The sequence below is a fragment of the Flavobacterium sp. W21_SRS_FM6 genome (assembly GCF_052119645.1).
Classification (GTDB): Bacteria; Pseudomonadota; Gammaproteobacteria; order Enterobacterales; family Alteromonadaceae; genus Paraglaciecola.
In genome coordinates this window covers 57672-115342 of sequence record NZ_JBGQOM010000007.1, presented here as the reverse complement: position 1 = coordinate 115342, position 57671 = coordinate 57672, and the positions used below count along the sequence as shown (strand labels likewise).

General features: G+C 41.9%; 57 protein-coding genes (2 of these 57 cut by a window edge). 35 read left to right on the top strand and 22 right to left on the bottom strand.

The features are described 5' to 3' along the window. From ACEN2L_RS13095 to ACEN2L_RS13040, 12 genes are all read left to right on the top strand, one after another. Nucleotides 1–252: the end of a KpsF/GutQ family sugar-phosphate isomerase gene (locus tag ACEN2L_RS13095; protein ID WP_441744297.1), read on the top strand. It extends 726 nt beyond the left edge of the window; only the last 252 of its 978 coding nucleotides appear in the window; its start codon lies beyond the left edge, outside the window; the stop codon is at nt 250–252. Continuing rightward, the gene (gene kdsC, locus ACEN2L_RS13090; protein ID WP_441744295.1) at nt 252–806 is read left to right on the top strand and encodes a 3-deoxy-manno-octulosonate-8-phosphatase KdsC; all 555 of its coding nucleotides are present in this window, start codon (nt 252–254) and stop codon (nt 804–806) included. The genes ACEN2L_RS13095 and kdsC overlap by 1 nt, the downstream gene beginning before the upstream one ends. Further along, nucleotides 803–1369, top strand: coding sequence for an LPS export ABC transporter periplasmic protein LptC (gene lptC / locus ACEN2L_RS13085; RefSeq protein ID WP_306021845.1), 567 nt, complete (start codon nt 803–805; stop codon nt 1367–1369). The genes kdsC and lptC overlap by 4 nt, the downstream gene beginning before the upstream one ends. Continuing rightward, nucleotides 1332–1883: a lipopolysaccharide transport periplasmic protein LptA gene (lptA, locus tag ACEN2L_RS13080; RefSeq protein WP_306021846.1), complete on the top strand. Its 552-nt coding sequence runs from the start codon at nt 1332–1334 to the stop codon at nt 1881–1883. The genes lptC and lptA overlap by 38 nt, the downstream gene beginning before the upstream one ends. Next, nucleotides 1883–2608: an LPS export ABC transporter ATP-binding protein gene (gene lptB / locus ACEN2L_RS13075; protein WP_306021847.1), complete on the top strand. Its 726-nt coding sequence runs from the start codon at nt 1883–1885 to the stop codon at nt 2606–2608. Before lptA ends, lptB begins: the two co-directional genes overlap by 1 nt. A 69-nt stretch (nt 2609–2677) precedes the next feature. Then, nucleotides 2678–4159 (top strand): RNA polymerase factor sigma-54, encoded by a 1482-nt coding sequence (locus ACEN2L_RS13070; protein WP_441744292.1) that lies wholly within the window; start codon nt 2678–2680, stop codon nt 4157–4159. Nucleotides 4160–4184: 25 nt separating this feature from the next. Further along, nucleotides 4185–4472, top strand: coding sequence for a ribosome hibernation promoting factor (hpf, locus tag ACEN2L_RS13065; RefSeq protein WP_306021849.1), 288 nt, complete (start codon nt 4185–4187; stop codon nt 4470–4472). Between the two features lie 15 nt (nt 4473–4487). Continuing rightward, nucleotides 4488–4931 (top strand): PTS IIA-like nitrogen regulatory protein PtsN, encoded by a 444-nt coding sequence (ptsN, locus tag ACEN2L_RS13060; protein ID WP_306021850.1) that lies wholly within the window; start codon nt 4488–4490, stop codon nt 4929–4931. A 1-nt stretch (nt 4932) separates the two neighbouring features. Beyond that, the gene (gene rapZ / locus ACEN2L_RS13055; protein ID WP_306021851.1) at nt 4933–5778 is read left to right on the top strand and encodes an RNase adapter RapZ; all 846 of its coding nucleotides are present in this window, start codon (nt 4933–4935) and stop codon (nt 5776–5778) included. A gap of 42 nt (nt 5779–5820) precedes the next feature. Beyond that, a complete protein-coding gene (locus tag ACEN2L_RS13050) occupies nt 5821–6096 on the top strand; it encodes an HPr family phosphocarrier protein (RefSeq protein WP_306021852.1) in 276 nt (91 codons plus the stop codon). Nucleotides 6097–6259: 163 nt separating this feature from the next. Beyond that, complete coding sequence (gene mgtE / locus ACEN2L_RS13045; protein ID WP_306021853.1) at nt 6260–7615, top strand: magnesium transporter; 1356 nt, start codon at nt 6260–6262, stop codon at nt 7613–7615. Further along, the gene (locus ACEN2L_RS13040) at nt 7615–8484 is read left to right on the top strand and encodes a DMT family transporter (protein WP_441744289.1); all 870 of its coding nucleotides are present in this window, start codon (nt 7615–7617) and stop codon (nt 8482–8484) included. Before mgtE ends, ACEN2L_RS13040 begins: the two co-directional genes overlap by 1 nt. A 34-nt stretch (nt 8485–8518) precedes the next feature. Here ACEN2L_RS13040 and galK read toward each other — a convergent pair whose 3' ends face one another. From galK to arcB, 3 genes are all read right to left on the bottom strand, one after another. Further along, complete coding sequence (gene galK / locus ACEN2L_RS13035; RefSeq protein WP_306021855.1) at nt 8519–9682, bottom strand: galactokinase; 1164 nt, start codon at nt 9680–9682, stop codon at nt 8519–8521. Nucleotides 9683–9687: 5 nt separating this feature from the next. After that, nucleotides 9688–10737: a UDP-glucose--hexose-1-phosphate uridylyltransferase gene (locus ACEN2L_RS13030; RefSeq protein ID WP_441744287.1), complete on the bottom strand. Its 1050-nt coding sequence runs from the start codon at nt 10735–10737 to the stop codon at nt 9688–9690. A gap of 121 nt (nt 10738–10858) precedes the next feature. After that, nucleotides 10859–13204 (bottom strand): aerobic respiration two-component sensor histidine kinase ArcB, encoded by a 2346-nt coding sequence (gene arcB, locus ACEN2L_RS13025; RefSeq protein WP_306021857.1) that lies wholly within the window; start codon nt 13202–13204, stop codon nt 10859–10861. A 584-nt stretch (nt 13205–13788) separates the two neighbouring features. On the opposite strand from arcB, the gene gltB reads away from it, so the two are divergent. Beyond that, a complete protein-coding gene (gene gltB, locus ACEN2L_RS13020; protein WP_306021858.1) occupies nt 13789–18255 on the top strand; it encodes a glutamate synthase large subunit in 4467 nt (1488 codons plus the stop codon). An 18-nt stretch (nt 18256–18273) separates the two neighbouring features. Next, the gene (locus ACEN2L_RS13015) at nt 18274–19689 is read left to right on the top strand and encodes an FAD-dependent oxidoreductase (RefSeq protein ID WP_441744285.1); all 1416 of its coding nucleotides are present in this window, start codon (nt 18274–18276) and stop codon (nt 19687–19689) included. Between the two features lie 56 nt (nt 19690–19745). Here the strand turns inward: ACEN2L_RS13015 and ACEN2L_RS13010 are convergent, their stop codons facing one another. Further along, complete coding sequence (locus ACEN2L_RS13010; RefSeq protein WP_441744284.1) at nt 19746–20393, bottom strand: DsbA family oxidoreductase; 648 nt, start codon at nt 20391–20393, stop codon at nt 19746–19748. A 74-nt stretch (nt 20394–20467) separates the two neighbouring features. Beyond that, nucleotides 20468–20986, bottom strand: a complete 519-nt coding sequence (locus tag ACEN2L_RS13005; protein ID WP_441744282.1) for a DUF2937 family protein — start codon at nt 20984–20986, stop codon at nt 20468–20470. Nucleotides 20987–21091: 105 nt separating this feature from the next. On the opposite strand from ACEN2L_RS13005, the gene ACEN2L_RS13000 reads away from it, so the two are divergent. Together ACEN2L_RS13000 and ACEN2L_RS12995 are read left to right on the top strand one after the other, a co-directional pair. Continuing rightward, nucleotides 21092–21466, top strand: coding sequence for a hypothetical protein (locus ACEN2L_RS13000; RefSeq protein WP_441744280.1), 375 nt, complete (start codon nt 21092–21094; stop codon nt 21464–21466). A gap of 99 nt (nt 21467–21565) precedes the next feature. Continuing rightward, on the top strand, nt 21566–22165 hold the full coding sequence (locus ACEN2L_RS12995; protein ID WP_306021863.1) for a DUF2726 domain-containing protein: 600 nt from the start codon (nt 21566–21568) through the stop codon (nt 22163–22165). Between the two features lie 74 nt (nt 22166–22239). On the opposite strand, the gene mdh is transcribed toward ACEN2L_RS12995, so the two are convergent. Next, nucleotides 22240–23178, bottom strand: a complete 939-nt coding sequence (gene mdh / locus ACEN2L_RS12990) for a malate dehydrogenase (protein ID WP_441744278.1) — start codon at nt 23176–23178, stop codon at nt 22240–22242. A 193-nt stretch (nt 23179–23371) separates the two neighbouring features. Between mdh and argR the strand changes: the two genes are divergently transcribed. Next, on the top strand, nt 23372–23836 hold the full coding sequence (argR, locus tag ACEN2L_RS12985) for a transcriptional regulator ArgR (RefSeq protein WP_306021865.1): 465 nt from the start codon (nt 23372–23374) through the stop codon (nt 23834–23836). Nucleotides 23837–23896: 60 nt separating this feature from the next. Here the strand turns inward: argR and ACEN2L_RS12980 are convergent, their stop codons facing one another. Both ACEN2L_RS12980 and ACEN2L_RS12975 read right to left on the bottom strand, forming a co-directional pair. Beyond that, nucleotides 23897–25012 (bottom strand): endonuclease/exonuclease/phosphatase family protein, encoded by a 1116-nt coding sequence (locus ACEN2L_RS12980; RefSeq protein ID WP_441744276.1) that lies wholly within the window; start codon nt 25010–25012, stop codon nt 23897–23899. A 120-nt stretch (nt 25013–25132) separates the two neighbouring features. Continuing rightward, a complete protein-coding gene (locus tag ACEN2L_RS12975; RefSeq protein WP_441744274.1) occupies nt 25133–28330 on the bottom strand; it encodes a TonB-dependent receptor in 3198 nt (1065 codons plus the stop codon). Nucleotides 28331–28714: 384 nt separating this feature from the next. Between ACEN2L_RS12975 and ACEN2L_RS12970 the strand changes: the two genes are divergently transcribed. The 5 genes from ACEN2L_RS12970 (at nt 28715) to ACEN2L_RS12950 (ending at nt 33535) form a co-directional block, all read left to right on the top strand. Further along, nucleotides 28715–29620: a PhnD/SsuA/transferrin family substrate-binding protein gene (locus ACEN2L_RS12970; RefSeq protein ID WP_306024269.1), complete on the top strand. Its 906-nt coding sequence runs from the start codon at nt 28715–28717 to the stop codon at nt 29618–29620. Beyond that, entirely contained in the window at nt 29610–30551 is a 942-nt protein-coding gene (locus tag ACEN2L_RS12965; protein WP_441744272.1) for a hypothetical protein, read from the top strand. The genes ACEN2L_RS12970 and ACEN2L_RS12965 overlap by 11 nt, the downstream gene beginning before the upstream one ends. Nucleotides 30552–30779: 228 nt before the next feature. Continuing rightward, nucleotides 30780–31403 carry a uridine kinase gene (gene udk, locus ACEN2L_RS12960; protein WP_306024271.1) on the top strand — a complete coding sequence of 208 codons (624 nt, stop codon included), beginning with the start codon at nt 30780–30782 and terminating at the stop codon, nt 31401–31403. A gap of 47 nt (nt 31404–31450) precedes the next feature. Continuing rightward, complete coding sequence (locus ACEN2L_RS12955; RefSeq protein WP_306024272.1) at nt 31451–32659, top strand: NupC/NupG family nucleoside CNT transporter; 1209 nt, start codon at nt 31451–31453, stop codon at nt 32657–32659. Between the two features lie 33 nt (nt 32660–32692). Beyond that, nucleotides 32693–33535 (top strand): 2OG-Fe(II) oxygenase family protein, encoded by an 843-nt coding sequence (locus ACEN2L_RS12950; RefSeq protein WP_441744270.1) that lies wholly within the window; start codon nt 32693–32695, stop codon nt 33533–33535. Nucleotides 33536–33649: 114 nt separating this feature from the next. Here ACEN2L_RS12950 and ACEN2L_RS12945 read toward each other — a convergent pair whose 3' ends face one another. Both ACEN2L_RS12945 and ACEN2L_RS12940 read right to left on the bottom strand, forming a co-directional pair. Beyond that, nucleotides 33650–34840, bottom strand: a complete 1191-nt coding sequence (locus tag ACEN2L_RS12945) for a tetratricopeptide repeat protein (protein WP_441744268.1) — start codon at nt 34838–34840, stop codon at nt 33650–33652. A gap of 83 nt (nt 34841–34923) precedes the next feature. Beyond that, nucleotides 34924–36093: a tetratricopeptide repeat protein gene (locus ACEN2L_RS12940; protein WP_441744266.1), complete on the bottom strand. Its 1170-nt coding sequence runs from the start codon at nt 36091–36093 to the stop codon at nt 34924–34926. Between the two features lie 142 nt (nt 36094–36235). Here ACEN2L_RS12940 and mtnN point away from each other — a divergent pair, with 142 nt between their 5' ends. The 5 genes from mtnN (at nt 36236) to ACEN2L_RS12915 (ending at nt 39657) form a co-directional block, all read left to right on the top strand. Beyond that, nucleotides 36236–36940, top strand: a complete 705-nt coding sequence (mtnN, locus tag ACEN2L_RS12935) for a 5'-methylthioadenosine/S-adenosylhomocysteine nucleosidase (RefSeq protein ID WP_441744264.1) — start codon at nt 36236–36238, stop codon at nt 36938–36940. 16 nt (nt 36941–36956) lie between these two features. Beyond that, the gene (locus tag ACEN2L_RS12930; protein ID WP_441744262.1) at nt 36957–37916 is read left to right on the top strand and encodes a cobalamin biosynthesis protein CobD/CbiB; all 960 of its coding nucleotides are present in this window, start codon (nt 36957–36959) and stop codon (nt 37914–37916) included. After that, entirely contained in the window at nt 37859–38740 is an 882-nt protein-coding gene (locus ACEN2L_RS12925; RefSeq protein WP_441744260.1) for a cobalamin-binding protein, read from the top strand. The genes ACEN2L_RS12930 and ACEN2L_RS12925 overlap by 58 nt, the downstream gene beginning before the upstream one ends. 81 nt (nt 38741–38821) lie before the next feature. Continuing rightward, nucleotides 38822–39250, top strand: a complete 429-nt coding sequence (locus ACEN2L_RS12920) for a hypothetical protein (RefSeq protein ID WP_441744259.1) — start codon at nt 38822–38824, stop codon at nt 39248–39250. A gap of 5 nt (nt 39251–39255) precedes the next feature. Next, nucleotides 39256–39657 (top strand): DUF2721 domain-containing protein, encoded by a 402-nt coding sequence (locus tag ACEN2L_RS12915; protein WP_441744257.1) that lies wholly within the window; start codon nt 39256–39258, stop codon nt 39655–39657. Between the two features lie 86 nt (nt 39658–39743). On the opposite strand, the gene tyrS is transcribed toward ACEN2L_RS12915, so the two are convergent. Continuing rightward, a complete protein-coding gene (gene tyrS, locus ACEN2L_RS12910) occupies nt 39744–40943 on the bottom strand; it encodes a tyrosine--tRNA ligase (protein WP_441744256.1) in 1200 nt (399 codons plus the stop codon). A gap of 211 nt (nt 40944–41154) precedes the next feature. On the opposite strand from tyrS, the gene ACEN2L_RS12905 reads away from it, so the two are divergent. From ACEN2L_RS12905 to ACEN2L_RS12895, 3 genes are read left to right on the top strand one after another with little or no spacing between them, the layout of a single operon-like run. Continuing rightward, on the top strand, nt 41155–42453 hold the full coding sequence (locus tag ACEN2L_RS12905; protein ID WP_306024281.1) for a peptidoglycan DD-metalloendopeptidase family protein: 1299 nt from the start codon (nt 41155–41157) through the stop codon (nt 42451–42453). A 13-nt stretch (nt 42454–42466) separates the two neighbouring features. After that, nucleotides 42467–43585, top strand: a complete 1119-nt coding sequence (locus ACEN2L_RS12900) for an anhydro-N-acetylmuramic acid kinase (protein WP_441744254.1) — start codon at nt 42467–42469, stop codon at nt 43583–43585. After that, on the top strand, nt 43582–44052 hold the full coding sequence (locus ACEN2L_RS12895; protein WP_306024283.1) for an Lrp/AsnC family transcriptional regulator: 471 nt from the start codon (nt 43582–43584) through the stop codon (nt 44050–44052). Before ACEN2L_RS12900 ends, ACEN2L_RS12895 begins: the two co-directional genes overlap by 4 nt. Here the strand turns inward: ACEN2L_RS12895 and ACEN2L_RS12890 are convergent. The 3 genes from ACEN2L_RS12890 to ACEN2L_RS12880 form a co-directional block, all read right to left on the bottom strand. Further along, on the bottom strand, nt 44049–45176 hold the full coding sequence (locus tag ACEN2L_RS12890; protein ID WP_441744252.1) for a hypothetical protein: 1128 nt from the start codon (nt 45174–45176) through the stop codon (nt 44049–44051). The two genes, ACEN2L_RS12895 and ACEN2L_RS12890, sit on opposite strands and share 4 nt — an antisense overlap. Nucleotides 45177–45213: 37 nt before the next feature. After that, nucleotides 45214–46455 carry an EAL and HDOD domain-containing protein gene (locus tag ACEN2L_RS12885; protein WP_306024285.1) on the bottom strand — a complete coding sequence of 414 codons (1242 nt, stop codon included), beginning with the start codon at nt 46453–46455 and terminating at the stop codon, nt 45214–45216. Between the two features lie 170 nt (nt 46456–46625). Next, nucleotides 46626–47846, bottom strand: coding sequence for an EAL and HDOD domain-containing protein (locus tag ACEN2L_RS12880; RefSeq protein ID WP_441744250.1), 1221 nt, complete (start codon nt 47844–47846; stop codon nt 46626–46628). Nucleotides 47847–48078: 232 nt separating this feature from the next. Here ACEN2L_RS12880 and rpoH point away from each other — a divergent pair, with 232 nt between their 5' ends. Then, entirely contained in the window at nt 48079–48939 is an 861-nt protein-coding gene (gene rpoH, locus ACEN2L_RS12875; RefSeq protein ID WP_306024287.1) for an RNA polymerase sigma factor RpoH, read from the top strand. A 99-nt stretch (nt 48940–49038) separates the two neighbouring features. Here rpoH and ACEN2L_RS12870 read toward each other — a convergent pair whose 3' ends face one another. From ACEN2L_RS12870 to pip, 3 genes are all read right to left on the bottom strand, one after another. Then, nucleotides 49039–49962, bottom strand: coding sequence for a bifunctional GNAT family N-acetyltransferase/hotdog fold thioesterase (locus tag ACEN2L_RS12870; protein WP_306024288.1), 924 nt, complete (start codon nt 49960–49962; stop codon nt 49039–49041). A 91-nt stretch (nt 49963–50053) separates the two neighbouring features. Then, a complete protein-coding gene (gene dtd / locus ACEN2L_RS12865; protein ID WP_441744247.1) occupies nt 50054–50491 on the bottom strand; it encodes a D-aminoacyl-tRNA deacylase in 438 nt (145 codons plus the stop codon). Beyond that, a complete protein-coding gene (gene pip, locus ACEN2L_RS12860; RefSeq protein ID WP_441744246.1) occupies nt 50488–51456 on the bottom strand; it encodes a prolyl aminopeptidase in 969 nt (322 codons plus the stop codon). Before pip ends, dtd begins: the two co-directional genes overlap by 4 nt. Nucleotides 51457–51545: 89 nt before the next feature. Here pip and ACEN2L_RS12855 point away from each other — a divergent pair, with 89 nt between their 5' ends. Next, nucleotides 51546–51770 (top strand): hypothetical protein, encoded by a 225-nt coding sequence (locus ACEN2L_RS12855; protein WP_306024291.1) that lies wholly within the window; start codon nt 51546–51548, stop codon nt 51768–51770. Next, a complete protein-coding gene (locus tag ACEN2L_RS12850) occupies nt 51767–52405 on the top strand; it encodes a DUF2959 domain-containing protein (RefSeq protein WP_306024292.1) in 639 nt (212 codons plus the stop codon). The genes ACEN2L_RS12855 and ACEN2L_RS12850 overlap by 4 nt, the downstream gene beginning before the upstream one ends. Nucleotides 52406–52433: 28 nt before the next feature. On the opposite strand, the gene ACEN2L_RS12845 is transcribed toward ACEN2L_RS12850, so the two are convergent. Beyond that, nucleotides 52434–53318, bottom strand: coding sequence for a virulence factor BrkB family protein (locus tag ACEN2L_RS12845; protein WP_441744244.1), 885 nt, complete (start codon nt 53316–53318; stop codon nt 52434–52436). 71 nt (nt 53319–53389) lie between these two features. Further along, complete coding sequence (gene metF, locus ACEN2L_RS12840) at nt 53390–54277, bottom strand: methylenetetrahydrofolate reductase (protein WP_306024293.1); 888 nt, start codon at nt 54275–54277, stop codon at nt 53390–53392. 146 nt (nt 54278–54423) lie between these two features. Here metF and metJ point away from each other — a divergent pair, with 146 nt between their 5' ends. Then, entirely contained in the window at nt 54424–54750 is a 327-nt protein-coding gene (gene metJ, locus ACEN2L_RS12835) for a met regulon transcriptional regulator MetJ (protein ID WP_306024294.1), read from the top strand. Between the two features lie 83 nt (nt 54751–54833). On the opposite strand, the gene ACEN2L_RS12830 is transcribed toward metJ, so the two are convergent. The 3 genes from ACEN2L_RS12830 to ACEN2L_RS12820 form a co-directional block, all read right to left on the bottom strand. Further along, the gene (locus ACEN2L_RS12830; protein ID WP_441744241.1) at nt 54834–55499 is read right to left on the bottom strand and encodes a glutathione S-transferase; all 666 of its coding nucleotides are present in this window, start codon (nt 55497–55499) and stop codon (nt 54834–54836) included. Between the two features lie 67 nt (nt 55500–55566). Then, complete coding sequence (locus tag ACEN2L_RS12825) at nt 55567–56157, bottom strand: HD domain-containing protein (protein WP_306024296.1); 591 nt, start codon at nt 56155–56157, stop codon at nt 55567–55569. A gap of 10 nt (nt 56158–56167) precedes the next feature. Continuing rightward, on the bottom strand, nt 56168–56494 hold the full coding sequence (locus tag ACEN2L_RS12820) for a c-type cytochrome (protein WP_441744239.1): 327 nt from the start codon (nt 56492–56494) through the stop codon (nt 56168–56170). A gap of 60 nt (nt 56495–56554) precedes the next feature. On the opposite strand from ACEN2L_RS12820, the gene ACEN2L_RS12815 reads away from it, so the two are divergent. Then, nucleotides 56555–57671: the 5' portion of a protein adenylyltransferase SelO gene (locus ACEN2L_RS12815; protein WP_441744237.1), read on the top strand. The gene runs 320 nt beyond the window's last position; only the first 1117 of its 1437 coding nucleotides appear in the window; it begins with the start codon at nt 56555–56557; its stop codon lies off the right edge, out of view.

Below are 57671 nucleotides of genomic sequence, written 5' to 3'. Positions count from 1 at the left end.
AGTAAACTAATGGGTATTTTTACTGATGGGGATTTACGTCGTGTTTTGGACGCTCGAATTGACGTGCACAGTGTTGCCATAAAAGATGTGATGACGGTAAATAGTGTTACCGCTCCAGCAGCGATGCTCGCCGCCGAAGTATTAAAAATTATGGAAAAAAGAAAAATTAATTCTTTGTTTGTAGTTAACGAACTCGGACAGCCCATTGGCGCAATTAACATGCAAATATTATTACAGGCTGGAATTATCTAATGGCAATGATTGATACTATTTATGGCCCACAGTCAGCAAATACGCTGAAATTGTTTTCTCGCGTAAAACTTTTAGCTTGTGATGTGGATGGTATTTTTTCCGATGGCCGTATTTATATGGGGCAACAGGGAGAAGAACTAAAAGCCTTTCACACCAGAGACGGGTATGGCGTAAAAGCCTTGCAAAGTATTGGAGTCCATTTAGCGGTTATCACCGGACGGCGTTCCAATATTGTAGAGCAACGCATGACCTCACTTGGCGTGCACCATATTATTCAGGGCTGCGAAGACAAACAAACGGCCTTAGCCGAATTACAAAAACAATTGGGTATTTCAATCAAAAGTACCGCCTCAATGGGTGACGATATTCCAGATTTAGGCATGTTTGAAGTAAGTGATATGTGTTTTAGTGTGACTGACGGGCACCCAAGTGTTAAACAAAAAGCCCATTACATTACGCAAAATAGAGGTGGCTTCGGCGCGGTGAGGGAAATTTGCGATTTAATCCTACTGGCAAAAGGCAAGTTAAGTGGCAACTATGGTGCTAGCATATGAACAGAGTAACGCTCTGTATCAGTTTACTTTTTCTATTGGCCTTGGGCTTAAGTTTACCCGGTTGGTTAGACGAAGACGTAGTACTCCCTAAATCAGAAACTGAAGAAGCATGGGTGCCCAACTATCAGGCAACAACCATGTTAAGCACTGTATACAACAAAGAGGGAGAAATAACCCATCAAGTGTACGCTGAAAAAATGGAGCATTTTGACTTATTGGGTTTTACTCTTTTTAAGCGTCCTCAATACACTTTATTTTCCCAGTCAGGCACCCCTTGGAAAATTAGCGCAAATGAGGGCACACTGTATGATGATCAACGTTTACAGTTTGAAACCGATGTCGAAATTTCAGGGCGAGACAAAGATAATTTGATGCAAAGAGTCAATTCGCAGTTTGTTGAGGTAAATTTGAGTGACAAAACCATGCACTCGGATCAATATGTCAACATAAGCGGCCCAAATTATGTAATTAACAGCAACGGTTTCAAGGCTAATCTTGAAACCCAACAATATGAGTTATTTGATCATGTTAAAACCGTATTCCAACCTTCTACTGGGCATTAGTCTCAGCCTCGCGGTTGCTTATTCACCGCAGAGTTATGCGGGTAAAGATGATTTTTCTAAGACGATCGAAATCGCCTCGCAACAGTCTTTTTTAGATAGAATTGCCAAGAAGTCGATTTACAAGGGTAATGTGCTTATCACCCAAGGTACTCTAGTCCTTAAAGCCGATGAAATGGAAATCGATGCAGGGGCAGGCCAAGATAAAGAAGTATTTATCGCCACCGGCTCGCCTGCAGAATACTCGCAAATGCAAGAAAATGGCAAGCTGGTCCGTGCCACTGCCAATAAAATTGAATACCATCGCCAAACTCGCACTCTCTCGTTAGAAGGCAATGCAGAGGTCGAACAAAATAGTAGCAGCGTAAAAGGCAATTCCATTGTGTTCAACATGGAACTCGAACAAATTATGGCCCAAGGTCAGGATCAAAATAGTGGTCGTGTTATTACGATTTTGCAGCCTGAATCAAAAAATACTAAAAATCAAACCAGCCCTGAACAGGATCAACAACCCTAATGGCCATTTTAAAAGCGAGCCATTTGGCAAAATCTTATAAATCTAGGCAAGTTGTGCGTGATGTCAGCTTAGAAGTCTCATCAGGGCAAATAGTGGGGTTACTTGGCCCAAATGGCGCGGGTAAAACCACCACCTTTTACATGATTGTTGGTTTAGTGCCACTGGATAAGGGCGAGATTTTTATCGATCAACAAGCTTTGACGCTTGAACCCATGCATGTCAGAGCGAGGCAAGGCATCGGTTACTTGCCTCAAGAGGCATCGATTTTTCGTAAGCTAACGGTTTATCAAAATTTAATGGCCATACTGCAAACGCGAAAAGAACTCTCTACTGAACAAAGGGAAATGCAAGCTGACGCTTTATTAGATGAATTTAATATTAATCATATTCGCAACAGCTTAGGCATGAGCTTATCTGGCGGTGAACGTCGACGTGTTGAAATAGCTAGAGCATTAGCCGCAGAACCTAAATTTATATTATTAGATGAGCCTTTTGCTGGCGTTGACCCTATCTCTGTTAACGATATCAAGAAGATTATTCAACATTTACGTGATCGCGGCATTGGGGTTTTGATAACTGACCACAATGTAAGGGAGACGCTCGATGTGTGTGAAAAAGCCTATATTGTAAGCCATGGCGAATTAATTGCGGCTGGCACATCTCAAGAAGTTTTAAGTGATCAACGTGTAAGAGATGTATACCTAGGTGAGCAATTCAGGCTATAGTAAAGCTCTGGCTCAACATGATATTTCGCACGGTTAAACTAACCACAACGGACTAAGCATAAGAAGTAAATGAAACCCTCTTTACAGTTAAAATTTAGCCAACAACTCACAATGACGCCTCAATTGCAGCAAGCGATTAGGTTATTGCAGCTTTCTACCTTGGATTTACAACAAGAGATTCAAGAAGCCTTAGATTCAAACCCATTATTAGAAATCGCCGACCCCTTTGAAAACCCAACGGGTGATAGTGCCTTAGAAACCAATTTTAGTTCTGATGGTTCAAACGATAAAATTGAAGTGGATGCGGCCACCGTTGAAACAGGCGATGCACTGCAAAATAATGATATTCCGCAGGACTTACCTTTAGACAGCACTTGGGATGAATACATAAGTGCGTCATCAGCACCTTCTATGTCCTCTAGTAGTTTTAGTGTTGAAGATGACCAAGTGTTTCAGGGTGAGACAACCGACAATATCCAAGAGCACTTATTGTGGCAAATGCGCCTGACTCACTTCAGTGATACGGATATGTCTATCGCAACGGCCATCATCGACTCTATCGATGAATCAGGTTATTTAACCATTAGTGCTGAAGAAGTGCTTGCCAGTTTGAACGATGAAGAGATCGAGATAGACGAAGTTGAATGTGTACTCAAGCGCATTCAAATGTTTGATCCAATTGGTTCTGGCTCGCGCAGCCCGCAAGAATGTTTGCTGATTCAATTAAACCAATTCGCAGCAGAAACCCCTTGGTTAGCCGAAGCCAAAATGCTGATCACCGATTATTGTGACCTTATTGGCAGCAAGGATTATCGGACTTTAATGCGCAAAACCCGCTTAAAGGAAGATGAATTACGCGAAGCGATGCGACTTTTACAAACGCTAAATCCTCGCCCAGGTAGTGCTTTAATCGTAGGGGAGCCTGAATATGTGATCCCTGATGTGTCAGTAAGCAAGAAAAACGGCCGTTGGATGGTTGAACTCAATCCCGATAGCTTACCTAAACTCAATGTCAATCAGCAGTACGCTGCCATGAGCAAAAGCATCAAAAGTAGCACCGACAGCCAGTTTATTCGTTCACATTTACAAGAAGCCAAGTGGTTTATAAAAAGCGTCGAAAGTCGCAATGAGACCTTACTTAAAGTATCCAATTGTATCGTTCAACAGCAAATTGGTTTTTTTGAGCATGGTCCTGAAATGATGAAGCCCATGGTTTTAAATGATGTTGCAGAAATGGTGGATATGCACGAATCCACGATATCTCGTGTGACAACACAAAAATACATGCATACACCTAGAGGTATATTTGAGCTGAAATACTTCTTTTCGAGTCATGTTGCGACTGATGCAGGTGGAGAATGTTCTTCTACTGCAATTAGAGCATTGATTAAAAAGTTAGTCGCGGCAGAGAAACCTAGTAAACCTTTAAGTGATAGTAAGATTGCTCAATTGTTGGCTGACCAAGGCATAGTCGTGGCCCGGCGGACAATAGCAAAATATAGGGAGTCGTTGTTGATCCCTCCGTCTAACCAACGTAAGAGCCTGTTATAGGCAATTTAGAAAAGGAAGAGGCGATATGCAAATTAACTTAACCGGTCATCATTTAGAAATTACAGATTCACTTCGCGATTATGTTGATTCAAAATTTACCAAACTTGAACGACATTACGATCATATTAACAACGTTCATGTCATTTTAAATGTAGAGAAACTCAATCAAAAAGCTGAAGCCACTTTACACCTCAGCGGAGCAGAAGTTTTTGCTAATGCTGAACATTTAGACATGTACGCCGCCATTGATGCTTTAATCGATAAACTTGATAGACAAGTGATTAAGCACAAGGAAAAAGCCAAACGCCATTAAGTGACTCTGTAAATAATGGAAATTAAAGACGTTCTTCACCCTGACTGCACATTATGTGCAGTGCAGGGTACCAGTAAAAAACGCATTCTCGAGTTAATCAGCAATGTGGCCACCAAGCACATTGTTGACATTGATCAAGCCACTATTTTAGCCAGTTTGATGAACCGTGAGAAAATGGGTAGCACCGGTATCGGTAATGGTATAGCACTGCCTCATGGTCGTTTGAAAGACCTTAAAAAGGTCGTCGCGGTTGTTATTACTAATGACAAACCCATTGAATATGATGCGATAGATAAACAACCCGTAGACATATTTTTCGCGATTTTAGTTCCTGAAGAACAAGCCTGCGAACACCTCGGCACCTTGTCTGCTATTGCCGCTAAGCTAACCGACAAAGATACCCTAAAACGCATGCGCGACGCGCAAACTGACGAAGAATTGTTCAAGGTAATGAACTGACATGAAGTTAATCATCATTAGTGGCCGCTCTGGCTCAGGCAAGTCAATTGTATTAAGAGCCCTGGAAGATCTTGGTTACTATTGTGTTGACAACATCCCAGTTAATTTATTGCCAACTCTCACCCATACGGTAGTCGATGAATATGATCAAGTCGCGGTCAGCATTGATGTGCGCAACCTGCCTAAAGATCCAAATGAATTAGTTGAAATACTCGATTATTTACCTTCAACTTGGCATATGACTATTTTGTACTTGGATGCCAGTGATGACATCTTAGTTAAGCGCTTCAGCGAGACGCGCCGCCTGCACCCTCTATCGCGGCAAAATAAGTCCTTGGCTGAAGCGATTCATGCAGAGTCAGTATTACTTGCACCTATTGCAGAACGAGCTGATTTATATCTCGATACTGACCAACTATCCGTCCACCAGCTCGCTGAATTAGTACGCGAACGGATATTGGGTAAAAAAAGCTCAAGATTAGTTTTAGTTTTTGAGTCCTTTGGTTTTAAATATGGCATTCCCAAGGATGCTGATTACGTATTTGACGCCCGTTTTTTACCTAACCCACATTGGGAGCCTGATTTAAAACATTTAACGGGATTAGACAATCCAGTGCAGATATTTCTTGGCTCTCAGCCTATTGTGACTAAGTTTATTTGGCAAATCCAAAACTTAATATCCACATGGTTGCCCCATTTAGAACGTAATAATCGCAGTTACGTTACAGTGGCTATTGGCTGTACGGGTGGCCAACACCGTTCTGTTTATGTTGCTGAAGCCTTGGCAAAAACGTTTGGCGATTCTCATCCTGACGTGCAAATTAGGCACAGAACATTAAATCAATAATACGTTTATTCTTTCTAACACGAGTTACTTTGCGAGCCGACTATGCCAAAAATTGAGAAAAACATTGTCATTGTTAACAAGCTTGGATTGCATGCAAGAGCCGCCACTCAGTTAGTGCAGTTGGCAAACAAGTTTTCCGCGTCTGTAACCCTGCAGCTTGGTGAGAAACAAGCTTGTGCGAATAGCGTATTAGGTCTGATGATGTTGGAAGGAAACCAAGGAAAAGAATTAACCGTTACCAGTGAAGGCGACGATGCCGCAGAAGCCATGGACGCCGTTGAAGCCCTGATCGCTGGTCGTTTTAACGAACAAGAATAGTTTTACCATTCAATAACAAGCACTTACTTTTGCCAACAATTGTTGCTCAGCATACTAAAATTTGTACTGACCGTATCTGGTTAATTCTTTAAACTATGTACAATATTCATCACAAACCTGTATTTAAATAGTACACCCATTAAAGGACTGACTGCCTCATTCTATGCCTGATAAATTCGAAGCAAAAACTACAAACTCGCAATTACAAGCCATAAATTCTGCCTTGGACAGTGGTGACTTTGTAAAAGTGCAAGCTATGTTGCGTAGCGTTGCACCCTGTGATGTTGCTTTGCTTTTAGAGTCCAGCCATAACCGTATACGAACTGAAATATGGCAATTAATCGAACCCGATTTATACAGTGATGTATTAGAAGAACTCTCTGAAGATGTACGTAATGGCATAATTCGTCACATGCTGCCCGATAAGCTGGCAGATGCTCTAGAAGAAATGGATACCGATGACTTAGTTGAAACCCTCAGTAGTTTACCTGAAGCGGTATCACAAGACCTATTGGCATCCATGGACGAGCAAGACCGTTTGCGTGCGCAGCAAGGTCTGTCATACGGTGAAGAAACTGCCGGTTTCATCATGAACACCGACACCATTACCATGCGTCCTGAAATCACCGTAGAGGTATTTTTACGTTACCTGCGTCTTAAAGGTCAGATCCCTGAAAACACTGACACTTTATACGTAGTGGACCGTGAAGATAAATTAATCGGTGGTGTATCATTAACAAGCCTAGTGACCGCGGCGTCTGATACCAAAGTACATACACTCATCAAAAGCTCCGAAGCGATCCCTGTCAATATGCCAGACGATGAAGTGGCAAGTTTGTTTGAGCGCTATGACTGGCTTTCTGCCCCAGTTGTGGATGAAAATAATCATCTAGTAGGCCGCATCACTATCGATGATGTGGTGGATATCATTCGTGAAGACGCTGAGCACTCAATGATGAGTATGGCAGGTTTAGACGATGAAGAGGATACCTTTGCCCCCGTTATTAAAAGCACCCAAAGACGCACTATATGGTTAGGCGTAAACTTATTTACGGCTTTAATGGCGGCCGCTGTTAGTGATCTATTTGAAGCGGCCTTAAGTCAACTGGCAGTGTTAGCTATTTTAAATACTATTGTACCCAGTATGGGCGGGGTCGCAGGTAATCAAACTCTGACATTGGTTATTCGAGGCATGGCACTGGGCCATGTGAGAGCCGCAAATGCCAGGTGGTTAATCAGCAAAGAACTCGCCATTGGTTTTTTAAACGGCATTATATGGTCGGTGTTAATCGCCTCAGTCATTGCGCTATGGAAGCAAGACTTAATGCTTGGTGCTGTTATTGCCTTCGCGATGTTAATTAATATGGTGGCGGCTGGTCTTGCCGGTGCGACACTACCGATGATCATGAAAAAATTACGCATTGACCCTGCCTTAGCAGGCAGTGTTATTCTCACCACGATCACCGATGTAGTCGGTATTTTTGCCTTTTTAGGTACAGCCAGCTGGTTATTAATATAGTGCCATTTTCAACAGGGCGGCTCTTTGGATTTACTTTCATTGCCCTACTCGCTTTTGCGGCTAACTCCATTTTATGTCGCTTAGCGCTTAGAGTAGAAGAAGTCGCTCCTTTAGATTTTTCCCTTATTCGTATTTTATCCGCTTCGTTAATTTTATGGCTGCTACTAATAAGCAAAGGTGCCCATAGGCCTAAACTAATTTTGCAACACGGAAGTCATAAAGGGGCGCTTTACTTACTGGTGTATATTCTAGGTTTTTCATATGCCTATATCGGGTTAAATACCGCAACAGGTGCCTTAATTTTATTTGCGGCCGTGCAATTTACTATGCTTGCCGCCTCTTTGATGAGTGGCAAACGACTATCGATTATTGAAAGTAGTGGCATTTTGATCTCGTTTTTTGGTTTGTGTTATTTCGTGTCCCCCGAATTAGATAAGCCCAGTGGCTTAAATCTGTTGTTCATGCTCATTGCAGGCATCGCTTGGGGTTTATACAGTTTGGTTGGGAGTCAGTCTTCATCGCCATTATTGGACACAAGTAGCAACTTTATACGTCTATTTCCATTTGCCGTTGCTGGACTTATGGCAGTTCTGGTATGGAGTAACGGTCCTCTCACTGGACTCGGGATTTTTTATAGTGTTGCATCAGGCGCACTTGCCTCCGGCCTTGGTTATGCGTTGTGGTATTTGGTTTTGCCTAAACTGGCCAAAAGTGTTGCGGCCGTGAGTCAACTTTCGGTGCCCGTATGGGCTGCTATTGGCGGAGTATTATTTGTGAATGAAGCCATTACCTGGCATTTGGCAATTTCAGCAGGCTTTATCTTAGGGGGTATCACCTTAGTACTGCTTTCGCAAATGAAACCTCAATAGTCGATGACAAAAGTTTGTCATCGACGTCTTCGAATTAAATCTCACCGGCACCATTACTGGCTTTGCAAATATAAATGTCTTCTTTAATACCCGTTTTAGCTTGATATTTTTCTGCCACGAGTTGCTTTGCACCATCAACAAGTTCGTGCGGCATAAGGGCAACGATACAGCCACCGAAACCTCCACCGGTCATTCTCACGCCGCCTTTATCTCCTAGATAGTCTGATAATATTTCAACAATATAGTCGATAGGCGCAACCGTAATTTCAAAATCGTCACGCATTGATGCATGAGACTCTGCCATAAGCCCAGACAACACCTTAAGGTCATTATTGCGTAAGGCTTCGGCAGCTAAAAGTGTTCGCTCACTATCTGAAACGACATGATGTGCCCGTTGGTACACTGCGGCGGGTAACTTCCCTTTTTGTTGTTGTAAGTCATGTAGGCTGATGTCGCGTAAGGCCTTTATTCCTAAAATCTGAGCGGCTTCTTCACACTGCTCACGACGGGTATTGTACTCGCTATCAACCAAACCACGTTTTACGTTTGAATTAATGATCATGACCGACAACGACTCTGGCATCGAAATTAATTGCGTATCAAGTGAACGGCAATCTAGCAGTAAGGCATGATGCTCAGCGCCACACGCGCTCACCATTTGATCCATGATGCCGCAGTTACACCCAACAAATTGGTTTTCCGCCTCCTGGCCATTTAACGCCACGTCAGCGTTACTCATCGCTAGTTGATAGAGCTGCCGGAAGGTTTCGCCAATCACCACTTCTAGAGAAGCAGATGAACTGAGGCCGGCTCCTTGGGGCACATTACCCGTGATGGCTAAATCAGCTCCCCCGATTACCAAGCCGCGTAGTTGCAAATGTTTAACCACGCCACGCACATAATTACTCCACATTTGTGAAGAGTGAGAGGTGATCTCACTATCAAGACTAAATTCATCTTGCTGGTTTTCATAATCCAGCGCCACAACTCGAACGGTGTTATCAGTGCGAGGTGTGACCGCAACCAAGGTCTGATAATCGATGGCACAAGGTAAAACAAAGCCATCATTGTAATCAGTATGTTCGCCAATTAGATTAACGCGGCCTGGGGCTTGAAAGTGACGACTTGGCGCATAACCAAAGCAGTCAGTAAACACCGCATCAAGCGCTCTTATTCTTGTTTGTAAATTGCTTATCATGATGCTTAGTTTCCTGCCTGTTCGTTGTAATGGGTTTTACTCACTTGTTGTAATTTTCCAGCCGCTTGCTCGGGAGTTAAATCCCGTTGTGGCTCAGCCATCATTTCATAACCCACCATAAACTTACGCACAGTCGCCGAGCGCAACAGCGGCGGATAAAAATGCGCATGTAACTGCCAATGATCTGTTTCAGTGAGGGTATTAGGTGCCCAATGCCATCCCATTGAGTAAGGAAAAGAGCATTGGAACAAATTATCATAACGACTGGTTAATTCTTTGATGGCGAGGGCCAAATCGGCGCGCTGTTCACTGGTCACATCCACTAAGCGAGCACACTTAAACTTGGGCATGAGCAAGGTTTCAAATGGCCACGCTGCCCAATAAGGCACAACCGCAATCCAATGTTCGGTTTCTACCACTGTCCGGCTGCCATCGGTAGATTCTTTCTGAGCGTAATCCAGTAATAATGAAGTGTGATGTTTATCAAAATAGGCTTTTTGATTCAATTCGGCCTTAGCTACTTCATTTGGAATAAAATCATTGGCCCAAATTTGTCCATGAGGATGGGGATTTGAACAGCCCATCGCGGCACCTTTATTTTCAAATACCTGAACCCATGCATAGTCTTTTGATAATTCAGCCACTTGCTCTTGCCAAGTGTGAATAAGTCCTTCGATCGCTCTGACTGGTAGCTCTGGTAAAGTTAAGTTGTGAGCAGGAGAGAAACAAATAACGCGACTGGTTCCCCGTGCGGCCTGCAAGGTAAACAAATCATCGTTAGTTTGTTCAGCCTTTGGCGTGTCTTGCATCAGGGCAGCAAAGTCGTTTGTAAAAACAAAGGTGCCGGTATAGTTAGGATTGACTTCACCATTGATACGCGTATTTCCTGCACATAAAAAACATTCAGGATCATGAGCCTGACTTTGCGAGACTTGCGGTTTTTCAACCTGCCCCTGCCAAGGACGCTTTGCTCGGTGAGGAGATACCAGCACCCAATCCCCAGTAAGGGGATTACGGCGGCGGTGAGAATGGTCAATTGGATCAAATTTAGACATAAGCACAACTTTAATTTTAGATGTTAGGACGCTATAAATAATATTATAGTATTTATATACAAAGTCTAAAATCAAAATAGTAACTTGTCATTATTTTATTTTTTAATGAACAGGCTAGATCTTAGTCATCTATTGCTTGCTGACTAAGCCAATTGACTAATTTTTGTAGATCTTGATTGGCAGCTTGATTCAGCTCTTCAGCCCAATCATGCACATTTTGCCACCAAGCCGGATGGTCACCTTGTTGAATTTGATTGGCAATTTTCTGTACGCGAGCCAAGCCCACTGAACCCGCTGCACCCTTTATTTTGTGCGCTTGTGAGCACACCTCATCTTTTTCATTCGCACTTAAGCTCAGTTGCAAGATTTCTAAGTATTCAGGCATGTTCTCTTGGAATACTTTAACGCTGGTTTTAACCATTTCGTGGCCGATGGTATCCACCAACATTTGCAGCAAATCCAAATCTAGGATGGCCTCTAACTTATCACCTTTGACTTCATCTACAGGCTGTGCCACTTTCACAGGCTCATCGGTGAAGAGGTTATTAAATACTTCGATAATACGACTCTTCTTGACTGGTTTGGCGATAACATCGTCCATGCCATTATCTAAATATTCTTGACGGGTTTTAATGACGTTAGCAGTTAGTGCAACGATACTGGTTTGCTCAACCAAACTTTCATCGTGTAAGACACTCGCCACTTCAAAACCATTCATATCAGGTAATTGAATGTCTAACAAAATCAAGTCATATTGTTTATTACGGGCCATATCAATGGCTTCTTTGCCCGTCATAGCGACGTCGACAAACTGATCGAGCTTTTCGAGTAATGCTTTAGCCACCATCACGTTAAGTTCAATATCTTCAACCAACAGAATTTGCAAACCGCGGACTTTAAGCTCTTCTACCTGAATCGGACGTCGGCTGATAGCCAATGGAAGTTTTACAGTAAAACAGGTACCTTCGCCCACCACACTGCTAACCGATATTTCGCCATTCATTAACGACACCATCTGCTGACAAATAGCCAAGCCAATCCCCGTACCGGTGGCACTTTGATGTTCTGGCAAGTTGACCTGATAGTACATAGCAAATATTTTAGAAAGCTCATCTTGCGGAATACCCACTCCGGTATCGCACACTTTGAAGGAAACCATGCTGGTATTGCTATCAATGGTTTGCGCCTCCACATGCAAAGACACCTTACCTTTTTGCGTAAACTTGACCGCGTTGAACAATAGATTCCAGAGAATTTGACGTAAACGTGTGCCGTCTGCCTCAACTAAAGCGGGCAAAGGTTCGGTAAGTTTGGCTTCGAACTGCAAGCCTTTGTCATCTGTTAGCAGCTCGATAATACTACCAAGCTCGCTGGTGAAGTCTTTTAACGAGATAGTTTTTAAAGACAACTCTAAACGATCGCGGTCGAGTCTGTCTAAATCAATAATATCGTTAAAAATATTACCCAAAGTAATGCCGCTGGCGTAAATAGTGCTGACCCAAGCAAATTGCTCGCTGTCTAATTTGGTGTCACGTAGCATACGACTTAAACCTACAATACCATTAAGCGGTGTACGCAACTCATGACTGATGGTGGCTATAAAGGCGGTTTTATCTTTACTGGCTTTGGCTACCGCGTTTTCTGCTTGTTTACGCTCGGTAATGTCTCGTCCAAAGGCCAACAAACCCAGACGTTTGTTGTCTGCGCCAAAAAAAGGGACCTTGCGCATTTCAAAATTACGGCGTTTGCCATCAGCAAATCGTAGCCACAACTCTTCTGTTGTACTGATATTTTTTTCTAATACTTCGTGATCACTGGCAACCACTTGGCGCGCTAATTCTTCTTCAAATACTTGGTGAGGCGTTAAACCTATCAATTCTTGTTCAGTCATGCCGGTCATCTGCTCAGCAACGCGGTTACAGCCAGCAAATTGTCCTTCCTCATTACGGTAGTAAATCAAATCTGGAGAGGCGTCGATGATTGAGCGCAATAAAGTAGACAAACGAGAGGCTTGTTGCTCTTTTTCAGATTTATCTTTAATTTCTCGTTCAAGCACAGTAAAGACACTCTCACGTTCAAGCTGGGCATTTTTACGTTGTTCTATTTCGTGATTTAGTTGCTTAATATTATTTTGCAACGTTTGATTAAGTAAGACGTCTTCGGCCCGCAAACGCTCTAACTGCGCAACCACATCTTTGAGGTGCTCTCGGGATTGTTCTAGCTGCTTAACTAGCTCACTGAAAAAGAACAACACCCATGGCGCACTTAACATCGTGAGAAAAATAGCGCTGATAAAATCGTTTATATCTACTCTGTCATTAATCGCTAGCCGCAATAAATACGAGCCCAACAAGGTAAACACAAGGGTAAAAAAAACAAATAAAATACTGGCTTTCATTGCACCGAAACGATGAATTTTTTGCGCTAATTTGATGGCCCAAGGTTCGGGGGACTGATTTACAGGCATGAATGGCTCTCTATCAAGCGGATGAGGTTAACGTTGCTGGCTGACATGCTAGCAAGTTTATCTGTTGGGTCAACTAAGCAATGCCATGAAATGCAGGATATCTCCTGAATAAAATGTGTAAATCACAAGGGTTAGCTCACATTTAAGATTTTATGCAAATTAATTGCATTATTATTCTACCTAAGCTTTGCGGTTTTTAATGAAAGCGCCGCATATTTAACGAATATTTTACAAATGACGCGCTAATTTCAAATTTATTTATACCTTATAACCAAGACACCAAAAAAACTTATTTCATTGTTTTTTATAAGGTTATTTCAGTATGTCGCTTGTACAAAAATAAATTTATGGTGAATGGTTCACTTGGCAATTGATTTATAAAACGAGACTCGGTATTTTGTAAGGCCTGCTTAATATAAATATTCGATACTCGACTGGTATCTCCAATAATAATTACGAACGAAAAACAGGCATTTGGGTTGGCTTTTTTAAGACATCCCACGTATTAACGTGCATCAAATGCCACCTGAATAGCAGTTAACAAAATAAGTAACATCCAGTCGGTAGTTGAAGGAGTTAAGGTAATGAGTTTATATCATCCCAATGATTCAAAAGATAACTGTGGATTTGGTCTTATCGCCCATACAACGGGTGAAGCAAGTCACAAAATAGTGAGTACGGCTATTCAAGCACTCGACCGCATGCAACATCGCGGTGGTATTGCTGCGGATGGAAAAACCGGCGACGGCTGTGGCTTATTAATGCAAAAGCCGAATAGTTTTTTCCAAGACATTGCCTCTGAGAATGGTTGGAAGTTAAGCAAAAAATATGCAGTCGGGATGATATTTTTATCTCAAGATGTCAAGTTAGCAGATTCTGCTCGTTTGGTATTAACCGAAGAACTTGAACGTGAAACCATGAGCATAGTAGGTTGGCGCGTCGTCCCTACTGATCATTCCGTGTTGGGCGATTTAGCGGCCACTGGTGTGCCACAAATTGAACAGATTTTCGTTAACGCACCGTCAGGCTGGCGTAAACGTGATGTAGAGCGCCGTCTTTACATGGCTCGCCGCCGGGCAGAAAAACGATTAAGCACCGATCCTGATTTTTACGTTGCTTGCTTATCAGGTTTAGTGTCGATCTATAAAGGTTTGGTTATGCCTCGTGATCTGCCTAAATTTTACTTAGATTTAGCCGACGAACGTTTGCAATCAGCCATTTGCGTATTCCACCAACGTTTCTCCACCAATACCCTACCACGCTGGCCCTTGGCTCAGCCTTTCCGCTTTTTAGCGCACAATGGTGAAATTAATACGATTCGTGGTAACCGTGATTGGTCGCGTGCGCGTTCGAACAAGTTTGTCACGCCCCTTTTGCCTGACTTACAAGATGCAGCGCCCTTCGTTAATTTAGAAGGCTCTGATTCGTCGTCATTAGACAACATGCTTGAGCTATTCTTAGCGGGCGGTATGGATATCTTCCGTGCCATGCGTTTGCTTGTGCCACCCGCATATCAAAACAACAAGACCATGGACGATGATTTACGTGCCTTCTATGAGTTTAACTCGATGCACATGGAACCTTGGGATGGCCCTGCGGGCATCGTTTTAACTAACGGTCGTCACGTAGCGTGCAACTTAGATCGCAATGGCTTGCGCCCTGCTCGTTATGTATTAACGAAAGACGGTTTGATTACCCTCGCGTCTGAAGTAGGCATTTGGGACTATGAACCACAAGACGTCATAGAGAAAGGGCGTGTCGGACCAGGCGAAATGTTAGCGGTAGACACCTACACCGGTAAAATTTGGCGCTCGAATGAAATTGACGATGAATTAAAAGAACGTCACCCTTATCGTGAGTGGATAAATAAACACATCAAGCGTTTAGCGCCCATTGAGCAGTGCGACGCCAGCAGTATCGGCAAACGTGCCTTTTCTGACGATATGATGGCCACCTACCATAAGTTGTTTAATTACTCTTATGAAGAAATGCAGCAAATCATTAAAGTTCTCGCCAAAGATGGACAAGAAGCCGTTGGCTCAATGGGTGATGATACCCCCATGGCGGTGCTATCTTCTAAGCAACGAGTGATTTATGACTATTTCCGTCAGCAATTTGCTCAGGTAACTAACCCACCTATTGACTCGCTTCGTGAAAATCACGTTATGTCATTGGCCACTTGTATAGGCCGCGAGCAAAACGTCTTTAGCGAAACCTCAGGCTATGCGCAGCGCGTCTTGTTTGATTCGCCTATTCTGGTATATACCGATTTAAAACAACTGCGTGAGTTTGATTCTGAGTATTATTACTCTGAAAAAGTGGACCTAAACTACTTGCCAGAAGAAGGGTTGAAAAAAGCCATTGAGCGGATTTGTAATGAAGTGGAATACTTAGTTAAAACTAAGCGCGCCACCTTCGTTATCCTGTCTGATCGCGAAGTAAAGGCCAACAAGATCCCTATCCCAGCGGCAATGGCAGTCGGCGCGGTGCAAAAACGTTTAATCGACAAAGCCCTACGTTGTGATGCCAACATAGTAGTAGAAACTGCCTCTGCTCGTGATCCGCACCATTTTGCGGTGCTAATCGGCCTAGGTGCGACCGCTATTTATCCCTTCTTAGCTTATGAAACTATTGAACAAATGGTTGAAAAAGGAGAGATAGAAACAGATGCAATGCAGGCAACCTTAAATTACCGCAAGGGAATTAATAAAGGCTTGTACAAAATCATGTCTAAAATGGGCATCAGTACAGTTGCAAGCTACAGAAGCTCGAAATTGTTTGAAGCAGTTGGTATTAACAAAGATGTGGTTAAGCTTTGTTTTGCTGGCATTCCAAGTCGTATTCAAGGTGCTGGTTTTGATGACTTTGAACAAGACCAAATTAATTTGCAACGTATCGCATGGCTGAAGCGTAAAACGATTTCTCATGGTGGACTACTTAAGTACGTACACGGTGGTGAGTACCACGCTTACAACCCTGATGTCGTCACTACACTACAAAAAGCTGTAGTCAGTGGAAAATACGAAGACTACAAAGCGTTTTCAAGTCTAGTGAACGATCGTGCACCCGCTCACTTCCGTGACTTATTAGGCTTAAATCCAGAAAATGCGCCAATCGATATTAGCTTGGTTGAACCTGCAGAAAACCTGTTTCCAAGGTTTGATACTGCGGCGATGTCAATCGGTGCCTTAAGCCCTGAAGCCCATGAGGCCTTAGCGGTTGCTATGAACCGCTTGGGTGGACGCTCTAACTCAGGTGAAGGCGGTGAAGATCCCGCTCGCTTCAATACTGAGAAAAACTCTAAGATTAAACAAGTCGCCTCAGGGCGTTTTGGTGTAACACCCCATTATTTGGTTAATGCTGAAGTGATTCAGATCAAAGTGGCCCAAGGTGCTAAACCCGGTGAAGGCGGTCAGTTACCCGGTGATAAAGTGACTAACTATATCGCTGAGCTGCGTTTTTCTGTACCTGGTGTAACCTTGATATCGCCACCGCCGCATCACGACATTTATTCAATTGAAGATTTAGCTCAACTTATTTTCGATTTGAAACAGGTGAATCCTAAAGCATTGATCTCAGTGAAATTAGTATCAGAGCCTGGCGTGGGTACCATTGCCACTGGTGTTGCGAAAGCCTACGCTGATTTGATTACCATTTCTGGTTACGACGGTGGTACTGGCGCAAGCCCTCTGACCTCTGTGAAATACGCCGGTAGTCCATTTGAGTTAGGTCTAGCAGAAACACAACAAGCTTTAGTTGAAAACGGCTTACGCCATAAGGTCAGAGTGCAAACTGACGGTGGTCTTAAAACCGGTTTAGATGTGGTTAAAGCTGCTATTTTAGGTGCTGAAAGTTTTGGTTTTGGTACTGGCCCCATGGTTGCCTTAGGATGTAAATACTTACGTATTTGCCACTTGAACAATTGTGCAACAGGCGTTGCAACTCAAGACGAAAAACTGCGTGAAAACTACTTCATCGGCCTACCAGAGATGGTCATGAACTACTTCAAGTTTGTTGCGCAAGAAGTGCGTGAAATTCTTGCCAGTATGGGCGTTGAAAAACTCGATGATATTATTGGTCGCACTGAATTGCTTAAAACCTTAAACGGTTTAACGGCAAAACAGAATAAATTGGATTTAAGCCCTTTGTTAGCCAAATTCAAAGCGGGCTCTCATACCAGTTTGTTTTGTTCAGAAACCACCAATGCGCCATTGGATAAAGGTGACTTAAACCAACAAATATTAGCAGATGCAAAAGAAGCGATTACCTCAGGTAAAGGGGCACATTTACGTTATACCATTCGTAACACTGACCGGTCAGTCGGAGCGACCTTGTCTGGTGAAATCGCCAAGGTTCATGGTAACCATGCCATGCATGACGCTCCCATTCAAATCCACTTAACGGGTACCGCTGGGCAAAGTTTTGGCGTGTGGAATGCCGGTGGGTTAGAAATGCGTTTAGTGGGTGATGCCAACGATTATGTTGGTAAAGGTATGACGGGTGGTCAGTTAGTCATCCACCCACCACGCAATATCACCTTTGACCCCCACGTCAGTGCCATTATGGGGAATACCTGTTTATATGGTGCTACGGGCGGTAAATTATTTGCCGCAGGTCGCGCAGGTGAACGTTTTGCCGTACGTAACTCTGGCGCCATTGCTGTCGTTGAAGGAACGGGTGATAACGCATGTGAATACATGACCGGTGGTATCGTGGCCATACTTGGTTCAACTGGTGTTAACTTTGGCGCAGGTATGACAGGGGGTTTTGCTTACATTCTTGATGAGCTTAACGACTTAGATAATCGCGTTAACAAAGAGTTAGTTGAAATCCTAGAAATCGGCGACAAGGTTATTTTGTCAGAACATTTACGCGGTTTAATTAATCAACATTACGAGTTAACTGGCAGTGAGCATGCATTAAATCTACTCACCCACTTTGCCGAAGAATTACCACGCTTTAGGCTGGTAAAACCCAAAACAAGTGATGTTAAGAATTTGCTGGGCCACATCAGTCGCTCAACCGCTGAGTTGCGTTTGCAAGCTCAATAAGCAGTAGGATTAAATTAAATGGCTAAGAATGTTTATCAATTTGTAGATGTGGAGCGTATCGATCCGCCTAAAAAGCCGATCATGGTTCGTAAAGAAGAGTTTGCCGAAATCTATCAGCCCTTGACCCAAAGTCAAACTGAAGGGCAGGCCGATCGATGTTTAGATTGTGGTAACCCCTATTGTGAATGGAAATGCCCTGTGCATAACTTTATTCCTCAGTGGTTAGCCCTTGCCAATGAAGGCAAGATATTAGAGGCGGCCGAGTTATCACACAAAACAAATAGTTTGCCAGAAGTCTGCGGCCGCGTGTGTCCGCAAGACCGATTGTGTGAAGGTGCATGTACCCTAAATGACGATTTTGGTGCGGTGACAATCGGTAGTATTGAGAAATACATCACGGATACCGCCTTTAAAATGGGCTGGCGCCCAGATATGTCGGGTGTGGTAAAAACCAATAAGAAAGTTGCCATAGTAGGTGCCGGTCCCGCAGGCTTAGCGTGTGCTGACATACTCGTCCGTAACGGTGTAAAACCTGTGGTTTATGACAAGTATCCTGAGATAGGCGGTTTACTGACCTTTGGTATTCCTGCATTTAAATTAGAAAAAGATGTCATCAAGTTGCGTAAACAAATCTTCACTGAGATGGGCGTTGAATTTGTGCTAAATACTGAAATAGGCAAAGATATTCCGTTTCAGAAGTTGCTTGATCAGTACGATGCCGTATTTTTAGGTATGGGCACCTATAAACCCATGTTAGGCGGTTTTGAACATGAAAAGGCACCCGGCGTTCACGAAGCGTTACCCTTTTTGATTGCCAACATTAATCGACATATGGGCCTTGAAAAAAATCCTTCTGAATTTATCGATATGCAAGGTAAAAAGGTGGTGGTGCTTGGCGGTGGTGATACCACCATGGACTGTGTCAGAACCTCAATTCGTCAAGGCGCAACAAGCGTAACCTGTGCCTATCGTCGTGATGAAGAAAGCATGCCAGGTTCGCGTAAAGAAGTCGTTAATGCCAAAGAAGAGGGCGTTGAATTTAAATTTAACCTACAACCTCTTGATATAGCTGTTGATGAAAACGGTAAAGCCACAGGTGTGCGGTTGGTTAAAACGGAAATGGGTGCACCCGATGCTCAAGGTCGCCGTAGTCCTGTTATTGTCGAAGGCTCTGAGCATATACTTGAAGCAGATGCAGTGATTATTGCTTTTGGTTTCCAACCGAGTCCTGCTGGCTGGTTTGGTGAATTTGGTATCATGCTGGACGAAAAAGGCCGCGTAAGAGCACCCGCAAAAGGCAAATTTGCTTTTCAGACCTCTAATCCTAAGATCTTCTCAGGTGGTGATATGGTCAGAGGCTCTGACTTAGTGGTAACGGCGATTTTTGAAGGTCGTGAAGCTGCTGAGGGTATACTGGATTATATCGGCGTATAAGACGTTTCAAAGGGTTTTAGACAAAATTAAAGGGAGCTACTCGCTCCCTTTTTTATTTAGGCTGTTTCGCTCGCAATTTGTTTTAACGCTTGAGCAAAAACAGCGGCAGGTTGGCCACCACTAATCAAATGTTTGTCATTAATAATAACCGCTGGTACTGACTGAATGCCCGCCCGTTGAAAGTGCTGTTGGGCCGCTCTAACCTCTTGTACAAAGTGGTCAGATGCTAAGACGTTTTTTGCTTCTGAAGTGTTTAAGCCCACTTTTTTAACCACTCCAAGCAGTTGCTCATGATCACTCGGATCACCACTGTCTTTAAAATATAAATCAAATAAGGCCAGCTTCAATGCTGTTTGTTTACCCTGCGACTCAGCCCAGTGCAACAATCGGTGAGCATCAAATGTATTGTAGATCCTTCCGCCCCCCCTATTGCCAAAAGCATAGCCTACGTCCAAACCGCGCTGTTTAATCATGTTTCTGTTTTGTTCGGCTTGCGTCTCACTGATGCCGTATTTTTGGGTAATATGTTCTGTAATTTCTTGACCTTCTTGGGGCATCTGTGGATTAAGTTCAAAGGGCTGCCAGGTAATATCAGCGTGAATCTCTCCTTGTAACTCACTTAACGCTTGTTCTAAAGCTTTGTAGCCGATAATGCACCAAGGACATGAAACATCAGAGACAATGTCAATTTTTAAGTTTATCATTTAAGGTTCTCTTTCATTTATTAGCAAATACTCTGGCTTGGCCGCCCCGTCGAAATAGTTATAGGAACAAAGTATTAAACTTGCTTAGGCCGCTTGAACTGCCTTTGCACGCCCACTAAGGCTGACAATAGAGCTTCGATTAGCAGACTTAACAATAAGGCTATTGCGAGCCCCCATAATAAGGCGCTGGGCTGTAAAATAAGTACGTAAGTATATTGCGCCATAGTCTGTTGCATAATGGTTTGGTCGTGCGCAAACACCACATGAAACGTGCGTTGAATCTGACCTTGCTGCAACATCATCATTTCGTCTTTAAGCAAGGCAACACGTGTAACAATATACTCAATATTACCCGCATCTTGCTTAAATACGGCATCGTCACTGGCTTTGTAATGATTTAACAATTTTTGTATGTCACCAGCAAAAAAACGGTCAGCCGTTTGTTGAAAACCGACAAGGTTTTGTCTAGCTTCTGACAACATCGCATCAACTCGCTTGGCATATTGATCAACCATTGCTGGTAGCTGAACACCAACCAACATACCCATTGAAAATAAGATAAGTCGTAAATAATCCCTAAGCATTTTCATCATTAACTTATACCCTAGCGTTGAGCTTAATACCTTTTGACCGCGCTTAAAGCTTGCTGCACTTTCTGTGAACTTCTATAGTAAAGCTTACCATTCATCATTGAGTACATGGCTTTGCTAAACATCCGTGCCAGTTACATTCATCTAAGCTTGTTTTTTTCTGTTATGGCTCTAATTGGCTTTAGCAATGCGGCTTACTCTACGCCAATGTCCTGCCCAACTCAATTTCATCAGCTCCCCTTAACGCCCTCAGCAGGCTTTTGTCAGGCCTTTGATCAAGAATTTCCGGTGAGTCTGTCTTACTTTAGCGCGCTTAAACAAGAGGCGGTCAGAGCCTTTTATGTGCAAGAATTAGGCTTACCTAAATCAGACTCGATTACCAAAGGCCGCTACTTATTAAACTACCATGACCGCCAACTCACCATTGTTATTTCGGCTGATGGTCAGGGCAGTCAAATCGATATCTTACTAAAGGATCAGTAACTTCCATTGAAGCACCCTGCTAGCTTATTGGCACTGTCTTTGCTACCTCAACAACATACTAAACAATGTTGTCAATAAAGTGGCAAAGCAGGAGAAATAATGGAACTCGTCATCATTTTAATGATTTTACTGATCATTGTGGCAGTGGCAGCTATCAAGTTAAATGAGCCTGCGCTGGCCTTTCCCTTTAAAAAGAAAGCAAGCTTATTCACTCCGGTTGAGCGCAGCTTTTTGATGTTAATTGAAGAAGCAGTAGGCCGAGACTATCGCATTTTGTGTCGGGTTAAATTAGTCGATATTTTGGCAGTGCGTCAAAGTACTGACAAAAAAACCAGCAAAAATGCTATAAGCCGTGCTAATTCACGCTATTTAGACTTTGTCTTGTGCTCTAAAGATGATCTGACCCCAATTATTGCCGTTGATCTTGTGCACGGTAATGGCAAAGAGGGTTATAAAAAGCAAAAAGACTGGTTTGTAACAGGATCGCTTGATGCTGCGAATATTCCTCATGTCAGAATTAAAGTGCGCTCAGGTTACAAAGCATCTGAAATTAGGGAGTGCATCGAAGCAAAACTCCCCAACAGACGCCCTAGCCAACTAAAAGCGCCCATCATGCAGGGAACCTTGAATATTCCTGATGAGCTTAAACAAAAAGCTAAACCCACACGCCCTGTTGGACGTAATCCGATAGCCGCGTAATCGTCGTTAAACACAAAATTTATAAACAAAAAAACCAGCTTAAGCTGGTTTTTTTATGACAAACAGCAAACGTATTATTTACCGTTTACGAACTCAACACCTAATTGAATATCACCGCGTAATCCGTCTAACATCGATTCTTTCGCGTTTTGCTCAAAGGCACTTAGTTCGCCGTAAGACAAAATTTCTTCGACACCATTTTTGCCTAAGCGAACAGGGTGAGAGAAAAAGGTTGCGTCATCGCTGTTGGTTTCAACATAGGTATATTCAACTACGTTGTCACCACGCATTGCTGCAACTAGAGACAAACAAAAACGTGCTGCTGCTTGACCCATAGATAAAGTAGCAGATCCGCCGCCAGCTTTTGCTTCAACAACTTCAGTCCCTGCGTTTTGAATGCGAGTGGTTAAACTGGCAACTTCTTCATCAGTAAAATCAACACCTTCAACTTGTGATAACAAAGGTAGGATAGTGGTACCAGAGTGGCCACCAATAACTGGCACATGCACATTGGCAGGATTTAATCCTTTTAAGTTTCCAACGAAGGTTTCAGCACGAATAACATCTAGGGTTGTCACGCCGAACAATTTATTTTTGTTATACACGCCTTTCGCTTTTAGCGCTTCAGCAGCAATCGCTACAGTGGTATTCACTGGGTTAGTGATAACACAAATACAAGCTTCAGGGCATGTGTCAGCAATCGCATCAATCAGGTTTCTCACGATCCCGGCATTGATATTGAACAAGTCTGAGCGATCCATACCTGGCTTACGTGGCACGCCAGCTGGGATCAACACGATATCACAGCCTGTTAGCGCGTCAGCTAGGTTGTCTTTACCAAAACCTTCAACTTTTACGTCTGTGGGTATGTGACTCAAGTCAACAGCAACGCCAGGCACCACTGGAGCAACATCATACAATGACAATTCAGAACCAGCCGGTAATTGAGTCTTCAATAACAAAGACAACGCCTGACCTATACCACCCGCAGCACCAAGTACAGCTACTTTCATAATTCTCTCCTGTGTAAAGCGATTTGCTAAGTAATTAACCTCAATTATAAAAAACTTACAACCAAGGCTTTGGGAAAACGCCTATCATACTACCTCAATGTTTTTTTTGTCACTCGATTACTCACTGAAACTATAGGCAAATTGCTTAAAGCGCAGCAATGCGGCAAAATAGCCGTTAAAAATCGAGGAAGCTATGGCCACTATCAAACAAGAAGCGTTAATTAGAGCATTCAAAGATATACTCAATACTGAAAATTTCGGTTCACAGGGTGATATTGTTGAAGCACTAAAAGAGCAAAAATTCGATAATATTAGTCAATCGAAGGTATCCAGAATGCTCAGCAAGTTTGGCGCGGTGCGGACCCGTAATGCTCGCGGTGACATGGTTTATTGCCTTCCCCCCGAACTTGGTATGCCTACTGCTAAAAGCCCTTTAAAGCAATTGGTATTAGATATTGTGCACAACAATGTGATGGTGATCATTCGTACCAGCCCTGGTGCAGCACAACTGATTGCCAGATTGTTAGATTCATTAGGGAAAAAAGACGGCGTACTAGGCACCATAGCCGGAGACGATACTATTTTTATTGCTCCTTCAGATATTACCCAAATTGAAACCATCAGGAACAAAGTCGAAGCTTTGTTTGAGAATGTCTAGGGCACCTTGGATAAGCCCAGTGAATAAAGCTCTGGGCTCCTAAAGAATAAGAAATACTTATCAAGGTAGATGAATATCCACCCACACCAGTCGATGATCTGACGATGCCTGTCTATCCTTTATGAGGCGAAATGTAAGCTCGGTGCTCACGGGCCAAAACACCCCAGAATCAATTATTTTAAGGTTAGCCGATGGCAATACATAATCAGCGCGCATGCCCCATTGTGCTGTGTGACTTTCCCCATGACCATTCTGTGGTTTCAGCTGCGCTGCACCTTCACTTTTGGGAATAGTTGACGAATTTATCAGCTCAGATGCCAGCAATGAGCCTATTCCACTTTTGATCCCATCACCTTCCACCGCAGAAGCATTCAGATCCCCGACAATCACAAACGAAGTAGCATCTAAACCGCCACTACGACCAACATCATCATAGATATAAGCCGCTCGCTCATCACCATTGATATAATCAACCCAAAATCGAATTTCATCATGATTCCGTTTACCATTACGATCCTCGATCCCATCGAAAACTGGTGGCGTAGGATGACTTGCTAAAATATGAATAGTGTTGCCCGCAACGTATATCGGTACATCCCAGTGAGACTTAGATGAGAGCCGAAGCACTTGCTGTGCTTCATCAGAAAACCACGCCTTTCCCTGCTCGTCTTTTATGCTATTCAAAAGACTATTAGGCATGTCTTTCCATAAAAAATGTTGGAAAGTGCGAATACGTTTGGTCTCAATGGGGAAACGACTCAATATCAACATGCCATATTGGCCCGGATATAAGCCGAACCCGAAGGCATCACCACCTTTTCCGCTAGCTATGCCGTCTTTGTCTAAATCTAATCCAGAGTCCACGCCGGTATTTACCGGCGCAGTGTAATAATACGGATAATCTATTGCTTGGTTATTTTGCTGAGCAACATTCAGATAATTTTTTATAAAGGCCTCAACGCCTATATCAGCAGCTTGGGTGTGGTCAAACTCATTCAGTAAAATAATGTCAGGCCGAATTATTTGAATAATTTCAGCAATATTTTTTATCTGCGAATTATCGCCGGATGCGAGACGCTCAAATAACTCATTACCAACGGGACGCGTTCCCTTAGGTAAATAGTTACTTGCTTCCATACTGACATTGAAAGTGGCAATTCGTAAAGTTTGACTCATTGCGAAACTCGAAAAAAGTAAGATGAAAAAACAGTAAACAAAACGATTCATAACATTCTCAATTTTCAATAAAAAAAGCCGACTTTAAAAGTCGGCTTTAACGTTTTTAAAAAGCTTTATTTAGAAGCTATATTTAACTCCTACACGCACTTCCCACAATGAACCGGCCACGTAGGGTGATTCATCAGCTTGACTTGGGTTAACACGGTTAATTAAATATGTTCCATCATCATTCATCGAAGCATCAACTACAGAAGCAACGTTGAACGGGCCTCTGCGTTGAATACCCCAGTCATCATTCAAGAAATTACCGAGGTTCTTCATAACGAAGAAAGCATTAGCTCTATGACCTTCAGCAAAGGCTGGCAACTGTTGATCAATACGGAAGTCGAAACGAGTAGACCAGCTAGATTCGCCAGAGTTACGTGGAACGATTTGACCACGATACTTTTCTAAGCCCGCATCAGAAATAAATGCGTCGAAATCAGCCATAACTGCATCAGAAGCAAACATGACATCAGTACCATATTGATCAGTGGTAGGTACGTACATCAATGAACGGTAGTCAGCCAAGTCTACGCCCGGGTTAAAGTTGTCAAACGAGTATGAGAAGTTACGACCCGCTTTACGGTTACCAAACAACGAGAAGCTTGTTTTATACCCTTCCATGAACTCAGTTGAGTAGCGTAAGCTCATAGTAAAGTTATGAGGAATTTCGTAATTCGAAGTGCCAACACCAGGATCGTTCTGATCAGAAGTTGCAATGTTAGTAAAGTTAGAGAATGCAACCGAACTCGTCATTGGGTTGTAATCTTTCGCTTTGTTGAATGCATAACCGAAATTAACATCTAAACCAAAATCATATTCTTTCTTCATAGCAAACGAGATAGTGGTCGCACTGCCGTCGCTTTTTGCATTAGTTAACAGAAGATCACTATAACGAGAATTACGGAAAACAGCATCACCATCTTCATCTGTTCCAATTGCGATACCTTCATAGATAGGACGACCATCAATGGTCACGGCACCACTAGGTTGAACCGCTAGATTAACAATTGTCGCTGAATCTTGTTTCTTGGTATACAGCAAGTCCGCTGAAAATATGTAGTCATCTTCAGTAACAAAGGTTGCACCGATGTTGTATTTCCATTCGCCAGGCATGTCAAAGTCAGGATCTACGGCGTTTGTAGATGGCTCTTGACCCAATGTAGGCTCATTAACCGCAACTTGGTCAAACATGGTTTGCAAAGGTGAATAAATTGCTTGCCCATTACCCACTTTAGCATTGTCGAAAATGCTTATATCATTTCTGTAAGCATCGATATTTGTTACACCATCATTAGAATAGCTATTTGATAGGTAAACGTTTGGATTGCCACCAGAGTACAAGCCTAAGCCACCACGGACTTCTAAGCTATCACTGGCTGACCAATTAAAGCCAAAGCGCGGTTGTAACAAACTAACACCGTCAAAGGTCGCTTGGTTGGTAATGTCGTAACGAGATTCGAACAAGGCATTTTCATTAGGCTTGTCACTACTTGATATCCAGTCATAACGTAAACCAAACATCAAAGTAACATCATCCATTACCCACTCATCTTGTAAATAAACAGCTTGAGTTTTATAAGAGAAGTTCGCTGCTGCATCATCAGGATTATTCGTGCCTGCTGAGTTGTTGTAATAAACATCATCAGCAAAACCTAATTCAAAATCATCTAAACCACTAACGCCACCTTGAGTGTTACGTCTAAAATCACCACCAAACCGGTACTCACCGATGGTATGTTGCATGAACAAGTTGAAAACATCTAAGCTTTCAAGCTCATAGCCACCAGTGATGGTATGGTCATCTAAATAATACGTACCTGCGATTTTAACCGTAGTGTTTTCCCAGTTTAAATCATTTGATTGACGTGAATCATCTGGACCTAAGAAGATTTGACCACCGTTCTCTAATGAACTGATCTGAACTTCACCAAATCCACTAGCCGCATCAGTTGAACGTTGTTCATTATCTAATTTGGTGTGTCCTACTCTAATTTCAGTAGAAAAGTTGTCTGACCAATCTGAATACAAAGAACCAACAACAGCGTCTAAAGTGGCACCTTTCTTATAATAGTGATTAGACAAAGTAAGAGTACTGCTACTTTCATCTGACTGATCAATTACGAAACCGTCGTTATAGTTATAAACTAAAGAAGCACGGTGAGAGTCATTGATATTCCAATCTAATTTAACTAATAGTTTTTCATCTTCAACTGGTGCAGAAGCTGGCATACCACCTGCGTCATAGCCATATACGTCTTGAGCAATTTGAATCGCACGATTGACTTCGTCCATGGTCACTGAACCATTAGTCAATGCGTCGTAAGTGAAAATCTGGGCACCTTCAAGTTTTTCGTAAGAAACGAAACCAAACAAAGTATCAGCAATTAATGGGAAGCCTACGTTAACGCCGTAACGCTTAGTAGTATAATCTCCACGGTCAACTGTTGAGCCTTCGATTTTGTCACCAGACAAAGAGTCACTAGAGTAATCGAAGAACGCACTTCCGTGAACTTCGTTAGTACCTGACTTAGTTACCGCATTGATGTTACAGCCAGTGAAACCACCGTATTGAACGTCAAAAGGGGCAATCTCAACTGCAACTTGATCAATAGCGTCAAAGGAGAAAGGCATACGAACAGTCGGGTAACCGTTGTTGTTCAAACCAAAACTGTCGTTCATGCGAACACCATCAACAGTTAAGCTGCTGAAGCGAGGATGGCTACCACCACAGATGATTGATTCTTCACCATTGTCTTCTGAAATACTGATACGTGGATCAACACGCACGATATCTTTAATATCACGGTCAGCAGAAGGCGCGGCATTGAGGTCCTCTAAATTAAAGGTAGAGCCAGGGCCAATTTGACCGAATTCGACACTGCTTATTTGAGAAGCTGTAACTGCGATACGTTCAATGTTCTGTTCATTTTCCAAAGCTACGTCAAAAGGTAAAGTTTCACCTAGTGTTAAATATACGTCGCTGACTGTTGTGTCTTGAAATTTATCTGAATCAATTTGAACGCTATAAGGACCACCAACACGAAGACCTTTGGCTGAGAATTGGCCAGCTTCGTTTACAGTTGCGGTTTTAGTCGAGCCAGAAGGAATGTGGATGATAGTAACAACTGTACCAGCTGCGGGCGATCCTTGAGGACCTACAATCTTACCACTTATTCCCGATGAAGTTTCTTGAGCCATCGCTGCGGTAGACATGCCGATTGACATGGCCACTGCAATCGCGATGCGATTGAGTTTAGTAGTTCTTAGCATTGTGTGCTTCCTAAGTGTTGTGGTTATCTTATTAGTTTAAGTGCTGCGTATTATTTGTTGTTTTTATTTCATTTATATTACTTTGCTGGTCAACAAACAACCAGTAGTACCCAATCAGCGAAAAAACTTTTATTCGTCATTAAACACTTACGGAACTTATCTACAAAATTCGGACCGAAGGATTGGCTTGTTTACGACGATTCAAATTTTCTCATAGCTAGTCTGCAGATCCCACGCTAAATAAAAACTATTTATTGATATTCATAACTACTTATCAATAGTCTTTATTTATCAAACAATTAGCCATCTTAAATAAACTTATCTATTGCAATAAGTAAGACTAAATGGTCAAATTATCTTAACTGGTAAAAACATAAAAAAGTCATGCCGTTTAAAATAGTTTATCTAAGCAAAAACAGTTTGTTACTTGTGACCATATTTTTAACCTTGCTAAGTGGTTATATGGGTTACCTGAATAAAGAAAAAATAATTGTCGAAATACCCAATTTAATTACTGAATCGCTGTCCTGTAAGACCCAATCCTCTACAAATAACGAAAAGTTCGAAGCATTTATTACCGATCAACCCATGGCACAGCAATTATTAACCAACCTTTGCACTAACCCCGTCATTAACCGGCAGTACGGTAAAGTTGAAGTTCATTGGAGCCACAACGAGCAAGAAATCTCTCAATACGTAGGTAAAGGCATCGCCAATTTAGCCTTGGTAAAAGAAAACGTCATGCAGGCTTTTGCGACGCAAGTTACGCACGGTTATAAAATTATTGCTCAATATAAAGACTACTCGGCGTACTTCTTTTCATTGAAAGAAAAGCCTCTTTTAACTAAAGAGTACCTATGGGGCAAAAGACTGGGGCTACTAGACTATCCAAGTAGCCGCTCAGGTCACATTGTACCAAAAAGATTGCTGACAGAGTTAGGCATCGGCGATAACAATATGCAAATCACTTACGTAAAATCCCATGAGGCGTTAAGAGAATTATTAGCAGCAGGAAAGGTAGATATCATTTCAAGTTTTTGGCAAGAGCAAGACAAAGAGCGTTTTTCGGCTAACTATATCACGCCAATCGAAACCCAAGTGAGTGGCAGCAAATGGTATTTAAAAATGGAGACCAACAATACCGATTTACTGTGCGCGCTGCAGCAATCCTTATTTGAGCTATCTAACGAAATACATTCGCAATATTACAGTACCTTAAAGCTCGACTCGTATGGCTGCAATACGACCACTGATGCTCAACCTGTGGAGCATAGTAACGATGAACCGTAAGCTATCACTATCTTTATTGTTTTTGGCTCTTTGGCTACTATTTCAAACGGCTTTTACCTTAGGTCAGCTTTATCAAAATAAATTAAACAATGAGCGATTTATTGCCAGCATTGAAACTCGGGTGGCTTTAGATCTATCTCGACTGAAATTAGCCAACGAAAAGTTTCGCACCGCTGCTGATCCTGATTCGATAGAACAATATATGGCACAAATGAACGAGAATTTAGCACGGCTTAATTCTTCTGCTCTAATCGTTAGTTTGCAAAATATAGACTTAGCGACCCTAGAGCCATCTAATAATGTGCAAAAACGTGTTTTAAAAAGTCCTGAACAAAGCGTAGAAATTGCGATTCAATTATTGCCGATAAATTGGCGGGACGGTTTGACCCTCATCGCACCTCTCTTTGCCTTAATGATTGCAGGTTGGCGTTATCTCACCCCGCCCGCTAAAAGAAGTAGATACAGATTGCCACAAAGCACATCTCCTGAACTCGAAGCTGAAATTCAAAAACTCATTATCAATCTCAAAGATAAATCTATTCAATTCGGTTCAGACGGCCCTGCTATTTTGCTACCCAATAAACCGTTTTGTTTTTATGCAGCACTTGTGGATTATTGTATTCAAACGGATGCGCCAAATCTAAAACACAATATTGACGTTCCAAATGAACTTATATTGATCGCTAACAAGTATTTTTATCGCTTAATTGAATTGGGTCACACAAAGCGTAAAAGACCTGACTTTGGCGCAAACTTAGACAAAACCTTAAGTGAAATCCGCTCGGCCCTAGACGAAGCTTTTAAACATAATTCAGATATGAAAGACTTATTTTATCCGCCCAAAGCCCAAGGAGAGGGGTCGCGCTCAAAAATGCATAACTACGCCATTACGAATGATCATCCGGAATTAGTAGAGTTTATTGGTAAGTAGCCTTAAGCAGAGCAACTCAACAATTTTACACTTTATCCACTCGTCTTTTCTTGACCAAATGGTCCATTAATCGTAATGTGACTTTCAGAGGCCACCTGAAACCACTGAGACGTATTTAAAATTCAATTTAATGCGCCTTATTGCAGCATAATTTCTACTCTTAAACTGACTTTTATGCCGTTCACTGGTATCTTTCGTGCAATTTCTAAATTTACATTTTGGAGCGGTATGTCTACCCCTTTAGTTATTGCAATATCAGGCGCTTCAGGCTCTGGAAAATCGTTATTTACAGAAAATTTACTCAAAGAATTTTCGGAAGAAGGTAAACAAGTGCAGATCTTGCGTGAAGATCATTACTATCGTGCACAAGATCATTTGCCCATGGCGGAGCGTGAAAAGAATAACTACGATCACCCAAAAGCCTTCGAACATGAGTTATTAGTTGAACATTTGAAAGCCTTAAAGTTGTGGCAACCTATTCAGTATCCACACTACTGCTATAAGACCCACACTCGTTTGCAGGAAACGGAAACACTTATATCTGCCCCAGTAATTATTATTGAAGGCATTATGTTGTTAGCAAGCCCACCCCTGCTTGAGTTGTTTGATATAAAGATATTTGTCGATACCCCACTAGACATCTGCTTACTGCGCAGAATGAAACGGGATATTGCAGAAAGAGGCAGAACATTAGATTCAGTAGCTAAACAATATGAATCAACGGTTAAACCCATGTACCACCAATTTATCGCTCCAAGTCGATTCACTGCTGATGTGATTGTGACTCAGGGTGGTAAAAATAGAATTGCTTTGGATGTTATAAAATCTCACATCCAACAAAGCTTGTTATAAACACAATAAAAATAAACCTAAAATTAGAATTATAAAAAGGACCCCTAATGATCAGCTTAATCGGTGTTGCACTACTCCTTCTTATTGCGTATTTGCTATCAGCACATCGCAAATCGATTAATTGGCGCACAGTAGGTGGAGCATTTGCAATCCAAGCAGTCATTGGGGCCTTTGTTCTTTATTTCCCGCCAGGTATAAAGATGCTACTCGCACTCACTGAGTACGTGAAAAACATCCTCGCCTACAGTCAAGAAGGCATCAACTTTATCTTTGGCCCTGTGGGTAATAAATCGTTGGGATTTATATTTGCCTTTAACGTACTGCCCGTTATCGTATTTTTCTCTTCCTTAATTACTGTTTTATATCATTTAGGCATTATGTCGTGGGTGATAAGATTGATTGGCGGCTTTTTACAATTTGCCCTTAAAACCAGTCGTCCTGAATCAATGTCAGCTGCAGCAAACATCTTTGTTGGACAAACAGAAGCACCTCTCGTGGTTAAACCTTTTATTCCCCATATGACCAAGTCTGAGCTGTTTGCCATCATGGTAGGGGGGTTAGCCTCTATTGCGGGATCTGTTATGGCGGGATACGCTGGCATGGGCGTTGAAATCAAATATTTGTTGGCCGCTAGCTTTATGGCAGCTCCCGGTGGATTATTAATGGCTAAAATAATTATGCCTGAAACAAAGCAGTTCAAAAATGAATTGACCGAGTTAGAAGGTAAAGATGAGAAATACGCCAATATTTTTGATGCAGCTGCCAGTGGCGCAGCATCAGGTATGAATTTAGCTCTAAATGTCGGGGCAATGTTATTGGCGTTTATCGCTTTAATTGCCTTGTTAAACGGGATCATTGGTTGGGCCGGCGGCTTATTTGGTATGGATGACCTTACCTTTCAAGTTATTTTGGGCTATGTCTTTCAACCTATCGCTTGGGCCTTAGGTGTTCCATGGGATGAAGCCAATATTGCAGGCAGCTTTATCGGGCAAAAAATGGTGGTGAACGAGTTTGTCGCTTACTTAGACTTTTTAAAGTACCAGGCTGATTTGTCGCCGCAAACTCAAGCGATTGTCATCTTTGCACTATGCGGTTTTGCCAACTTTTCGTCCATCGCCATTTTAATGGGGGGCATAGGAGCCTTGGCGCCAACCCGCCGTAAAGAGATAGCTCAACTCGGATTAAAAGCTGTATTAGCCGCCACCTTAGCAAATTTAATGAGCGCCGCCTTAGCCGGACTTTTCTTAAGTTTGTAAACATTTAGACATTTGAACAACAGGTAACGAAATATGTTGGAACTAGTAGCAATAGATTATAGAGACCCTGACGCAGATAAAAAATTTGTTGAATCACTGCATCAAACAGGGTTTGGGGTGTTGAAAAACCACCCTATTGAGCAACAAATGGTGTCACAAATTTATAAAGACTGGCAGGCATTTTTTAATAGTGAAGAAAAACACAATTTTGCCTACGACAAAGCAACCCATGATGGATTTTTTTCAACCCAAGTATCAGAAACAGCTAAGGGCTTTAAGAAAAAAGACATCAAAGAGTATTTTCATTATTACCCTTGGGGTAGATGCCCTGAAGCATTGAAGCAACAAGCCGTCGATTACTATAAAGCGGCAACTGACCTTGCATCAGAATTGCTATCTTGGGTTGAGAAATACTCACCGGAAACGGTCTCTGCGCTTTATTCACAGTCACTGTCTTCTATGGCTGAAAATAGCGAACAAACCTTGTTACGTATTTTACACTACCCACCGCTAACTGGCTCAGAAGAGCCTGATGCCATTAGAGCTGCTGCGCACGAAGACATTAACTTGCTTACTATCTTGCCTGCAGCTAATGAGCCTGGATTGCAAGTGAAGGGAACGGGCGATAGCTGGATTGATGTTCCATGTGATTTTGGTAACTTAATTGTAAACATCGGAGACATGTTACAAGAAGCATCAGGCGGGTATTTCCCGTCCACAACCCACCGAGTGATTAACCCTGAGGGAAGCGATCAAAGCAAATCGCGTATTTCTTTACCGCTATTTTTGCATCCTAATCCACAGGTTGTTTTGTCCGAAAGACATACGGCGAAAAGCTATTTACAAGAAAGATTGCGAGAGCTTGGAGTAGCATAAGTAATAACACGACGATAACGCCGACATTTGCTTCATCGGCGTTATCGTTTATCAGTACATATTAATAAGCAAGTAAACAACTCAACTTAACGCATCCACAGCCAAATTTGGATGTTAGTGCAAAATAGAGTTTTCATTGAATTCAGTTAAAAAACGTAATTTACTTTCATAACGTCTCTCGTCATTGACACTAACGGAAAAATCTCTGGCCAATTGCAAATAGTGCTCAGTTAGGTCCAACTCGCCTAATTCAAAATAGACTTGCGCCAGACCAAAATACACTTCATGTCTTTTTCGATCTAATGCCATCGCGTCTTTGAAATAACTTATCGCCTCTTTGTACTCGCCAGATTCAAGCTTTTGTTCGCCTAAGTTAATGTAAAAATAGGGATTGCTCGCGCGTTTTTCCTCTACCTTAGCGAGTATCCTATTGGCTTGCTCTTCTCGCCCAGAAGAAAGATACAAATAAGACAGATTTTCCCAAGCCGTTAAATTATCTGGATTAAGATCGAGGGCATACCGATAGCTCTCTTCTGCTTGTTTTATATAGCCTTTTAAACGGTACAAAAAGCCCAGATTACCAGCGGTCGACTCAAATGATTCATCCACTAACAAGGCTTTGCGAAAATAGGCATACGCTTCGTCTAATCGGTCATTAATCAGAGCATCAGCGCCTTTATTATTGTAAAACATCGCCATTACAGTGGACTTACTAAGCAGACGTTTTTTAAAATGATTACGAGAAGAAAGTGGGTCAAAGTCCACTAAGAAACCTTTGTTAACAAAAGGATGTTCCGTTTGCGCTGACTTCGGCGAAAGACGCAAATTTATGTGTCCATTGAGCATGCTAAATCCTTGGTTGCGCGTCCAGTATTCAGGAATATCGATATCTTGAAACTGCGCCTTAAACCCCGCCTCTTCTGCCAAAGCATAAGTCATGATGGATAAAGAAAGGCAGTTTGCCGCTTTTAATGTAAATGTATCATTGGCCACAGTGTTTGCGTTACCGTCGTACAGAATGTTAAAGTCGGCACGGTCAAATAAGGCGTAAACTAAGGCCTTTATCTGCTCTAAAGGCTCTTGTTGCTCACTGGTAGCACGTTTAACAAAAGCCTTCGCTTCCTCTTCTAATTTAAAAATATCTGTTTCACTTTCAATGATAATTTGATCTGAATGAGTGAAGCCTTCATCATACAAAATAGTATGCACATCAAGCGGGGCTCGACTGACAGATTGACAAGCGGATAACAAAACAGCAAAGCTAAAATGTATCAAATAGAAACTAGCGCGGTTAACAGACGCCATAATAATCCCCTTCTGAACAAAACCAAAAATCTAGTATCGAATCAGCTTATTAGCGAATGTACTCGTCGCAAGAAACCGCTCACTTAACTTGGTGTTGCTGACAACATCTGACGGCGTAAAAACTCAATTTTAGCAGCGTAGACATTGGCCTCTTCCTGATAACGTGACTTTTGATAAGCTAATTGTAAAAAGTGCTCACTGCGCTTCAACTTACCCAATTCGTAATATGTTTTGGCTAAACCAAAAAATACTTCGTGCAAAGTTTTGTCGAGGGATAGGGCTTTTCTATAGTGGTCAAGGGCAGAATCCCAATTGTGTTTTTCAAACGCGGCCTCTCCCAAACTTAGGTGGTAGAAGGGATTATTTGCACGTTTGCGTTCTAAGCGAGTGAATATTTCGGCTGCTTTTTCTTCTTGTTGAACATGTTTATACAAGAAAGCCAAATTTTGCCAGACAGTTAAATTGTTCGTATCAATATGTAAAGCTAATTGATAAGCCTTTTCAGCCTTTGCATAGTGACCGTTCAGACGATATAAGTAGCCTAAATTTGCCAGTAAATGCGCCTGTCTGGGATCAGCCAAGTAACTCGCGCGAAAATAAGCATAAGCCCTTAAATCGTCTCGGCGCAGTAGCGCATCACTGCCCTTATTGTTGTAAAACAGCGCGATCACCTGCGACTCACTGAGCAAGCTTCGTTTATCGTGCTTTCGCGTTGCTTGCGCATCAAAATCCACTTCAAATCCTTGCCTAGTTAACTCCACATAGGCTCTGTTTTGTTTGGGCACTATTTGCAAATTGATGTGTGAGTTAAGAATACGTTGCCCCTCTCTGCGGGTCCAATATTCAGGAATTTCAACATGCTGAAAGCGCGCACCAAAGCCAAGGTGACGAGCCAAGGCGTAGGTCATGATGGACAAAGATAGACAATTTGCCGCCCTATTTTCAAAAGTCGTCTGGGCTACAGTATTGGCATCAGCTCGATACAACAGATTAAAATCAGAATGATCAAAAATGGCGCGAACCATCGATTTAATCTGCTCTTGAGGGTTAGGAATATTTTTTACAGATTGTTTTGCAAATCCTTTTGCATCATCAGCTAGAAAAAAAATCTCATCGGGACTTTCAATTTTTATTTTTTCAAAATGTAAATATTTGTCATCGACTAACACAACGCTCGCTTGTGTAAATTGAGGGCTTATTGAAGCGCACCCAGACAGCAAGATAAGTAATAAAACACATAGCGCTATACGCATAATAACTGGCCCGTTAAGTGCGCTCCTTAACCAGCAGTTTTACTCCCAAAACGGGCCGGCAAAATGGCGCATGACATATGGTTTATAAAAATGTCGTTTCGTAATAAACTAAGGTCAAACAAATTTGACTCATTGAGTGTAGATGAAAATTGCAATTCTTGGTGCGATGGATGAAGAAATCAGTCTTTTACGCGCTTCACTAACAAACGTTACTGAAAGAAAAATAGCCCATTTAACGGTATATTTTGGTGAGCTTAACAATACCGAAGTTGCCTTAGTAAAATGCGGAATTGGAAAAGTTGCGGCTGCGGTTTCAACCACCTTATTGGTGATGGACTTTCAACCAGACTATGTGATTAATACTGGCTCTGCTGGCGGCTTTTCCAAAGAAAGAGTGATTGGAGATATCGTTATCGCAACTGAGTTACGCCACTATGATGCGGATCTGACTTTTTTTGGTTACGAGTTAGGACAATGTGCGGGCATGCCTGCCAAATATGAATGTGACACAAAGCTAATTACTTGTGCACAACAAGCAATGCAAAGCTTAGATCACATTGGATATGAATTGGGTTTGATCTGTTCAGGCGATTCTTTTGTGGGCAGCGATGAAGGAGCCGCGAAAATTCGACAAAATTTCCCCTCTATTAGTGCTGTGGAAATGGAAGGTGTGGCAATTGGCCAAACTTGTCATTTGTTGAATGTACCTTTTCTTGTCATTCGCTCATTGTCTGATATTGCAGGTGTCACCTCAACAGTGTCTTTCCAAACCTATTTGGAAACTGCCGGCAAACACTCAGCACAAATTGTAATGCAAACTCTTGCTTTACTGGCTAAGCAAAACTAATAGAATGATACCTTGATTGAATTTATTAATTGATCAATTCGGCAGCATTAACTTGCTGCCTTTGTATTCCGTTTTAATTGTGGTTTTAATAGAAAGACACCTTACATTAGCGGATAAATTTCACCCCTTAACCTTTGCTAAACTTGTTGCTTTGCGTGTAGCATATAAGGTTCATAGTAAAAATCCTGGCACACCCTTACAGCAGATGATAGCAGGCACACTAGCTCCTATTGTGCTACTTTCCCCATTTATGCTTTTGCTAGCTGTACTCATTTATTTATCAGAATACCCCATCTTTTTTGATAGCTTATTACTACTGCTCGCGCTGAGATTTACGCCGGTAATGATGAGGATAAAAAAAGTAGAACGCTGCCTAAAAACCAACAAGAAAACCTTGGCCAAACAACATTTACAGACATTGGTGTTAAGAGAAACCGCACAACTCTCTCCCTTTGGAATTGCAAAAGCAGCCATTGAATCCTTAATGTTGAGATTTGCAGCGCAATTTTGCTGCGTCATTGTTTTATATTTAGTTGGAGGGGGCTTGTTGGCGCTCAGTTATCGCCTGCTATTTGAGTTTTCACAATGCTGGCATACTAAACAAGGTAGTTATGCTTATTTTGGCAAACCCATTCGCTTGTGCTTGGCCCTTATTCTATGGCTACCAGCCAGAATTACAGCCCTGTGCTTTATTATAGGGCAAAACATTTCACAAGGGCTCAGAGCACTCACTCAAGGCAAAAACCTATTATGCAGCCGGTATTTTGTTTTAAGCTTGCAAGGCGCCGCCCTAGGTGTTGAACTCGGTGGCCCAGTATTTTATGGTGATAATAAAGTTCGATTAGCAAAATGTGGAGGCACACGCCCCATCGCCTTAGAGGATTTAAACAGAGCACTTAATGGGATTAAAAAAGCCCAATGGGTTTTTCTGACCTTGTGTTTTATCGCTTGCCTGTTACTCAATATAGAGACTTAGCCGCCTTGTTTACTATTAGAAAGAATGTTTTATCATTCATCATCATAAGTGCCATGTTTCACTTTTGCGCACAAGCTTCTGCGCAACGAATAATAAGTTTAGCGCCACATACTACCGAATTAATTTACGCACTTGGCATGGGAGAGCATCTCGTTGGGGTGAGTGACTACAGTAATTATCCACCTCAAGCAGAAAAACTCCCCTCTGTAGCAAACTACAATGGCCTCGACTTTGAAGCCATTATGCAACTTAAGCCTGATTTAATAGTGGCTTGGCAAGGCGGTAATAAGCCCCAAGATATTGCTCGCTTGAGTTCGTTAGGCTTTAGCGTTTATTCATCAGCGCCGCAATCCCCAGATGATATCAGTAAAGACATTGTGAAATTAGGTGAAACACTGGGACGGAGTGAGCAGGCTTTAATGTTAGCTAATCAGTTTAAGGCTGAACTCGATCATTTAAAGCAGCGTTATCTAACGCAAGCTAAAATCCGAGTTTTTTACTACATGTGGACCTCACCATTGATGACAATAGGAGCTGACGCTTGGTCGACTAAGGTACTTGATATTTGCGGAGCGACTCAAATATTTAACGATTCCATGGTTGCCTATCCTGAAGTCAGTAAAGAACAGGTCATATCACGTCAGCCCACCCTGTTAATTGCCGCTATGAAAATTAAAGAGTTAGATGCCCAACAATTCTGGCTGCCAACACATTCGCTGTTAAAAGCACCTGTTGTTGTGGTTAATCCTGATGAACTTCATCGCTTTACGCCACGATTAATAAATGGGTTAACTTCCATGTGCAAACAAATAAATGGTTTCTAAATAGAAATCTGTGCTATTTATCAATGGTGTGATTAAATTCAATTAGTATGACAACGCTAACAATTTGAAACTGGAGGATCTATGCGAGGTAATCTCAGTTATCATGATAAGTTTGGCCAATACTCTATGTGGACCGAAGGTAAAATTCTGTTTTGTATTGTCCATGGCGCAATTGGCGAAACCGTCGCGAAACATTTTCATCTTCATTTTTGTCAATTGGCCGATAATTTAGCGCCAACCCCTTGGGCCTACTGTGCCGACTTGTCCGCCTGTGAAGGCTATACTCCAGAAGCGGCAAATCGAGTAAAAGCATCGCACCAATATGGTATCAGTCGGGGGTGCATCGTTGATGCTTACCAAATTTCATCGCCATTGCTGATAAATCAGTCACAGAAATTCCGCGAGGCACTTGGCGTAGATACGCATATTAATGATAGGATCTTCAGTAATGATAAAAGCTGCATAGCGTTTCTTACTGCTGAGCTGTCAAAAACCCGAGATCATATTTAAGCCAAATGAATATTACCCTAACCACACCAGCTATGTTATTTCCTGCAATATCCTTGTTACTTCTTGCCTACACCAACCGTTTTTTAACCTTGGCATCGGTGATCAGAAACTTTGATTTAAGCCATCAAACCGACAATGCTCAAGCGCAAATTGCTAATTTACGCTCTCGTATTTTATTGATTAAGCGTATGCAAGAAGCTGGTGCCGGTAGTTTCTTTTTGTGTGTTTTGTCGATGTTAGCGGTATATGCAGACTATCAAGCGATTGGAAGCTCAATTTTTGCCTTTAGCTTAGTTTTGTTGTTGTATTCGCTTTGGCTCTCGGTAAGAGAAATTAGGATATCGGTAGAGGCTTTAGACATGCATTTAAGTTATTTAAATATTCCCATCGGGAAAAAATCAAAATAACTCATTGTTTTGGGTCTAGTCGAAATAACTCATTGTTTTGGGTCTAGTCGAAATAACTAGACCCAAAACCACATTAATAAGCTAAATTAGCTAAGCGTTACCCGAGCGAATTTGCGTTTACCCACTTGGAAAACATACTCAGCAGCATCTTGATAAACCAATTTGCTATCTTGCACTTTTTCACCGTCTTGTTTTACTGCGCCTTGTTTGATCATTCGCATAGCTTCAGACGTGGAAGCAACCAATCCAGCGTCTTTTAATAGATTAGCGACCGCCAAACCAGCAGTACCAAGAGCAAGAGTAAACTCAGGCATTTCATCTGGAATAACATTTTTTTGGAAACGTTGAACAAATTCTTCATGAGCCACTTCGGCGTCAGTGTCAGAATGGAAACGAGCGATAATTTCTTTCGCTAGCGCGATTTTATAATCTCTTGGGTTGCTACCACCAGCAACTTCCTGTTTAAACTCATTGATGGTGTCTTTGGGCAAAAAACTGAGTAAGTCATAATAACGCCACATCAAGTCATCAGAAATTGACATGATTTTTCCGAACATATCATTAGGTGCATCGGTAATACCGATATAATTGCCCAAAGATTTAGACATTTTTTGCACACCATCAAGCCCTTCCAACAAGGGCATCATTAATACTGTTTGCTGACGCTGCCCTTCTGATTTTTGTAGTTCGCGGCCCATCAATAAATTAAAACGTTGATCGGTACCACCTAATTCGACATCGGCCTTAAGTGCAACAGAGTCCCACCCTTGAACTAATGGATATAAAAATTCATGAATAGCAATGGGCTGATTATTAGCATATCGCTTTTTAAAATCATCACGCTCTAACATACGAGCAACTGTCTGGTTGGCCGCTAACTTTATCATGCCGGCCGCCCCCAGTTGCTCCATCCATTCTGAGTTAAAGCGAATGGTTGTTAATTTAGGATCCAGAATTTTGAAAACTTGCTCTTTATACGTTTCAGCATTTGCCAACACATCTTCCTTGGTTAAGGGCTTGCGTGTCACATTTTTGCCTGTTGGATCACCGATCATCCCAGTAAAATCTCCGATTAAAAAGATAACCTCATGACCTAGCTGCTGAAACGTTCGAAGTTTATTAATTAAAACAGTATGTCCTAAATGCAAATCAGGTGCGGTGGGATCAAAGCCTGCTTTTATTTTTAAAGGCTTGCCTTCTTTTAATTTAGCAATAAGCTCATCAAGCAAAAGAATATCATCTGCACCTCGTTGAATTTCCGCTATCGCACTCTGCCAATCAACCATCGTTTACAACCTTGCCATTTCATCGTACTTTAAAATTAGCCGCGCATTTTACGTGTCAACCTTTAGCATTGAAAGGGTTGAAACACTTTTTATGTGTTAATTGCTCAGATACCAACAAAAGATAAACTGTTCAAAAAACAAGCAACACCTAGAAAACAATTTCATTTCAGTATATTCTGCAGGGATTCAGTTAGTTTGAGCAGTATTCTTCGTGGCTAAAATCTCCTTAAAGCACTTACCCAAACCCCATAAATGGACAATTTCAGCCCTTGCTGGTGTGTTGTTAGTTCTCATCCTTTTTCCATCTGACCCCGTCAGCGCTTACAAAAACACGCCAGTTCCTACCTTAGAAATTGGTAAACGTTACGACTTAGCTGTTGATTTTAATAACTTACCTGAGGCGGAAATAAGTGCCTTTGATAATGCGATAGAGCGCAAAACCTATAAAGTAAAAAAGGGCGATAACTTAGCCAAAATATTTAATCGCGCCGGACTTACTCCGCAAGAGACCTATCGAGTATCCAAAGTAGAAGATCACGCCAGTAAGTTACTCAGTTTGATGCCGGGTGAATCATTGGGCTTAGAAATTGATGACGAGGGCAAATTAAAATCTCTTAGTTACATGTATTCTCCTACCGAGACCTTATTACTTGAGATTAACGCCGACAACAGCTTTTCAGGTCATATTGAATCTAAGCAAGTAGAAACCCGCTTAAATTACGCCCAAGGTGAAGTATCTAGCAGTTTTTGGAACGCAGGTATTAAAGCAAACTTGAGTGAAAATCAGATAATGAGCCTAGCTGGTATTTTTGGTTGGGATATCGACTTTGCTTTAGAACTGCGAGCGGGTGATAGCTTTTATGTCATGTATGAAGAACACTTTATTGATGGCGAATACATCGAAAACGGCGACATAGTGGCGGCTCAATTTGTCAATCAAGGTGAAACGTACACCGCAATTCGCCATTCAGACGGTAACTTTTATACGCCTGACGGGCGTAGCTTGCGCAAAAGCTTTTTACGCGCACCTGTGAACTTTAAATACATAAGCTCAAATTTTAACCCCAACCGTTTTCATCCAATTCAGAAACGCTACAAACCACACAATGGTATCGATTATCGAGCAGCAAAAGGCACGCCCGTAGTGGCTGCCGGCGACGGTAAAGTGATCGAAGCGGGATATAATCGCTTTAACGGAAACTATGTGTTTATCCAACATGGTGAAAACTATACGACCAAATACTTACACTTTTCTAAATCTGCTGTAAAAAATGGCGCAAAGGTCAAACAAGGCCAAGTGATCGGTTATGTGGGCGCAACAGGGATGGCAGAAGCGCCTCACTTACATTACGAATTTTTAGTCGATGGTGTACATCGTAACCCTCGCACAGTAGCCTTACCCAAGGCACAGCCAATTGATAAAGCAGAAGCTAAAGCTTTTGCAAGTATCTCTGCACAAAGACTGACGCAGCTAAATAATAATAAACGTATTATGTTGGCGATGAACTAACAGGAGAGAGTTTGTGTCGCAGTTGTATGTTGGCCTTATGTCAGGCACCAGTATGGACGGTGTTGATGTGGCTTTGGTGGATTTCTCTGGCCTTCATCCTCACCTCCTAGATTGCCAAACATTTCCTTATCCTAAACCGTTGCTGGAGGAGCTCCATCAACTTTGTGGCTCAAGTAGTGACGAAATAGTCTTAATGGGGCATGCTGATAGGGCGATTGCAGAAGTCTTTGCTCAGGCGAGTCTGCAAGTCCTTAGAGACAACTATATTCGTCCTGATCAAGTTACAGCCATTGGCTCCCACGGCCAAACTATTCGTCACTTCCCAGCAGGAAACCATGGTTTTAGCTTACAAATTGGCGATCCTAATACTTTAGCCGTAATAACCGGTATCGATGTTATTGCTGATTTTCGGCGTAAAGACATTGCGCTTGGCGGACAAGGCGCCCCACTCGTTCCTGCATTCCACAAAGCAGTTTTTGCTCATCCTAAGCAATCTCGCATCGTCATTAATATTGGCGGCATCGCTAACCTTACCTATTTACCTAAAGATGGCTTGGGCAAGGTATTAGGCTACGATACCGGACCAGGCAATACCCTGATGGACTTATGGTGTAATAAACACACAGGTCAAGCTTATGACTTTAAAGGTGAATGGGCAGCACAAAGTACGGTCTCAGGCAGTTTGTTAGACAGCTTGATTAAACATGACTATTTTTCACTTTCGCCACCTAAAAGTACTGGCCGAGAATTGTTCAACTTGCCTTGGTTAGAGCAACACATTTCAAAGAGTGCTAAAACCTATAGCCCACAAGAGGTGCAAGCCACCCTAGCGATGTTAACAGCGCAAACTATTGCCCAAGAAATATTACGTTTCCCAGATGTTGAGCAAGTCTATGTATGTGGCGGCGGGGCAAAAAACGAATTTTTAATGGAATGTTTAGAGTCGCTGTTACATGAGTGTGAGTTAAGCACTACTGAGTCTTTGGGCATTGATCCAGATGCTGTGGAAGCCATGGCTTTTGCATGGCTAGCTTACGCCCATAAGCATAAGATAGTGGGAAGCCTAGCAAGTGTGACTGGAGCAAGTCGAGATGCTGTATTAGGCACATTTTGCCCGGGCCACGAGTCATGAATCAGCGCCGCATATTAGATACTACCGATTTAGCTATTTTGGCACTTTTGTATGAAGATGCTCGATTAAATAATAAGGACATCGCCGAACAAGTAGGACTGGCACCTTCGTCGTGTTTGGAGCGTATAAAAAAATTACAAGCAGACAATGTTATTTTAGGCTCAAACCTAGAAGTAAACTTGCAACTGCTTGGCGGTAATATTCAAGCGATGATTTCTGTTAAGCTATCTGATCACAATCGCGCTACGGTGGTTAATTTACAGCAAAAGTGGTTAGCCTTACCTGAGGTGTTGAGCCTTTTTCACATGGGCGGCGACATTGATTTTTTTGTTCACGTCAGCGTGGCAGACACCTCACATCTACGGGACTTTGTATTTAATCAAATCACTGCGTTTAACGAAGTCAGCCATGTCGAAACGGCTCTTGTTTACGAACATACTAAGAGTATCACCTTGCCCAGTGTTTAAGGGCTTGCTTCAAGTTCGAAAAACTCAGTAAAGCATTTATATAACTGAGTACCGCTCAGCACTGAAGCTGAAGGAAAATGCAGAATAGCAATCACATCACAAGGTGCAACGATATCAGTTGTAGCGCGCTCATCTTCTAGTGTGTCGACATTTAACACCCGCGCTAATACTTGTCCTTTTTTAATGAGTTCACCAGGTTGTGCAAGGTATTCAACTATACCGCCTTGCTGGGTATATAAAATCTTATAATTATTTAAGGTTACAGCAATGCGTCGCATCAATTCAGGTTCAAAGCTATGACTTAAAAAACTTCCTTTAGCACTTAAAAAAGCCAAGATACTTTTAGCATCGTATTCGCCATCATTAAAACTAATCACCTCTTGGCTGCCCATTTCTAAGGTAAATGCTTCAACACCAAAATCGATAGAGGTTTGACGCTTCGCAGACAGTAATTCCTGTAATGTCCACCATGGGCAAAACGTTGCTTCGTCTAAAGCACCAGAGAATACATTAGGGATTAAAATGACATGAGGGATATTAAACGACATAGCTGCTTTTCTAGCATATTCAGGCACATAGATATGACGAGTCGATACAGGTCCATTGTGTAAATCCAACACAAAATCAGCGTCAAATGCCAATTGCTGCAACTTTAAATTTAAACGTTGAGCCAAACCTAGGCCCCACTCCTGCTCAAGTTTTTGTTGAATTTGTTGTTTTATCTGCTGACGAAATTTACATTTAATATCAGGGATAGTCTCATCATTGGTCACCTCCTGAGCAAATTGCTGAACGAGTTCTTCATCAAAAAAATATCCCCTGTTCCAATTCGTCCCATTGACGGGATCAAATCGTCCAAGGGTGTACTCTCCCGCTTTGATATTGGTGCCAACCGGATTACAATTTGGCACTAAGATAATTTCCCCACAGATAGGCAGGGTCTTTAGCCACTGCACCAAATGGTAAATCACCACATTTCCCTGCACTTCAGCGCCATGTATAGAACTTTGGATATACACTTTAGGACCAGGCAGCGTCCCAATAAATCGATAAAGCGGCACGTTCATGTTGCGGCCAGAGGCATTCTGCGCCACAACTAAGTATTCTTTGATAAATTTATTCATGTTTTGGCCTGCTCACCATCAGGTGATTTGAAGGCGTTTACGCTTTGCTTTCGGGAAAGTGTGGCGATATGGATTTTCTGACACCGTTGCCCCAGACTATCGCTTCATTGAACAAGCTATGTAAACGTTTTTGGTCAATTTCTAGTATTTTGGCAATACGAATGACCTTCAGCCAATTACCGCTTTCAAAAGCTTTGACCAATAGGAGATACATCGACAAGTCATTTTGACCACCACACAAAGCCACTTTGACGTCTTCAACCAAGGGCAATTTATCAACCAATACCTTCATTTCCTGATTAAGTAAGGCATCCAATAACGAAAATAACCCCACTAAAAAACCCAGAGGCGGGTTAGATCCCAGTTTTTTCTCTGTGCCCACAAGATCACAGAATTTTGCCCTGACTAATGACAAGTGAATGAGCTCACTTGGTTTATCGCTACTCAAATTAGCAATGGCTAACAAAGCGATAAACTTCTTAATCTCGACTTCGCCCATGTAATTTAATGCATGGCGTAAAGACGTAATTTTATATCGCTTATTAATTGTCGGATTATTAATAAACCGCAATAACATGTATGACAAACCAACATCGTGTTCTATCACACTGTTGATACTATCAATATCAAATGAGGCGCTTGAACTTGCCCCCATAAGCTCCACTAACGTTAGCTGAGAGGTAGGAATGTTCTTCTGAGCAATGGCTTCTGGTCTGGCAAAGAAATAGCCCTGAAAATAATCAAAACCCATCTCGCGATAAATAGCAAAATCCTGTTGCGTCTCTATTTTTTCTGCAATCAGTTGTACGCCGGAGTCTTTATATAAACTGAGCGTTTTAGCCACGCCCTCATAATCATCTTTAACTGTGTTGACTTTAACCATATCGATATATGGCACAAAGTCGCCCCACTTTTGGTCAAGTCGGTGGCCTTCAACAGCTAACTTAAAACCCATGTTTTTTACATGTTTGCAAACCGATAACAGGGTGTCGTGGCTAAAAGCACCATCATAAATTTCAACAATAACATTTTCGGGATCTAGGGAAGAAGGAAAGCCGTTTAACACGGTTTCTGCTTGGAAATTGATGAACGATTTTTTACTGCATGATATGTCGTCAAGGCCTAAAGTAAGATAATTTCTGGCAATTAGCTGGGCTGTAGCTTCATCACGGACAATATCAGGGTAGCAGTTATTCTTCCCATCGCGAAAAAATAGCTCGTAAGCAAAAACTTCTTTTTCTCTATCTAAAACAGGTTGCCGGGCGATAAACGCAAACATGAATATCCTATGAAATAGTTATAGTTATTTTAATGTAGACCGATAATCGAATAAGGGTAAAATTTCCAGAATCGCAACGACTTAACAAGTGAAGAAGTCGCGTAACTTAGTCGACTAAATACACAAACTGACCAATAAACACACTCATAATCTAACATCTAGGTCAGCGATTAGTCACTAATTAATTGTTTCATTGCATGGCCCCACTTGATTGCTTCATTATAAAAGCTCTGGGTCATGGCGAGATGAATATCCAACTCTTTTGAGTAGCGGGCGACATTTTGCCAGTGGCCAACTTCGTAGGCTCTTATTAGATTAAGATAACCTTGCAATTCATTTTTTTCACCACAAAGAGCGGCTTTCAATTCATCGCCTAAGGGCAATTTTTCAACAACCGAGCGCATGCTTGAATCTAAAATTGCATCTAGCAAAGAGAACAAACCGAGCAAGAAACCTGTAGGCGGATTTTTAGCCAATTTCATTGCTTGTCCGATAAGCTCGCAAAATTTTGCCCGAACTAAAGACATGTGCAACAACTCAATGGTTTTGCTGTCTCCTAAATTTGCTAAAGCCACCAGCGCGATAAACTTTTTCACTTCAATTTCGCCCATGTAATTTAAGGCATGGCGTAAACTACTGATGCTATTGCTCTTGTTTATTAACGGGTTATTGATAAAACGTAATAGTTTATAAGACAAAGAGACATCTCGTTCGATAATATCGTTTACCCTACCAAGGTTGAAGTCGGTAGCGGCACTGACACTAATTAAATCGAGTAAGGCAAGTTGACTTGTAGGTATTCTTTTTTGTTTCACGATCTCAGGACGTGCAAAAAAGTAACCTTGAAAGTAATCAAAGCCTAAGGCCTTGTATTCTTCGAATTCTTCGTGAGTTTCTATTTTTTCTGCAACGAGTTTTATATTAGCTAACTTGAGTTTTTCTATATTACTGCGCATTAGTTGTTGATCGCACTCTACGATGTCAACTTTCACGATATCTGCGTAAGGCAACAGAACGTCCCATTTCGGGTCAAACGCGAAATCGTCGAGCGCTAACTTATAACCCATCTCTTTAATATTGATGCAGGCCTGAATAAGTTTTTCGCTAAGATTCACTGTTTCAACCACTTCTATAACGACAAGCTTTTGATCAAGGGAAGTAGGAAAGCGATATTCTAATGTGTCTTGGTGAAAATTTATAAACGCTAGCTTTCCACCAGTAATATCATCAAGACCCATATCGAGATGGTTGTTAGTTAAAATCTTGGATGTTGCTTCATCTGGACAAATATTTGGAAAAAAGTTTTGCTCACCCTCGCGAAAAAGAAGCTCGTAAGCATACAACTCTTTTTTATCATCTAAAATCGCTTGGCGCGCAACATAGCTAAACATAGAAGGTCCGTTACAAAGTGAACTAATAGAGCAGATTAACGTAAAACAGATACTATTAGAATTTTATATTTAACATCAATCATTGATAATAATTTTTTAAACACTATTTATCACCACTGATGCAATTTTTTACAAATTGTCTGGTCTATTACGTTAGGAAACGATAGATTTATGGTCGCAAATTTAGCATATTTTTGATAAACTTGCTTCCATTGTGTAATACGAGGTTACTATGAGTACAGATTTACGCACATTGACATTGACCGTCCCACAAACTGGGAGCATCGAGACTTACATCCAAGCTGTAAGTGGCATCAGTATGCTCAGTGCAGACGAAGAGCGTAGCTTAGCCGAACGTCTTCAACAAGATGATGACTTACAAGCCGCTAGAAAACTGATTATGTCTCACCTACGTTTTGTAGTGCATATCGCTAAATCCTATTCAGGTTATGGTTTGCCTCAAGCAGACCTAATCCAAGAAGGTAATATTGGTCTGATGAAAGCGGTAAAACGCTTTGACCCTACCATGGGCGTTAGATTGGTTTCTTTCGCGGTGCATTGGATCAAAGCGGAAATTCACGAATTTGTGTTACGTAATTGGCGAATTGTGAAAGTGGCTACAACCAAAGCACAGCGTAAATTATTCTTCAATCTACGCAAAAATAAGAAGCGTTTGGGCTGGTTTACCCATGCAGAAGTGCAAAAAGTTGCTGAGGAGTTAGGCGTTAGCACAAAAGAAGTGTTGCAGATGGAAGCTCGAATGAGCAGCCAAGATCAGGCGTTTGATTTGTCAGCTGACGAAGATGAAAGCAGCACTTTTGCGCCAGTTCAATATTTAGAAGACAAATCTGCAGATGTTGAAAGCGGTGTAGTAAATGCCAATTGGGATTCTAACGCTTCTGACAAACTATACTCTGCTATTAAAACCCTAGATGAGCGTAGCCAATACATCATTCAAACTCGTTGGTTGTCTGATGATAAAATCACTCTGCAAGATTTGGCTGAGAAATATCAAGTTTCTGCAGAACGTGTTCGCCAAATTGAAAAAAATGCAATGAAAAAATTGCAGAGCGCCATGACTGCCGCCGCTTAGTTGCAAAATTAGGTAACAAAAAAGCACGCTATGCGTGCTTTTTTTTATGTTTATACCTATCAAATTGGATAGTTAAACCCATTCGCAATGATAATAGGTTTAACTTAGCTGTTCTTCAGCATCTTCAGAAATAGGTAATACTCCAAATAATCCGGAAAACTCTGCTACTGGTGTATCACCGTCTAATATGGCCACTTGTAATTTAATAAAACACTTTTTATTTTTGAGCAGACCGTCAAATTTGCCATTAAAAGATTCAATGTTACATAGGGCTCGTGGTTGCATGGTAATAGGCTTGTGAAAGTGAATGTTGCCATCACCTAAAACAATATCACCGACCAAGCCTTTTTCTTTGAGCTGTAAAAAGATCATGCCCCAGCCAGTTAACGTCGCCAAAGAAAAAATACTGCCAGCGAACATGGTACCGTGTAAGTTGATGTTTTTATTTAAAGACGCTCTAGTTTCTAAGGTTCGGCCTGAGTATTGATAAATCTTAATACCCATTTGTTCACTAATAGGAATGGTCTCATACCAAGTATCTTGCAGTGTTTTACACCACTTGGGATGCAAAAGAATGGTGTTAGGACTGCTTAGCCTTTTAACCATTTGTTGGCGTTTTAGCTTGCCAAATTCATTGGGTGCTTCTTTTTCAATTTCAAAACCAGCACTTTCAAAAAATGGTATTGATATTTGACGACTATTCGTGACTAACCTAATCGCTCCTTCTTCTCGCGCAACCGATTCAAGGGCTGCTAATATTAATTTAGCTAAGCCCTTACCCTGATATTCTTTATCAACAGCAATATGACGGACTTGCGCCTCGTCTGACGAATTCATGTGAATACGACCAACTGCAACAACATCGCCATTGTGATTACGGATCATTCGATGCTGACTTACCTGCTCGTATTCATCTTTTTCTGAACCTAAGGGGTAATTCCAAGGTTGCCGCAACATTTTCCAGCGCATCTCAAAGTACTGTGCAAAATCTTGTTCGCTAATTGGCGTATCAATTTTATACATAGTTCCTATTTTCTCTTAAGTGGCTACCTACAACACTTCACAAAGGCGAAGCTAGCCGACTATTAAATCCTATTAATGCAGGCTCGGCAATTTATACTTGTAACATGAAGGTCACTGGACCATCGTTTTGCAACGACACCTGCATGTCAGCCGCGTATATCCCTGTTTGGCAGGGCACTGACGACTGCTTCGCTGAATACACGAAATGGTTATACAACTCTTTCCCAAGCGCTGCAGGCGCCCCGCAAGAAAAACTTGGGCGATTACCGCTTTGGGTGTCTGCGACCAAGGTAAATTGCGATACGATCAACAGCTGCCCTTGCACCTGCTGGACATTGAGATTCATCTTGCCATTTTCATCCGAAAAAACCCGATAATTAAGAATTTTCTTGCACAGTTTTTCAGCACTCAGTTGGCTATCTTGCTGTTCAACGCCCAACAACACCAATAGTCCTTGGTTTATTTCACCAACAACCTCCCCTTCTACCTCCACTTTGGCGTGCTTGACGCGCTGAATTAACCCTTTCACTTTGTCTCCTGTAAAAATTTTGCCATGGCTTTAGTTGCCAGACTTAATGCCGCCGCTATCTTGCTCTCAAATGCACTGTGGCCAGACTCAGGAACAATAGTCAGTTGACTGTTTTTCATCACCTGATGCAGGCTATAAGCTGCCTCAAGCTTACAAACACTATCGTAACGTCCGTGGATTATATTGGTGGGAATATCTTTAATTTTATCGATTTGATCGATGATAAAATTTTCAGGAATAAAACACTGATTTTTTACGTAGTGACATTCTAAAATTGCCAAACTGATGGCATTGTGCACGTCACCCACCAATTTATCTTCGTCAAATTGAGCATGCAGACGGCTAATACGGGTTTCCCATAAGTACCAAGATTTGATCGCATGCATCTTACTAATTTCATCATCGCTGATAAATAAGTCATGGTAAGCATCAACTAAGGTTTTACGATTTAGTTGGGATTTCACCGGTTCAACAAAATCTTGATAATAGTCGGCAAAAAGCTGTGCTGCACCACCGTCATCAGCGAGAAACCAATCATAATCTTGTTGTCGAGCTAGAAAGATCCCCCTTAGTATTAACCCGCTTACCGTATCTGGTTGGTCAATCGCGGCTAATAAGGCCAAGGTCGAGCCCCAAGAGCCACCGAATAGTAGCCACTTTTTAATAGCAAAATGTTCACGAATGGCTGAAATATCAGCTAATAAATCTTGGCTAGTATTGTGAGTGATCGCGCCAAAAGGAATGGATTGGCCACAACCCCGTTGATCGAAGCCAATTATCCGGTACAACTGGGGATCAAAAAAACGTCGATAGTCTTGACCTATGCCAGCGCCTGGCCCGCCATGAAGAAACAAAACAGGGATCCCTTTTGGATTTCCGGTTTGTTCAATATACAAGGTATGTCCATTCCGTACAGGCAACATTTGGCTGTCATAAGGCTTAATTGCTGGATATAGCTCACTCATAGGTATTTACACTTCCGGTTTGTCAATTACACAATTATGATTTAACTTAGCTGATGAATACCAGCCCCAAAATACATTAGGAGTTAAAAATGGCAGGACAAGGTTCAGGTGGAAATGTATTAGCCGCTATTTGCAGCTTTTTTATCCCAGGTTTAGGCCAGCTCGTACAAGGCAGAATATTAGCGGCAATACTGTTTTTTATTTTTGCGGGTATATCTGTAGCATTATTTATTCTTTTAGTTGGCTATGTTTTGTACCCCATTATTTGGCTGTGGGGAATCATTGATGCCGCACGTTATAAGGGTAGCCTATGAAAAAGTTAATTTTAGTTAGCCTGATAATTTTAGTCAGTGCATGCCAAAGTGCTTATTATGCGGCGTGGGAAAAAGTGGGGGTTGAAAAGCGCGATATATTGGTTGACCGTGTTGAAAATGCGAAAGACTCTCAAGAAGAGGCACAAGAACAATTTACCTCCGCACTTGAACAACTGAGCGTTTTAATTAATTTTGATGGCGGAGAACTACAAGACGTATATGACGCCTTAAAAAATGAATTTGAAGCCAGTGAGAAGTCTGCAGAAGAGGTCAGTGCACGTATTAATAAAGTTGAAAGTGTGGCAGAGGCCTTATTTGACGAATGGCAAGACGAGCTAGACCAATATACTAACGCCAGCTTAAAACGTGATAGTCAAGCCAAGTTACGAGATACACAAAAACGCTACAAAACATTGTTAGCGGCCATGCGCAAAGCTGAATCTAAAATGCCCCCCGTACTCGATGCATTGCGCGATAATGTGCTATATCTCAAGCATAACCTGAATGCTAACGCGATTGGTGCATTGCAAGCCGAATTTAAAGGTATTAAAAATGATATTGGAAAACTGATTGTAGATATGAATAAAGCAATCAAAGAATCGAATACGTTTATTGCAAATATGCAAACTGAATAAGCCTTACTATTATATGAGAGAGTAGAGCCTAGCCTTTGCTCTCTTGTTCAAACATCTCTTCTGGCTCTTCGTACAAGTACACCTCTAATACGTGGGTAAATTCTGCCCCCAGTAGCACCACAACCCAAGATAAATACACCCAAACAAATAGAATAGGAATAACTGCTAAAGCGCCATAAATAAGCTGGTAAGATGGAAAACTGGTTATATAAAAAGCGAAGGCTTTTTTCGATAATTCAAACAACAAAGCGGCAACAAAAGCCCCAGCAATAGCGTACTGGGGTTTTATTCTTTTATTAGGCACAAGCATATAGACCAAAAAGAAGGCGCTAATAGAAGCCAATAGCGGCACTGCTTTTAATAAAAGCGTCGCTAAGCCGGGCGTATATTCATGGGCATAACTGGCTAAGCTCACCAAATAGGAACTAACCAATACGCTTGAGCCAATCAACAGAGGTCCCAAGGTCAATACCATCCAATAAATCGCAAAGGTGAATATCATTGGCCGCTCGCTCTTAGCCTGCCAAATTCGATTCAGTGTTTTGTCGATATTTGATATGAGTAACAAAGCGACCACCACCAGCGATGCAATACCCACTGCGCCCATTCCGGATGCGTTGCCGATAAAGGTTGTCATGTACTGTTGCAGTTGCTCACTGGATTGAGGCACTAAATTACCAAAAATTAAGGCCTCTAGTTCACCTCGCGCTTCTGAAAATGCAGGGAATGCCGATAATATCGTGAAAAACACCATAATAAACGGCACCAAAGACAATAGTGAGACATAGGCCAAGTGACCCGCTGAAACCGTAATACGGTCCTGGCTACAATGATCAACAAATAAACGGCCAAACGCCCACGCATGTTTGCTCGCCCCGATACATTTACTTTGCCATTGCATTATTGTCGTCATGACTTGTTTTACTTAGCTCTATTTGGAAGCAGTAAAGCACTGCTTGATTGTCAATTAGCAAGCTAGTTTACCTACTTATCGGCTCTAACTCCAAGCATATGACAAATGGCATAACTTAATTCACTGCGATTTAAAGTATAAAAATGGAAGTTTCGTACCCCTTCTTTCGCTAATACTTTCACCATATCCATCGCAATACTCGCGCCCATCAAATTGCGCGTAGTCTGATCGTCTTGCTCTAAACCATCATACATTTTGTGCAACCACTGTGGCACGTGCACGTTAGTGAAACCAGCAAAGCGCTGTAAGGTTTGATAGTTTGTCACGGGTAAAATACCGGGCACGATATCCAAATCAATCCCTGCTGCTGCAGCGCGATCTCTAAAACGTAAAAACACCTCTGCATCAAAGAAAAACTGACTGATTGCCTCTGTTGCACCAGCGTCTGCTTTGCGTTTTAAATTAAGTAAATCGAATTGGCTGTTGGGTGCTTCGGGGTGTTTTTCAGGATAAGCCGCAACCGCGATATCAAAATCTGCAACACTTTTTAACAGTGCCACTAAATCAGCAGCATAAGACTGGGGCTTTTCAACGCCAGGGGGCAAATCTCCCCTTAAGGCAACAATTTTTCGAATACCGCTGGCCCAATAATCTTTTGCAATTTGAATTAACTCTTCTTTAGTTGCATCAACACAAGTCAAATGCGGTACTGCGGCAATTCCTGTTTCAGCTTGGATACGTTTAACAACATCGTGTGTACGATCACGCTCACCGCTGTTTGCTCCGTAAGTCACCGACATATAAGCGGGCTTTAATGGAGCCAAACGCTCTACTGATTTCCACAAAGTGCGTTCCATAGCATCTGTTTTAGGCGGGAAAAACTCAAACGAAACATTAATCCCTTTCACTTCAGATAAGGACTGATTTAATGCATCTATGCCTTGTGCATATGACACCATGTTAACTCCAATATAATATTTAGCCGTTTAGACGTCTAAACTAAACTTTGTACGTAAAGCCGTCAAGATGTTTAGCAGTCTATCATTGACCTTTAGCCCGTATTAGTTAGAATTTCGGCGTATAAGAAAGATAAAAGCGAGTAATAATGGCAAATTCAACAAAATGGAATGGCGAATATATTCATCCCTACGCCGACCATGGTAAAAAAAGTGAGTTAGTTAAAAAAGTTACGGTATCTATTCCACTGAAAGTACTTAAAGTATTAACTGACGAACGCACGCGGCGTCAGGTAAATAATTTACGTCATGCCACTAATTCTGAATTATTGTGTGAAGCTTTCTTGCACGCATTTACTGGCCAACCTTTGCCAGATGATGGAGATCTCGATAAAGATAATGATCTGCATATCCCCAAAGAGGCACGTCGCCAAATGCGTGAGATGGGGCTTGAGATTGAGGACGAAAAAGAATAAACCTACCCTAGCTGCATTATCACTTACGATAATGCAGCTAGAATTATGCTAATTAACACTTACACTGCCAGCAAAAACCCCTTTTAAGCGTAATCGTATTTACCTCCCTTCGCCAACGCCGCTTGATACGCAGCTCTGTCATGCACCTTTTTAACAAATGCAGCAATATGAGGGAATTGCTGAGCAGCTCCGCGCGACACAGCTGCTTCCAATGGAAAACTCATCTGAACATCTGCCCCTGACATCTGCTCGCCAGCAAACCATGTGTGGCTTGCCAAGTGTTGTTCAATAAACTGCATGTTAGCCGTAATGTTGGGTCCAAAATATCCGCCCATGACCTTATCTGCAATTTTGTTAGCAATGATTTTAACAAAAAATGGTTTTGCATTTGCCCGTACCTTATCAAACACCAATTTAGCAACCATCGGTGGCATTAAGGTACCTTCAGCAAAATGCAACCAATAGCTGTATTGTCTATGCGCTTCTGTCCCCATTGGCGGTAACATACTTTCTTTGCCATAGGTGTACGCTAAATATTCAATGATAGCGCCTGATTCTGCGATGGTAATAGCACCATCCGTAATCACTGGAGACTTGCCTAGGGGGTGAACTTGCTTCAGCTCTTTGGGCGCTAAATTTGTTTGTGCATCTCTTTGATAAGATTTGATTTCGTAAGGCACACCAAGCTCTTCCAACATCCATAAAATACGTTGTGAGCGAGAGTTATTTAAATGATGAACAATGACCATAGGACTTCCTTTTTATGTCTGATGTGGGTGCTTACGCATTTGTCGATAAATTAGACCATGGCAAAGGCTATTCAATGTCGAGACCAACCGCTAAAGCTTTTTCCATTACTTGTTCTTTTACCCAAGCCCATAAAGCAGGATTTGCTTTTTCGATTGCTGCATTTTTGCTTAAAATTTGCTTGACGCTCACGTTGTGACTCAACCAGCTTTGGCAACCATTCTGCAGGTTTTGCAAAATCGGCATCAAACGGTCTATCGCCTTAGCAAACTGTGCTTCGGGGCTTTTCGCCTCTTCAAACTCTTCCCACAAAGCCAAAAACTCATCACCTAAAGGCGCTGGCAATAAGGCAAATAAGCGCACTGCTGCTGCATGTTCATTGGCGTAATCATCATGATTTGCATCATAAGCAAACTTATCGCCCGTATCGATTTCCACCACATCGTGCAGTAGCAGCATAGTGACAACTTTCAGTTCGTTAACCGACTGACTGGCATAGCGGCTTAAGGTCAGAGCGAGCAAGGCAATCTGCCAACTGTGTTCGGCACTGTTTTCAAAACGTGATAAACCTGCGGGCTTAATCCGTCTTTCTACATTTTTTAGTTTTTCAAGCTCAACAATAAACGCGATGATGGCTTTAAATTCTGCTATCTGTTGCATAAAAGCCCTACTATTTTCCAGAAGGATCGAGGCTTGCGTAGTAAGCTGCTAAGTTTTCAATGTCAGTGTCACTTAAGCCAGATACCATAGGCGACATCAGCATATTTTTTCTTTCACCATCCCTAAACGCTTTTAATTGAAGTACTAAATACTGCTCTTTTTGTCCTGCTAAATTAGGATACATTGGGATCATTGAAACCCCTTTGCTACCATGACACGCATTACAGCTAACGGATTTCGCTTTTCCTGCCTCAATATCGGCCGACCAAACAGAAAAATGCAAGCCAGAGGTGACTGCGATACTGAAGATGAAAATTGTTTTTTTTAATAATGACATCGTGACTCCCTATCTAATGATATTAACAACGGATAACTTTACTTTGGAACGTGTAATTTAATGATCTTAGACCATTCATATGCTAATGAACTCAATGAATTAGTGACGCACCTTACACCCCAATCGCTAAAGAATGCGCGAGTCGTCGCGATAAATCAATCTTTACGAAGTCAACTAAATCTGCCATGGGAAACTCAAGACGCATGGCTTGAGGCGCTCTTTTCAGTTAATAGTCCCTTGACCCAACACTCTGTTGCGCAAAAATATGGTGGTCATCAATTTGGACATTGGAATCCCGACCTCGGAGACGGTAGAGGCTTATTACTCAGTGAAGTGGTAACGCCTGAGGGCAAACGATTTGACCTGCACTTAAAAGGCTCAGGGCCTACACCCTACTCTCGGTTTGCCGATGGTCGCGCAGTATTGCGCTCAACAATTCGAGAATACTTGGCGAGTGAAGCCCTGTTTCACTTAGGTATTCCAAGCTCCAGAGCTTTATGCTTGTTAACAAGTGATGAGATGGTTTACCGTGAAAAGTCTGAAAAAGCAGCGATGTTAATCAGAGTAAGTCAGAGCCATCTGCGCTTTGGTCACTTTGAATATTATTTTCACAGCCAGCAACTTGAAAAACTGCAATCTTTGTTTGATTACAGCTTTAAATACCATTTTAGCGAGTATGCTGACCAAGCAAATCCACATGCTTTAATGCTAAGTAAAATTGTCCACGATACCGCGACGATGATCGCCAAGTGGCAAGCCTATGGTTTTAATCATGGCGTAATGAATACCGATAATATGTCGATTCATGGCATTACCTTTGACTTCGGTCCTTATGCCTTTTTAGATGACTTTGACCCTCGCTTTATTTGCAATCACTCTGATCCTCAGGGTCGCTATTCCTTTGACAATCAACCCGGGATTGGTTTGTGGAATCTCAATGCCTTAGCAATGGCCTTTACTCCTTACTTAAGTCGGCAAGAAATAACCAACATTCTGCAAGAGTACGAACAACAACTGCTCAAAGAGTACGCCAAGATAATGCGCGCTAAATGCGGTTTGATCGAATTTGGCGCCCATAATTCAACTATTATTAACGAATGGTTAGACATGTTGGCGAGCGAAAAAAAGGATTACAGTCAATACTTTAGGCTTTTATGTGATTTTGATCCTACGCTTA

Coding starts and splice junctions, on each gene's coding strand:
- ACEN2L_RS13005 (WP_441744282.1), bottom strand. CDS start 20,986: ATGATGAAAATGCTTAGGGATTATTTACGACTTATCTTATTTTCAATG.
- mtnN (WP_441744264.1), top strand. CDS start 36,236: ATGAAAATTGCAATTCTTGGTGCGATGGATGAAGAAATCAGTCTTTTA.
- mgtE (WP_306021853.1), top strand. CDS start 6,260: ATGCCTGATAAATTCGAAGCAAAAACTACAAACTCGCAATTACAAGCC.
- ACEN2L_RS12830 (WP_441744241.1), bottom strand. CDS start 55,499: ATGGTCATTGTTCATCATTTAAATAACTCTCGCTCACAACGTATTTTA.
- ACEN2L_RS12975 (WP_441744274.1), bottom strand. CDS start 28,330: ATGCTAAGAACTACTAAACTCAATCGCATCGCGATTGCAGTGGCCATG.
- galK (WP_306021855.1), bottom strand. CDS start 9,682: ATGATAAGCAATTTACAAACAAGAATAAGAGCGCTTGATGCGGTGTTT.
- ACEN2L_RS12925 (WP_441744260.1), top strand. CDS start 37,859: ATGGGTTTTTCTGACCTTGTGTTTTATCGCTTGCCTGTTACTCAATAT.
- ACEN2L_RS12825 (WP_306024296.1), bottom strand. CDS start 56,157: ATGCAACAGATAGCAGAATTTAAAGCCATCATCGCGTTTATTGTTGAG.
- ACEN2L_RS13030 (WP_441744287.1), bottom strand. CDS start 10,737: ATGTCTAAATTTGATCCAATTGACCATTCTCACCGCCGCCGTAATCCC.
- rapZ (WP_306021851.1), top strand. CDS start 4,933: ATGAAGTTAATCATCATTAGTGGCCGCTCTGGCTCAGGCAAGTCAATT.
- ACEN2L_RS12920 (WP_441744259.1), top strand. CDS start 38,822: ATGCGAGGTAATCTCAGTTATCATGATAAGTTTGGCCAATACTCTATG.
- ACEN2L_RS12885 (WP_306024285.1), bottom strand. CDS start 46,455: ATGTTTGCGTTTATCGCCCGGCAACCTGTTTTAGATAGAGAAAAAGAA.
- ptsN (WP_306021850.1), top strand. CDS start 4,488: ATGGAAATTAAAGACGTTCTTCACCCTGACTGCACATTATGTGCAGTG.
- ACEN2L_RS12895 (WP_306024283.1), top strand. CDS start 43,582: ATGAATCAGCGCCGCATATTAGATACTACCGATTTAGCTATTTTGGCA.
- ACEN2L_RS12870 (WP_306024288.1), bottom strand. CDS start 49,962: ATGTATAAAATTGATACGCCAATTAGCGAACAAGATTTTGCACAGTAC.
- ACEN2L_RS13070 (WP_441744292.1), top strand. CDS start 2,678: ATGAAACCCTCTTTACAGTTAAAATTTAGCCAACAACTCACAATGACG.
- ACEN2L_RS12965 (WP_441744272.1), top strand. CDS start 29,610: ATGAACCGTAAGCTATCACTATCTTTATTGTTTTTGGCTCTTTGGCTA.
- ACEN2L_RS13015 (WP_441744285.1), top strand. CDS start 18,274: ATGGCTAAGAATGTTTATCAATTTGTAGATGTGGAGCGTATCGATCCG.
- mdh (WP_441744278.1), bottom strand. CDS start 23,178: ATGAAAGTAGCTGTACTTGGTGCTGCGGGTGGTATAGGTCAGGCGTTG.
- ACEN2L_RS13010 (WP_441744284.1), bottom strand. CDS start 20,393: ATGATAAACTTAAAAATTGACATTGTCTCTGATGTTTCATGTCCTTGG.
- ACEN2L_RS12890 (WP_441744252.1), bottom strand. CDS start 45,176: ATGAATAAATTTATCAAAGAATACTTAGTTGTGGCGCAGAATGCCTCT.
- rpoH (WP_306024287.1), top strand. CDS start 48,079: ATGAGTACAGATTTACGCACATTGACATTGACCGTCCCACAAACTGGG.
- ACEN2L_RS12945 (WP_441744268.1), bottom strand. CDS start 34,840: ATGGCGTCTGTTAACCGCGCTAGTTTCTATTTGATACATTTTAGCTTT.
- ACEN2L_RS12940 (WP_441744266.1), bottom strand. CDS start 36,093: ATGCGTATAGCGCTATGTGTTTTATTACTTATCTTGCTGTCTGGGTGC.
- pip (WP_441744246.1), bottom strand. CDS start 51,456: ATGAGTGAGCTATATCCAGCAATTAAGCCTTATGACAGCCAAATGTTG.
- lptA (WP_306021846.1), top strand. CDS start 1,332: ATGTTAAAACCGTATTCCAACCTTCTACTGGGCATTAGTCTCAGCCTC.
- argR (WP_306021865.1), top strand. CDS start 23,372: ATGGCCACTATCAAACAAGAAGCGTTAATTAGAGCATTCAAAGATATA.
- arcB (WP_306021857.1), bottom strand. CDS start 13,204: ATGCCTGTAAATCAGTCCCCCGAACCTTGGGCCATCAAATTAGCGCAA.
- lptC (WP_306021845.1), top strand. CDS start 803: ATGAACAGAGTAACGCTCTGTATCAGTTTACTTTTTCTATTGGCCTTG.
- metF (WP_306024293.1), bottom strand. CDS start 54,277: ATGGTGTCATATGCACAAGGCATAGATGCATTAAATCAGTCCTTATCT.
- lptB (WP_306021847.1), top strand. CDS start 1,883: ATGGCCATTTTAAAAGCGAGCCATTTGGCAAAATCTTATAAATCTAGG.
- ACEN2L_RS12880 (WP_441744250.1), bottom strand. CDS start 47,846: ATGTTTAGCTATGTTGCGCGCCAAGCGATTTTAGATGATAAAAAAGAG.
- ACEN2L_RS13050 (WP_306021852.1), top strand. CDS start 5,821: ATGCCAAAAATTGAGAAAAACATTGTCATTGTTAACAAGCTTGGATTG.
- ACEN2L_RS12980 (WP_441744276.1), bottom strand. CDS start 25,012: ATGAGTCAAACTTTACGAATTGCCACTTTCAATGTCAGTATGGAAGCA.
- ACEN2L_RS12820 (WP_441744239.1), bottom strand. CDS start 56,494: ATGTCATTATTAAAAAAAACAATTTTCATCTTCAGTATCGCAGTCACC.
- ACEN2L_RS12995 (WP_306021863.1), top strand. CDS start 21,566: ATGGAACTCGTCATCATTTTAATGATTTTACTGATCATTGTGGCAGTG.
- ACEN2L_RS12850 (WP_306024292.1), top strand. CDS start 51,767: ATGAAAAAGTTAATTTTAGTTAGCCTGATAATTTTAGTCAGTGCATGC.
- ACEN2L_RS12915 (WP_441744257.1), top strand. CDS start 39,256: ATGAATATTACCCTAACCACACCAGCTATGTTATTTCCTGCAATATCC.
- ACEN2L_RS13000 (WP_441744280.1), top strand. CDS start 21,092: ATGGCTTTGCTAAACATCCGTGCCAGTTACATTCATCTAAGCTTGTTT.
- tyrS (WP_441744256.1), bottom strand. CDS start 40,943: ATGGTTGATTGGCAGAGTGCGATAGCGGAAATTCAACGAGGTGCAGAT.
- ACEN2L_RS12955 (WP_306024272.1), top strand. CDS start 31,451: ATGATCAGCTTAATCGGTGTTGCACTACTCCTTCTTATTGCGTATTTG.
- hpf (WP_306021849.1), top strand. CDS start 4,185: ATGCAAATTAACTTAACCGGTCATCATTTAGAAATTACAGATTCACTT.
- ACEN2L_RS12855 (WP_306024291.1), top strand. CDS start 51,546: ATGGCAGGACAAGGTTCAGGTGGAAATGTATTAGCCGCTATTTGCAGC.
- udk (WP_306024271.1), top strand. CDS start 30,780: ATGTCTACCCCTTTAGTTATTGCAATATCAGGCGCTTCAGGCTCTGGA.
- ACEN2L_RS12845 (WP_441744244.1), bottom strand. CDS start 53,318: ATGACGACAATAATGCAATGGCAAAGTAAATGTATCGGGGCGAGCAAA.
- ACEN2L_RS12950 (WP_441744270.1), top strand. CDS start 32,693: ATGTTGGAACTAGTAGCAATAGATTATAGAGACCCTGACGCAGATAAA.
- kdsC (WP_441744295.1), top strand. CDS start 252: ATGGCAATGATTGATACTATTTATGGCCCACAGTCAGCAAATACGCTG.
- gltB (WP_306021858.1), top strand. CDS start 13,789: ATGAGTTTATATCATCCCAATGATTCAAAAGATAACTGTGGATTTGGT.
- metJ (WP_306024294.1), top strand. CDS start 54,424: ATGGCAAATTCAACAAAATGGAATGGCGAATATATTCATCCCTACGCC.
- ACEN2L_RS12970 (WP_306024269.1), top strand. CDS start 28,715: ATGCCGTTTAAAATAGTTTATCTAAGCAAAAACAGTTTGTTACTTGTG.